This window comes from Variovorax sp. OK605, from assembly GCF_900115445.1.
Lineage (GTDB): Bacteria > Pseudomonadota > Gammaproteobacteria > Burkholderiales > Burkholderiaceae_C > Variovorax.
In genome coordinates this window covers 328,425-384,548 of the sequence record NZ_FOWL01000006.1, presented here as the reverse complement: position 1 = coordinate 384,548, position 56,124 = coordinate 328,425, and the positions used below count along the sequence as shown (strand labels likewise).

The following is a 56,124-nucleotide window of genomic DNA, read 5'->3' as shown; positions in this document are numbered from 1 at the left end:
ATCCGCACGCAACTGGGCATCGACACGCATTCCTCGCGCAGCACCGACCGCTGGTGCATCAGCGACGTGCGTTTCAAGAAGCCGCTGCCCACCGAGCGCTGGACCTGGGTCGACGCGCCCTTCAACGAAGGCCGCGGCGTGTGGCAGCACCTGATGGCCGACGGCGTGTGGCGCATCGACTACCAGATGCCCGAGGACTGCGACACGGCCACCATCAGCAAGCCCGAAGTGGCGGGCGCGCGGCTGCGCGAACAGCTCGGGCCCGACGTGGAGTTCGAGTTCGTGTGGATCGGCCCCTACGGCTACCGCGACCACCTGCTCGACAGCTTCCGCCACGGGCGCGTGTTCTTCATCGGCGACGCGGCGCACGTGGTGAGCCCGTTCGGCGCGCGCGGCGGCAACAGCGGCATCCAGGACGCGGCCAACCTCGGCTGGAAGCTCGCACTGGTGGCGCAGGGCCAGGCCGGCGACGCGCTGCTCGACAGCTACGACGCGGAACGCCAGCCCGCCGCACGGCAGAACCTGCAGGTGACGAGCCGCTCGGCACGCTTCCTCGCGCCGCGCTCGCCGGCCGAGCACACGCTGCGCCGCGCCGTGGTGGCGCTGGCGGCGCGCCATCCGTTTGCGCGCACGCTGGTGAACACGGGGCGCATGTCGGTCGCGAACGACTACCCCGTTGCACCCCAGTTGCCCGACGGCGGGCACACGGTGCAGAACCTGCCGCTGCGCTGGGCCGATGGCCGCGAGACCACGCTGATGCAGCTGCTGGCCGACGGCACGCAATGCATCGGGCTGTGGTGCATGCCGACACGCGCGCAGGCCGATGCGGCGCGCGAAGCCACGGCCTCGCTGCCGTTGCGCCTGCTGGCCATCGGCGACTACAGCGGAGACAACGGCGACAGCGGCGACAGCGGCCTGCCCACGCTGCAGGCCGACGACAGGCTGGCCGCCCACCTCTGCATCGGCGGCACGGGCGGCTTCGCGCTGGTGCGCCCCGACGCCTACCGCGCCGCGGTGCTGGCGAACGCCACGCCGCAATCCATCGCCTCTGCGCTGCGCACCGCGCTCGCCCTGGACATCGACCCCACGCCATGAATACCGAGCCCCGCATCCCCGACCCCGACGGCTTCTACGAAGCCCTGCTCGCCGCGCACGAGGGCCGCACCGAAGCCCGGAGCGCCGACCTCAACGCCCGCCTCGTGCTGCTGCTGGCCAACCAGTGCGCCGACCAGGACGTGCTGCTTGCCTGCATCCGGGCGGCGGCGGAAGAAGACCTCACGACAACCACCACCCCATGACCACGAACGTCTCCTTTGCTTCTGCCTCCGACACCCGCGAGCAGAAGCCCCGGCTGCGCGAGCTTGCGCCCGGTGTCCACGGCTACATCAGCGACTTCGATCCCAACTGCGGCTTCGTCGTCGGCGAAGAGCAGGTGGTGCTGATCGACACGCGCCCCACGCCGCGCATGGCGCGCGACTTTCTCGCAGCCATTCGCACGGTGACCGACAAGCCGATCAAGACCATCGTGCTCACGCACTACCACGCGGTGCGCGTGATGGGTGCGAGCGCCTTCGACGAGGTGGAGCAGGTCATTGCGAGCAACGGCACGCTCGACTGGATCCGCACGCGCGGCCAGGCCGACTTCGATTCGGAGGTGGGCCGCTTCCCGCGCCTGTTCGAGGGCGTGGAAGAGATTCCGGGCCTCACCTTTCCGACGATGAGCTTCCAGGGCGAGATGAGCCTGTGGCTGGGCCCGCGCCCCGGTACGGGCCGCGAACTGCGCCTGATGGCGCTGGGCCGCGGTCACTCGAGCGGCGACACCGTGGCCTGGCTGCCGGACTGCGGCGTGCTGTTCTCGGGCGACGTGGTCGAGAACCACTGCGGCGTGTACGCGGGCGACGCCTACATCGGCGACTGGGCCGGCACGCTCGACGCGGTGCGCGCGCTGAACCCGCGCGTGCTGGTGCCCGGGCGCGGCGCGGTGCTGCAGAACGAGGCCGCGTGCGCCGAGGCCATCGGGCTCACCAAGGCATTTCTCTCGACGTTGCTGGACAGCGTGAAGGCCGGCATTGCCGCGGGCGACACGCTCAAGGGCTGCTTCGCGCGCGCCGAAGCCGCGATGACGCCGCGCTTCGGCAACTGGCCCGTGTTCCAGCACGTGCTGCCCTTCGACGTGTCGCGCGCCTATGACGAGCTGCGCGGCATTGAACACCCCGTGGTGTGGACCGCCGAGCGCGACCGCGAGCTCTGGCAGGTCTTGCGCGGCGAATGAACTGAACCGATTTCAAGACAAGCAACGGAGACAAAAGACGATGAAACGATTCCTTCCCCTGGTGGCCGCGGCCCTGGCGCTGGCCACCTCTTTCGCCTCGGCGCAGCCCGCGGCCTACCCCACCCAGCCGATCAAGTGGATCGTGCCCTACTCCGCCGGCGGCGGCACCGACAACTTGGCGCGCGCGCTGGCCGAGGCGATGCAGCCGTCGCTCGGGCAGCCGCTCATCATCGACAACCGGCCGGGCGCCTCCACCAACATCGGCGTGTCCGTGATGATGCAGGCCAAGCCCGACGGCTACACGGTCATGCAGGCCGAGAACGCGGCGCTGCTGTTCAACGAGCACATGTTCGTCAAGCTGCCGTACAAGCCCGCGAGCGACTTCACCTACATCGGCACCATCGGGCGCTTTCCGGTGGCGCTGGTGGTGCACCCCGACTTTCCCGCCAAGACCGTGGCCGAGTTCGTGCGCTACGTGAAGGCCAACCCCGACAAGGTGAGCTACGCCTCGCCCGGCAACGGCTCGCCGCACCACATGGCGATGGAGCTCTTCAAGCAGAAGGCCGGCCTCACGATCACGCACGTGCCGTACAAGGGCGCCGCGCCGGCCATGACCGACGTGATGGGCGGGCAGGTGCCGGTGATGATGCTGGACCTGGCCTCCGGCCTGCCGATCATCAAGTCGGGCAAGGTGCGGGTGCTGGCCATTGCGCTGCCGCAGCGCGCGGGCGCCTTGCCCGACGTGCCGACCTTCGTGGAGTCCGGCTTCAGCGACGTCAATGCCTATGCTTTCCACGGCCTGATCGGCCCGGCCGGCATGCCGGCCGAGGCGGTGGCGCGGCTCAACAGCGAGCTGCACAAGGCGATGAAGGCACCGAAGGTGGTGAAGCTGTTCGCGGACTTCGGCTTCGAGGCGCTGCCCGGAACGCCGCAGGACTTCTACAAGCTCTCGCGCGCGGAGAGCGAGCGCTGGGGGCAGATCATCAAGACGGCCGGCGTGAAGCTGGACTGATCCCGCGCCGCCTCACATCGCCGAATTCACCGCCCGGCCTCACCGGGCGGCAGGCTACCAGCCCAGGCCGAGGTGCAGGGGCAGGTAGACGGCCATGCCGGCGATCATCGTGCCGAGCACGCCGCGGCGCCAATAGAAGTACGCCGCGCCGACCACCGCCGCGTACAGGCGGGCGTCGTGCAGCGTGGTGATCAGGTGGCCCTGCGTCATGACGATCTCGGGCGCGATCACGCCCGCGAGCGCGGCGGCCGGCGCGTAGTGCAGCGCGCGGTGCGCCCACTCGGGCAGGCCCCAGGGCCGGTCGAGGATGAAGAAGAAGCAGCGCGTGAGCACGGTGACGAGCGCCAGCCCGACGATCACGCCCAGGGTCCACCAGTCGGTGGTTGCGGGGGCGCCGCTCACTTGTCGTCCTCGGCGTCGGGGTCGAGGCCGAACTGCTTCTCGAGCCAGAAGCACAGCAGCACCGCCACGCCGATGGCCACCACGATGTTGAGCTTCAGCGGCAGCGCGTAGGCCGCCACGGCCGTGGCGCCGGCAATGAGCGCGGCCAGCACGCGCAGTCGCGTGGTGGCCATCGAGCAGACGATGGCCACCAGGCTCAGCACACCCGCGAAGCCCAGGCCCCAGTCCTGCGGAATGAAGTTGGCCAGCGCCACGCCCAGCAGGCTCATGCCCATCCAGGCGCACCAGGTCACGAAGTAGTTGCCGGTGAGGTAGGCCTCCTGCGATTCCTGCTCGGCGATGGTCAGTGGCGGCTGCGGATACTTCTTGGTGAACAGCGCGTAGCTCATGTCGGCCGTGAGGTAGCCGTGCGTCATGCGGCGCCAGCGCGGCATGTGCATGAGGTAGGGGCGCAGGTGCAGGCTGAACACCACGAAGCGCAGGTTCACGCAGAAGCCCGTCGCCAGGATGACCCAGGCCGGCGCGCCCGCGAACAGCAGCGGAATGGCCGCGAGCTGCGAGCTGCCCGCGTACACGAGCAGCGTCATGGCCAGCGCCTCGATCACGCTCATGTTCGACTTGACCATGGCCACGCCGGTCATGAGGCCCCAGGCGCCGATGCCCATCGCCACCGGCGACATGTCGCGCACGCCGATGCGGAATTCAGGGCGGCTGCGGATGCTTTGCGAGAGGAACATCAGCCGAAGGCCTGCCCAGGCTTCAGGTCGAAGCCGCGCAGGAAATCGGCCACGGCCAGGCGCTTGCCGCCCGGGCGCTGCAGTTCGGTGACGGTCACGGCCGCATCGGCGGCGGCCACGGTGACGCCGGTGTCGCTGACGGCCAGGATGGTGCCCGGCACATCCAACGCGGCCAACGCGGTGGCGGCACGGTCCACATGGGCGCTCCACAGCTTGATGGTCTCGCCGTCGAGCGGGCTGTTGGCGCCCGGGAACGGATCGAAGGCGCGCACGCGCCGCACGATGGCGTCGCCCGGCTGCGCCCAGTCGATCAGCGCTTCCTGCTTCTCGACCTTGCTGGCGTAGGTGACGCCCTCGGCGGGCTGCGGCGTGCGGGTGAGCGTGCCGATGCGCGCGAGCGCCTCGACGATCATCCGCCCGCCCATGTCGGCCAGGCGGTCGTGCAGGCGGGCGGTGCTGTCGTCGCCGATGTCGAGCGACTCGCGCAGCAGCATGTCGCCGGTGTCCAGGCCGGCGTCCATCTGCATGATGGTGATGCCGGTCTGCGCGTCGCCGGCCTCGATGGCGCGGTGGATCGGCGCGGCGCCGCGCCAGCGCGGCAGCAGGCTCGCGTGGATGTTCAGGCAGCCGTGCACCGGCAGGTCGAGCACCCATTGCGGCAGGATCAGCCCGTAGGCGGCGACCACCATCACGTCGGGCCGGGCGGCCAGCAGCGTGTCGCGCGCGGCGCAAGCCTCGTCGGGGTACTTGCCGTCCAGGCGCAGGCTGCGCGGCTGGGCCACGGGCCAGTCGTTGGCCACGGCGCATTGCTTGACGGGCGAGGCCTGCAGCTTCATGCCGCGGCCGGCGGGGCGGTCGGGCTGGCTCATCACCAGCACGATGTCATGGCCGGCGGCGGCGATGGCCTCCAGGGCGACGCGCGCGAACTCGGGCGTGCCCGCGAAAACGACTCGGAGGCGGCTCAATCCCGGATCCGATCAAGCTCGAGATCGTCCCCCGTGTGATAGCGCCGGACCACGCCGGTCGGGTCGATGTAGATATAGAGCATGCGGCGCTCGTTCACGGCCTTGTAGCGCCAGGTCCAGACGGCACCGTCGAAGGAACTGACGCGGGAGATTTCATAGGGGCGGCCGTAGAACGCCATCACGTCGTTCTGGCGCCACTGGTTGACCTTGATGTCGGCGCCGAAGCGCGCCTCGCTGAGCACCTGCGTCACCGAGACGACCTTGCCGGCGGCGTCGACGTCGATGTCGGTCACCTCGAAGCCGGCCGGCATGCGCGAGTACTGCAGCCGCTCGCCGCCGCCCGTGAGCGGGTAGCGGCCCGTGGGCGCGCCCAGGCGCTGCAGGGTGTCGGCGGCCGTGGCACCCGGCTGGGTGCGGGTGGGCTCGTTGGCACAGCCCGCGAGGCCGAGGCCGGCAGCGGCGACAAGCGCCAACGCAGCGAAGGAGCCGAAACGGCGTGAAGTCATGGCGTTCAGGCGCGTTCGCGCAGGTCTTCGCGCTGCTGCTTGAGCAGCTTGCTCTTGATGCGGTTGCGCTTCAGCGGCGAGAGGTATTCGACGAACACCTTGCCCAGCAGGTGGTCGAGCTCGTGCTGGATGCACACGGCCAGCAGGCCGTCGGCCTCGAGGGTGCGCGACTCGCCGTTCTCGTCGAGCGCCTGCACCTTCACCGAGGTGGAGCGCATCACGCCGTCGTAGATGCCGGGGACCGAGAGGCAGCCTTCCTCGTTCAGCACCTTCTCGTCGCTGGCCCAGGTGATCTCGGGGTTGATCAGCACGATCGGTTCGTTGCGTTCCTCGGAGATGTCGATGACGACGAGGCGCTCGTGCACGTCGATCTGCGTCGCGGCCAGGCCGATGCCGTTGGCGTCGTACATCGTCTCCAGCATGTCGGCGACCAGGGTCTTGATGCGTGCGTCGACGCCCTGCACCGGCTTGGCCACCGTGTGCAGTCGTTTGTCCGGGTAACTCAGAATGATTCGTTTGGCCATGAAAGCGGGGGAAAGTTGTGGCTATTTTCGCCAATTCCGCGACGCGACGCGCCCCGTGGACCCGAAAACGTTGCCCTCCCAAGGGGTTCAGCGCAGAATTCGTAGCAAATTGTGAGATTCGTATGCGCCACGCTACTGCGGGCGCTCACCATCCAGACATGAAAAAGCTCAGACTCACCGAACGCCAGCGCCCGTCCCTTCTTGCAACGCTGACCGCCCTGGCGGTCATCGGCAGTTGCGGCGCGACGACGGCCTGGGCCCAGAACTACCCCGTCACGCAGCAGCAACGCGCCACCGCCCAGCAAACCGCCCAGGCCGGCGTGCCGCTGAGCGAATTGGCCCCCAACGCGCCCGACGAATACACCATCAAGCCCGGCGACACGCTCTGGGCCATCTCCCGCCTGTACCTGCTGCGCCCCTGGCGCTGGCCGGAGCTGTGGGGCATGAACATCAACGAAATCGCCAACCCGCACCGGATCTATCCGGGCCAGGTGCTCTACCTGGACAAGAGCGGCGGCCGCGCACGCCTGACCACCCGCCGCGGCGGCTTCAGCGGCGACGGCGGAACCATCAAGCTGTCACCACGCACCCGCTTCGACTCGCTGGCCGGCATGGCACTGCCCACGCTGAACCCGAGCATCATCGAGCCCTTCCTGAGCGAACCCATCGTGGTGGACGCCGGCACGCTGGACGCCGCACCGCGCATCGTCGCGGGCAACGACAGCCGCGTGCTGCTGTCGCGCGGCGACCGGGCCTATGCCCGCGGCAGCGCCGAGGCGCCGCTGGTCGAAGCCGCCGGCCCGGTGCAGAACTTCCGCATCTTCCGCAACGCCACGCCGCTGAAGGACCCGGGCACGGGCGAAATCCTCGGCTACGAGGCGCAGTACCTGGGCAAGGCCCGCCTGCAGCGCGGCGAGTCGACCACCATCGAGACGGTGGAAGACAAGGACGTGATCACCGTGGTGCCCGCGAGCATCGACATCATCGCGTCGCGCGAGGAAATGCGCGCCGGCGACCGCCTGCTGCCCGAGCCGCCGCGCCAGCTGCTGAGCTACGTGCCGCGCGCCCCGTCGACGCAGGTCGACGGCCGCATCGTCTCGGTGTACGGCAACGCGGTGCAGTTCGCGGCGCAGAACCAGGTCGTGGCCATCAACAAGGGCACGCGCGACGGCATCGACAACGGCCACGTGCTGGCCATCCTGAAGAACGGCGAGACCATCCTCGACCGCACCGGCGCCCGCAAGGAAACCATCAAGCTGCCCAACGAACGCATCGGCCTGCTGATGGTGTTCCGCACTTTCGAGAAGGTGTCCTACGCGCTCGTGCTCGAAATCAACGACACTCCGCGCGCCGGCGACTTCCTCGTCAATCCCTGACCCGCGACTCCGGCGTCCCTTCCCGCTCAATCGTTTGGAACGCGCAGAACTCGCAGGCTGGCTGCGGCTTTCACTGACGCCCGGCATCGGTGACGGTGCCGCGCGCCGCTTGCTCGCGGCCTTCGGGCTGCCCGAGCGCATCTTCGCGCAGCCCGATGCGGCGCTGCGCGAGGTCGTCTCGCTCGCGCAGGCATCGGCACTCCAGCAACCACCGGCCAACCTGCAGGCCCAGATCGACCTGACCTGGCAGTGGCTGCACGCCGGCGACAACGGCGCCTCGCGCCGCGTGGTGACGCTCGGCGATGCCGGCTACCCCGCGTCGCTGCTCGAAATGGTCGACCCGCCGTTGATGCTCTACGTGCTGGGCAACGCCGACTTCGACCTGGCGCAGCTCGGCCACAGCATCGCCGTGGTGGGCAGCCGCAACCCGACGCCCCAAGGCGCCACCAATGCGCGCAGCTTTGCCCGCGCGCTGGGCGACGCGGGCCTGCCCGTGGTGTCGGGCCTGGCGCTGGGCGTTGACGGCGCGGCGCACCAGGGCGCGCTCGACGCGGCCGGCGACGTGCCGCGGCTGGCCACGGTGGCGGTGGTCGGCACCGGGCTCGACCGCGTCTACCCCGCACGGCATCGCGACCTGGCGCACCGCATCACGCAGCAGGGGCTGATCGTGAGCGAGCTGCCGCTGGGCACACCGCCGCTCACGCAGAACTTTCCCAAGCGCAACCGGCTGATTGCCGGGCTCGCGCGCGGCACGCTGGTGGTGGAGGCGGCCCTGCAGTCGGGCTCGCTGATCACGGCGCGCCTCACGTCCGAGCAGGGCAAGGAAGTGTTCGCCATTCCGGGCTCGATCCACTCGCCGCAGTCGCGCGGCTGCCACGCGCTGATCCGCCAGGGCGCGAAGCTCGTGGAGTCGGTGAACGACATCCTCGAGGAACTGCCGCCCATGCAGGCCCGGCAGGCTGCCGCGGCGCCAGCGTCACATTCCAGCGACGGGAATGGCAATGGCAGCGGCAATGGGCATGACAGCACGACCGACACCTCGGAAGACCCGCTGCTCGTGTCCCTCGGCCACGACCCCGTGAGCCTCGACGCGCTGAGCGCGCGCACCGGCTGGAGCGCGGCCGCGCTGCAGGCGAAGATGCTCGAGCTCGAGCTCGACGGCCATGTCGCGCGGCTGCCCGGCGGCCTTTTCCAGCGAATGGCATCCACCTAGCCCGTGTTGCACGAACGTCGGCTATATTGGGCCCATGTTCGAAGTGCTTGTTTTTGTCTACGAAAACTATTGGCGCGGCGATGCCTGCCCCGAACCCGAACAGCTGGGCCGCAAGCTCAGCGCACATGGCTTCGAGGCAGACGAGATCCGCGAAGCCCTTCACTGGCTCGACGGCCTGAGCCTTGCAACGCAAGGCATGCAGATCGAACGCAGCGCCAACGACGAGGCCAGTGCCACGGTCAGGCTGCGCGGCGCACCCGACGAAGCCCTGCCGCAGTCGAGCAACGCGATGCGCGTCTACTCGCAGGCCGAGCAGGAGCATCTGGGCGCCGAATGCCTGGGCTTCATCCGCTTCCTTGAATCCTCGAGCGTGCTGCCCTGCGGCCTGCGCGAGATCGTCATCGAGCGTGCAATGGCGGCGCCGGGCGACCCGGTCGCGCTCGACGAGCTGAAGATCATCGTGTTGATGGTGCACTGGAGCACCGGCATCGAGCCCGATGCCTTGGTGCTCGACGAACTCTGCGAATCGCGCGAAGGCCGCGTCGCACACTGATCAGCACTGGCCTTCATCGGCCAACGCCGACCACCCGGCTGGCTAGTTCAGCAGCCGCTCCGGGTTCGCGTCCAGCTTCGCCAGCGCCTCGCGCGTGGCACGCACCGTGAGCGTTTCTTCCTCGGCCGGCACCAGCAAGCCCGCCTGCAGGTAAGCCGCCAACCGCCCCGCCTGGATCAGGAAACTGCGCCCGTCCGCCGTGGCGAACAGGTGCAACTGCTTGCGGTCGCTGCGCCAGACGAACTGCACCTGGCTCACGCGGTCGTTGTGGTCCAGCATGAACCAGTTGCCCACCTGCAGCTCGTGCGCCCAGGCCAGCATGTCCTCGGGCACCTTGGCGCCGGCGGCGTCGGGAATGACCTCGATCGACGCGGCGTCCACGCCGAGCAGCAGCTCGATGCTGTGCGCGTCCAGCGGCAGGTCGGCGGAGCCGCTCACGTCGGTCACGAAATCTTCCAGGTGCGTCAGCCGCTCGGCCATGGCCTCGATCTTGGCCTGCGGGATCGCCTCGGTCTTCGACAGGAAGGCGTCGGACAGCGTGGCGCCGATGGTCTTGATGTGCGCTTCCTGAGGCTCGTCGACGATGCCCAGCAGCGCCATGCCCTGGCGCAGGCGCTGCAGCAGTTGCGGCAGGTCCTGGATCACGCGGGCGCGGTCGGTGCGGTTGGGCTTGGCGCTCGCGGCCCACACCAGCTCGGAGGCCACGCGCTTGAGCATGACGGTCTGCTCGCCCTGCGCGCCGTAGCGCAGCGCGGCAATGGCCAACACCTCGGCCCAGACCTTGAACAGGAACTCGCGGATCTCGTCGCGCACCGGCATGTCGTTGAGCATCTTGCGCAACTCGATGGTGTACTGGATCGCCATCGTCTCCTTCTGCTCGACCTGCTGCGCCACGCTCATCACGCGCTGCGTGGAGTCGCTCTGCGTCAGGTAGCGGTTGAGGAAGGCGACGAATTCGTCGAACACCAGCTTGAACACGCGCTGGCCGGTTTCCGGATACTGCTCGATGACCTGCACCACGCGGCGGATCTCGCCTTCGAGCGCGCTACCGGTGATGGCCGCGGCGTCGAAGCCCATCACGCACGAACCCATGCGGTCGATCAGCATGCGCGCGGGGTGCTGCAGCGTGCCGAAGAACTCGGGCTCGGCGATGGCCACGCGCAGCACGGGCATCTGCAGCCGCGCGAACCACACGCGCGCCGAGAAAGGAATGCGCTCCTCGGCCAGGATGGCCTGGAACATCAGCGCCACGATCTCGACCGTGGCCTTGTCGGCCGTGGTGGGCGCGCGCTTCTTGAGCTCGGCGGTGCGACGGCGCAGATCGACCGCGGTCTGCTGGATCAGTGTGGCCTGTTCGCCGTTGCCGTCCATGTACTGCGTGGCCGCCATGCGGTAGGCGACCTCGGCGTCGGCGATGGCGCCGGCAAAGGTGCGCGAAAAGACGCGCGGCGCCGTGGCACCCGTGCCCTGACCCTGGCCCGCATGGCCGCCGCCGGTGCCCGCACCGCCGCCCGTGGCGCGCCCGTCGGCGCTGGTGGCCGGGGCCTGTGCGCCGGCGTCGCCGCCGATGCGCGCGGTGACGAAGCGCTTGAGGTTCAGCAGCGCGGTCTGCGCGCGCTGCCGCGCGATCATGAGCGGCGACCCGCCGGTGGTGGTTGCCGCGCTCGCGCCGCCCGGCACGGAAGCCGCCTGCTGCGCGTCGAAGCCGAAACCGGGACGCTGGACGCTGCGCGGGCCGGAGGACATGCCGCTGTCCATCGGCACGCTGGAAGAAGCGGTCGATCCGCCGCCGCCCCCGCCGTTACCGCTGGCATTGCCCGTGCGCCGCACGAAGCTCTTGAGGTCGATTTCCTCCATCACGCCGTTGGCGATCAGGAAGGCGTTGGCGCTCTGGTAGGCCTTGACCACCACCTCGACCAGGCCCTGCTGCACGGTGTCCTGGATGCGGGTCCAGAGCCCGCGGCTCAGGCCGGCGGCCAGCCACTGTTCGACCAGCAGCTTGGCGAGCGTCTCGGGCTTGAGCACGTCCTTGGCGTCGAGCTCGGTCGTGCCTTCGAGGTGCTGGATGCGCAGGCGCAGGTCGCTGAGTTCGAAGCTGCCCTTGTCGTGGATCATCTGCGCCAGGCGCGACGACAGGATGTTGCTTTCCACCACCTCGTCGCCGATGAGTTCGAGCCGCAGCGCGGACGACGAACCCACGGCACCGCTGACGGTGGTGCCCAGCGCCTTGCGCCAGCCGGTCTGCGAGAGCGTGACCCACTGGGTGGCCTGGCCGTGGAAGGCGACGAAGTCGTCGCGGTGCTCCTGCATGGCGCGGGCGTTGCCGGCCTCGGAGGACAGGGCCGTCAGCCGGTCCCGGATCGAGCGGGCCAGGGGCGCGATCGCACCCTCGGTGGCCGCAACGAAACGCTCACGCGTCTCGCGTGCGAGCTGCAGGGAAGAGGCGGACCGCGCAATGCTCATTGAAAAGTCGGGAGGACCTGGATATTCGATTCGTCAGCAACAACTGCGAGCTTGCATCGTGATGCGCAACCGCACAAGTGTGGAGTGTGCCCGACGTTGCATGCGAACCGCGGCGCGGCACCCACCGCTGCCGCTCTGTTTAACCCTGAAGTATCCAAGTTTCCGTCAGACCACGGCGCCGGCGTTGGGATCGTCCTCGGATTCGCCGTCGCGCTTCGTCGGGCCGCCCTTGACCAGGTCTTCGCGCTTGATGCCCAGCCACATGGCGATGGCCGCGGCCACGAAGCACGAGGAGTAGATGCCGAAGCAGATGCCGATGGTCAGCGCCAGCGCGAAGTAGTGCAGCGTGGGACCGCCGAAGAAGAACATCGACAGCACCACGAGCTGCGTGGAGCCGTGGGTGATGATGGTCCGGCTGATGGTCGAGGTGATCGCGTTGTCGATGATCTCGGTGGTCGTCATCTTCCGGTAGCGGCGGAAGTTTTCGCGGATCCGGTCGAAGATCACGACCGACTCGTTCACCGAATATCCCAGCACCGCGAGCACCGCCGCCAGCACCGCCAGCGAGAACTCCCACTGGAAGAAGGCGAAGAAGCCCAGGATGATCACCACGTCGTGCAGGTTGGCCAGCACGGTGGCCAGCGCGAACTTCCATTCGAAGCGGAACGCCAGGTAGATCATGATGCCCGCGACCACCATGGCCAGGGCCTTCATGCCATTGGTGGTGAGCTCCTCGCCGACCTGCGGGCCGACGACCTCGATGCCGCGCTGCGTGGCCGACTCGTCGACCGACTTCAGCGCCTGCATGACCTGCGCGCTCTGCTGGTCGGAGCTCATGCCCTTCTGGGCCGGCAGGCGGATCTGGATGTTCTCGGACGAGCCGTAGCTCTGCACCTGGACGTCCGGGTAGCCGAGCTTGCCGATGGCATCGCGCACCTTGCCGATGTCGGCCGACTGCTTGTACGCAACCTCCATCACGGTGCCGCCCGTGAACTCGACCGACAGGTGCAGCCCGCGGTGGAACAGGAAGAACACCGCCAGCGCGAAGGTGGCGAAGGAGACGATGTTCAGCACCAGCGCGTGGCGCATGAACGGGATCGTCTTGTGGATGCGGAAGAATTCCATGACGCTTGTCCTCGACCTTTACTTGGTGACCGCGGTCGAGCCGTCGGTCGTCGGCCGCCAGACCGTGCCGATCGACACCGTCTTGAGCTTCTTCTTCTGGCCGTACCAGAAGTTCACGAGGCCGCGCGAGAAGAACACGGCCGAGAACATCGAGGTGACGATGCCGATGCAGTGCACCACCGCGAAGCCGCGCACCGGGCCCGAGCCGAAGGCCAGCAGCGCGATGCCCGCAATGAGCGTGGTCACGTTGGAGTCCAGGATGGTGCCCCAGGCGCGTTCGTAGCCCGCGTGGATGGCCGCCTGCGGCGACGCCCCGTTGCGCAGCTCTTCGCGCACGCGCTCGTTGATCAGCACGTTGGAGTCGATGGCCACGCCGATGGCCAGCGCCATGGCCGCGATGCCGGGCAGCGTGAGAGTGGCCTGCAGCATCGAGAGAATCGAGATCAGCAGCATCAGGTTCACGGCCAGCGCGATCGACGAGAACAGGCCGAACAGCGCGTAGTAGAAGCACATGAAGACCATGATGGCCAGGAAGCCGTACATCACGCTCTTGAAGCCCTTCTCGATGTTGTCGGCACCCAGGCTCGGACCGATGGTGCGTTCCTGGATGATTTCCATCGGCGCGGCCAGCGAGCCGGCGCGCAGCAGCAGCGCGAGGTCGTTGGCCTCGACCACGGTCATCGAGCCCGACACCTGGAAGCGGTTGCCCAGCTCGCCGTTGATCGAGGGAGCCGTGAGCACTTCGCCCTTGCCCTTCTCGAAGATCAGCATGGCCATGCGCTTCTTGTAGTTCTCGCGGCTGACGTCGCGCATGATGCGACCGCCCTTGGCGTCCATGGTCAGGTCGACCTTGGGCTGGTTGCTCTGCTGGTCGAAGCCGGGCTGCGCGTCGGTGAGGTTCTCGCCGGTGACGAGCACCTGCTTCTTCACGATCACCGGACGGCCCTGGCGGTCGAGGAATTTCTCGGAGCCGAAAGGCACCGGTCCGCCGCTGAGTTCGGCCGAGCGGCCTTCGGCGCTCTCGTCGACCATGCGCATTTCGAGCGTGGCGGTGCGGCCCAGGATTTCCTTGGCCTTGGCCGTGTCCTGCACGCCGGGCAATTGCACGACGATGCGGTCCAGGCCCTGCTGCTGGATCACGGGTTCGGCCACGCCGAGTTCGTTGATCCGGTTGTGCAGCGTGGTGATGTTCTGCTTGAGCGCGGCGTCCTGCAGGCGGCGCGCGGCTTCGGGCTTGATGCTGGCCACCAGGCGCCACGTGCTGCCGTCCTGGCTGTCGGTGGTGCTCAGGTCGGTGAACTGGTCCTGGATGAGGCGCTTGGCCGCCTCGAGGGCGGCCGCGTCGCGGAAGCTCACCTCGACCGTCTGGCCGTTGCGGCTCACCTGGGTGCCGCGGATGTTCTTGTCGCGGAAGGTGGTGCGCAGGTCGCTCGCGAAGGACTCGGCCTTCTTGTCGATTGCGCCCTTCATGTCCACCTGCAGCAGGAAGTCGACGCCGCCGCGCAGGTCGAGGCCCAGGTACATGGGGAAGGCGTGCAGCGCGGTCAGCCACTTGGGCGAGCGCGACAGCAGGTTCAGCGCCACCGTGTACGACGGGTCGTTGCTGTCGGGCACCAGCGCGCGCTGGATCACGTCGCGGCCCGCGAGCTGGTCCTGCGCGTTGAGGAAGCGCGCGCGCAGCGAGCCACCGTCGAGCGTGATCAGGTCGGGCGCCAGGTTGGCGGCCTTGAGCGCCTCCTCGACCCGGGTCTGGGTGGCGGCGTCGACCTTGGCGGTCGTCTTGGACGCCGACACCTGCACCGCAGGCGCCTCACCGAAGAAATTGGGCAGGGCGTAGATGAGCCCCACGAGCAACACGATCACGATGATCGTGTACTTCCAGACCGGGTAACGGTTCATGAGAAAGCGCTTTTCTGAAACGGAACACGGCGTGAATTGGGGCCCTGCGCCGCAAAGCGCAAGGGTCAGCTCACGCTTTTATTGCTTGACGGCGCCCTTGGGCAGGACCTGCACCACGGCACTGCGCTGGACCTTGATCTCGACGCCATTGGCGATCTCGAGGCCCAGGTACTGGTCGCTGATGGACGTGATCTTGCCGAGCACGCCGCCGGCGGTGGCGACTTCGTCACCCTTGGCCAAGGCTTCGATCATGGCGCGGGATTCCTTCTGGCGCTTCATCTGGGGCCGGATCATGACGAAATACAGCACCACGAACATCAGCACCAGGGGCAGCATGCTGCCGAGCGAGGACAACATGTCACCGCCGCCGGCTGCAGCAGGTGCGGTCTGGGCGAAAGCAGAGGAAATGAACAAGAGAGTCTCCAGCAGAGGGAAGAGAAAACGAGGGGAGCGCCGGCGGCGCCCGCAATTCCTTGGGCTTCGAGCCCGCGTGGGATGCGGACTGCGAGTCAAAGCGCGGCGGGGCCTGGCCGCGCACAGCACCGGGCATTGTATTCGGCACGCATGACCGCTCCACGCGCTTATCCGGCGCGGTGGGGAGGGCTTTCCGGGTATTCAATCCGTTGGAAGTTTGCTACGTTTTCAATAGCAACGGGCGTCCAGTGGACGCCCGTGTTGCCTGCGCAAGCCCGGAAGATCAGGCCGCCGCGCGCTGTGCCTGCGGGTTGCGCCACTTGGCCAGCAGCTCGCTCCAGCGGGTGCGGGCGGCGGCCAGGTTGCGCTCCTTCACATGGCCGTAGCCGCGAATCTGCTCGGGCAGGGCCGCGATCTCCAGCGCCAGCGCGTGGTTGTCGGCACGCAGCGCGCCGATCACTTCCTCGATGCTGGCGCGGTACTCGCCGATCAGCGCACGTTCGGTCTTGCGCTCCTCGGTGCGGCCGAAGACGTCGAGCGCCGTGCCGCGCAGGCCCTTCAGCCTGGCCAGGAAGCTGAAGCCCGTGAGCATCCAGGGGCCGAACTTCTGCTTCTGCAGCTGGCCCTTGGCGTTCTTCTTGGCAATGATCGGCGGGGCCAGGTGGTAGTTGAGTTTGTAGTCGCCCTCGAACATGCCTTCGACGCGGTCGAGGAAGCTGCGGTCGGTGTGCAGGCGAGCGACTTCGTACTCGTCCTTGTACGCCATCAGCTTGAACAGGTAGCGGGCCACGGTCTCGGTCAGCGCGGTGCCCTTGCCGGCCGCCGATTCGGCCTGGCGCACCTTGCCGACGAACTGCTTGTATTCCTCGGCGTAGGCGGCGTTCTGGTAGCCGGTGAGGAACTCCGCGCGGCGCGCCACGAGGTTTTCCACCGTCTCGCGCTTCTTGAACTCCACGACCTGGCCCGGGCGCACGCGCTTTTGCAGCTCGTCCGGCCGCACGGCGGCCTGGCGGCCCCATTCGAAGGCGGTCTTGTTGTTCTCGACGGCCACGGCGTTCAGCTCGATGGCGCGCATCAGCGACTCGTGCGCCAGCGGGAGCCAGCCCTTCTGCCAGGCGTAGCCCAGGATCATCGGGTTCACGTAGATGGTGTCGCCCATCAGCGTGGTGGCGGCGGCATCGGCGTCGAAGGTGCCCAGGCCGTCGATGCCCACGGCGCGCGCGATCTCGGCGGCGCAGGCGTCCTCGGGGTTCTGCCAGTTGGCGTTGCGCACGAAGGCGGCGGTCGGCGCGCTGTGGCTGTTCAGCGCCACGTGCGTGCGCCCTTCGCGCATGCGCGCCATGGTCTCGGCGTTCACCGTCACCAGCGGGTCGCAGGCCAGGATCAGGTCGGCCGCCGCGGTGCCCACGCGGGTGGTGCGGATGTCGTCCTGCGTGTCGCCGATGAGCACGTGGCTCCAGGTGGCGCCGCCCTTTTGCGCCAGGCCCGCCGCGTCCTGCGTGACGATGCCCTTGGCCTCGATGTGCGCGGCCATGCCCAGCAGCTGGCCGATGGTGATCACGCCGGTGCCGCCCACGCCCGCCACCACCACGCCCCAGACCTTGCCGCCCGCCAGCGAGGGAATCGCCGGCTCGTTCAGCAGGCCGAACTCGGCTGGCGTGGCGCCCTTGTTCTTGCTCTTCTTCTTGAGCTGGCCGCCCTCGACGGTCACGAAGCTCGGGCAGAAGCCCTTCAGGCAGCTCATGTCCTTGTTGCAGCTGCTCTGGTTGATGGTGCGCTTGCGGCCGAATTCGGTCTCCAGCGGCTCCACGCTCAGGCAGTTGCTCTGCACGCTGCAGTCGCCGCAGCCTTCGCAGACCAGCTCGTTGATGACCACGCGCTTGGCCGGGTCGACGGCCGTGCCCCGCTTGCGGCGGCGGCGCTTCTCGGTCGCGCAGGTCTGGTCGTAGATGATGGCCGTGGTGCCGGGGATCTTGCGGAACTCGCGCTGGATGTCGTCGAGCAGGTCGCGGTGCTTCACCGCCACGTGGTCGCCCGGAATGTTCACGCCCTCGTACTTCTCGGGCTCGTCGGTCACGATCACGACCTTCACGGCGCCTTCGGCATGCAGGCTCTCGGCAATCTGCAGCACCGAGTGGCCTTCGGGGCGCTCGCCCACCTGCTGGCCGCCGGTCATGGCGACCGCGTCGTTGTAGAGGATCTTGTAGGTGATGTTCACGCCCGCCGCGATGCTCTGACGAATGGCGAGCAGGCCGCTGTGGAAATACGTGCCGTCGCCCAGGTTCGCGAAGATGTGCTGGTCGGTGGTGAAGGGCTGCTGGCCCACCCACGGCACGCCCTCGCCGCCCATCTGCGTGAAGCCGATGGTGGAGCGGTCCATCCAGGTCGCCATGAAGTGGCAGCCGATGCCGCCCATCGCGCGCGAGCCTTCGGGCACCACGGTGCTGGTGTTGTGCGGGCAGCCCGAGCAGAACCACGGCTGGCGCGTGGCGTCGGCCACGCTGGTGGAGGCCTGCTGCACCACCATCGAACGCTCCTTGGCTTCGAGGATGGCCAGTTGCGCGTCGATGCGCGCTGACATGTCGGCGCCGGCGGCGGCCAGCAGCCCGGTCTTCTTCAGGCGCGCGGCAATGGCCTTGGCGATGAGCGCGGGATTCAGGTCGGCGTTGGCGCGCAGCAGCGTGTGGGCGGTCGGGTTGGGCATCGACCATTCGCCGCCGGAGTAGCCGTCGTCGCTCGCGCCCAAGCCTTCGTCGAACTTGCCGACCACGTTGGGCCGCACGTCGGAGCGCCAGTTGTAGAGCTCTTCCTTCAGCTGGTACTCGATGACCTGGCGCTTCTCCTCGACCACCAGGATCTCCTGCAGGCCGGTGGCGAACTCGCGCGTGAGCTGCGCCTCCAGCGGCCACACCACGCCCACCTTGTGCAGGCGGATGCCCAGCTGGCGGCAGGCCGCGTCGTCCAGGCCCAGGTCGATCAGCGCCTGGCGCGTGTCGTTGAAGGCCTTGCCGCTGGCCATGATGCCGAAGCGGTCGTTCGGGCCTTCGATCACGTTGTGGTTCAGGCGGTTGGCGCGGATGTAGGCCAGCGCGGCGTACCACTTGTAGTGCATGAGCCGGGCTTCCTGCTCCAGCGCATGGTCGGGCCAGCGGATGTGCAGGCCACCGGGCGGCATCTCGAAGTCGGTGGGAATGACGATCTCGACGCGGTCGGGGTCGATCATGGCCGTGGCGCTCGACTCGACGATTTCCTGGATCGTCTTCATGCCCGACCACACGCCCGAGAAGCGGCTCATGGCGAAGGCGTGAATGCCCAGGTCGAGAATTTCCTGCACGTTGGCCGGGAAGAACACCGGCGTGCCGCAGGCCTTGAAGATGTGGTCGCTCTGGTGGGCGGCCGTGCTGCTCTTGGAGATGTGGTCGTCGCCGGCCACCGCGATCACGCCGCCCCAGGCGGTGGTGCCGGCCATGTTGGCGTGCTTGAAGACGTCGGAGCAGCGGTCCACGCCCGGGCCCTTGCCGTACCAGATGCCGAAGACGCCGTCGAACTTGTTGGTGCCCTGCGGGGAGAAGCCCAGCTGCTGGGTGCCCCACAGCGCGGTGGCCGCGAGCTCTTCGTTCACGCCGGGCTGGAAGACGATGTTCTGTTCCTTGAGGAACTTGCTGGCCTTCCACAGCGCCTGGTCGTAGCCGCCGAGCGGGGAGCCGCGGTAGCCGCTGATGAAGCCGGCCGTGTTCTTGCCGGCCTGCTGGTCGCGCAGGCGCTGCAGCATCGGCAGCTTCACGAGGGCCTGGACGCCGCTCATGAAGGCCCGACCGTAGTCGAGGGAGTATTTGTCGTCGAGCGTGACCGTTTCTAGGGCCTTGCGAATGTGCGCTGGCAGCGGTGCATTCATATGTCTCTGTCTCCGTGTGGCAGGGCCTTGTGGGCCTGGCTGATGGCTGTGGGTCTGTGCCCGGGTAGGGCGCGAGCCCATGATCCCGCAAAGTGTATGCCGGGGTCCGCGACAGGTGTTTGCGTTCTTTGCCCTGGAAAACGCGCTTCCAGAAAGAATCTTGCTTAATATCGGCATCCATGGAAAGCATTGACAAGTTCGACCTTGCAATCCTGCAAGAACTGCAGGCCGACGGACGCCTCACCAACGCCGAGCTTGCGCAGCGCGTGGGCCTGTCGGCCGCGCCCTGCTGGCGCCGGGTGCGCGCACTGGAAGAAGCCGGCTTCATCAAGGGCTACCACGCCGAGATCGACCGCCACAAGATCGGCCTGGGCGTGCTCGCCTTCGTGCGCGTGGACACCGAGCGCGTCACCCACGAGGCCACGCGCAAGCTGGAGGACGCGATCCGCAAGCTGCCCGACGTGGTGGCCTGCCACTACATCAGCGGCACCGGCACCTTCGAGCTGCAGGTGGTGGCGCAGGACCTGGACAGCTTCTCGGCCTTCGCGCGCCAGCACCTCATGAACCTGCCGAACGTGAAGGACCTGCACACCAGCTTCTCGCTGGGCGAGGTGAAGGCCAGCAGCGCGCTGCCGCTGGGGCACCTCGCGAAATAGCCGGTCAAGCCAATCGGCCAAGCAGCCGCGCAGGCGCCATCAACGAAAAAAGCCGGCTCCTCTCGAAGCCGGCTTTCATTGCTCTGCCTTCCTTTGATCAGAAGGTGATGTCCTTCTCGACTTCCTGCAGCTTGCGGCGTGCCAGCGCCAGGTTCGACTTGGCCTTGTCGAGCACGTAATAGATGAACACGCCTTCCTTCTGCGCCAGCGGGCGCAGCAGGTGGTATTGCTTGCCCAGGGTGATCAGGATGTCCTCGATCACGTCGTTCAGGCCGAGCGAGCGCATCGTCTTGAGCTTGGCACGCACCACCTCGGTGTTGCCGGCGGCGGCCACTTCCAGGTCCACGCCGGTGCCGCCCGCGCCCAGCATCATGCCGCTGGCGGAGTCGACCACCGCGGCGCACATGGCGCCGTCTGCGGTCAGGAGGTTGTCAATGCTTTGCTGAATGGTCGCCATATCTGGTGTTCCTGGTTGGGTTGCTAACGGTCATGCGTATGAAAAGAGCGAGAGCGCCGCATGAAGACGCGCCCTCACTCGCTGATCCGGGGGGGCAGCCAGCCCGACTTGTGCGCCTCGAGCACCTTCACGCAGGTGGCGGTGCGGTACATGGCCTGCGCGAGCACGGCGTTGGCGTTGGCCAGCACGTTCACCACCAGCTCCGCCTCCTCGTTGCGCGCGGTGCTGAACAGCGCGAAGCCGTCGTCGGTGCCCACGGTGATGCACTTGCAGCGGCCCAGCCGCGCCTCCTGCGACACCACCGCGCCCATGGCGGAAATGGAGCTGGCCATGGCGGCGATGCGCGACGGGTCGAAGCTGCGCAGGCTGGCGCTGGCGATCTCGAAGCCGTCGGGCGTGGCGATGACCACGGCGGTGACGCCGGCGATCTCGTCCAGGATGTGCTGCGCCTCGGAGGCGGCCTTGAGCTTCAGGGCAAGGCTGATGTTCACAGCGGTGCTCCCGCGTCGATGGCTTCTATCTGCATCAGGAGGGTCTCTATCAGTGAGGTCACGTCGTCCTTGCTGCGCAGGTCGACCGCCACGATCGGCAGCACCAGGCCGCGGGCCTGGAGCGCGCGCGCGTAGTCGTCCAGCGACGGCGAGGGATGGGTGTCATGGCGGCTCACGCCGATGGCGCAAGGCATTTCCTTGAGCGCAGCGGCAAAGCCGTCGAGGTAGGTGTCCAGGTCTTCGAGCGGCTTGGGACGCGAGTTGTCGAGCAGGATGGCCAGGCCCAGCGCGTCGCGGATCAGGATCTGCCACATGAAGTCGAAGCGGCTCTGCCCCGGCGTGCCGTAGATGCGCAGCCGGTCGCCGTTGTCCAGCGTGAGCTGGCCGAAGTCCAGCCCCACGGTGGTGGTGGCCTTGGCCACCGAGGTGTCGGCGTTCACCACGTCGGTGGAGATGGGCGGCGCCTCGCTGATGGCGGCAATGGCGGTGGTCTTGCCCACGCCCATCGGGCCCGTGAAGACGAGTTTGTATTCCCTCAAGTCGATATCCCCTGGATGGTCGTTCGTTCAGGCCAGCCCGAGGCGGCGGCGGATGCGCGAGAGCAGCCCGGCGCGGTGCCGGGCGGGTTCGCCGGCCAGGGCCAGCGCCCTCGCGGCGGCGGTGGCCGTGGCGAGGCCGGCGTCGTTCGTGTGGCCCGCGCGGGCCTCGGCCGACCAGGCCAGCACGCCTTCCTGCTCCAGCAGGCCGAGGAAGGTCGAGCATTCGTCGACGTCGACGCGGCCCAGCGCGCTCAGGCTCTCGGCGGACTGCGCGCTCTTGGAGAGCGCCGCGGCCAGCCGCAGGTAGACGGGGTTCTTCTGCAGCGTGACCTGCGCGGGCCAGCGGATCAGCGAGGCGCGGGAGGCGTGGTTGCGCGCCGAACGCACGGCGGCCGCGGCCACCGTCTTGCCGGTGCGCACGCTGGCGGTGATCTCGTTGAGCAGGTCGACCAGCTCTTCCGCGAAGATCGGCCGCGCCAGGCTGCGGCCGGCGGCCGGGGCGGTGGCGCCGGCCTCGCCGCGCTGCACCATGGGCACCACGACCAGCGGCGCCGCGGGCGCGTGCCAGGACTCGGTGGCGGTGGCGCTGTCCGTCAGCAGCACGTCGCAGGTGCCCGATTCGCTCACGGTCCAGGGGGTGCGCAGGTTGGAACTCAGCCGGACGATGATCCGCAAGAGCTCGACCTCCACTTTCGGGATCCCCATGACCCCCAGAACCAATGACATGCGCGCCTAGCCGGTTTGTTGCAAACAGTTAGTTATTGTTATCTTTGTTAACTAAATACTTCCAAACAAAAATGGGAAGGGGTGGATTCCCTAGGGGCTTCGAGAACAAATGCACAAAAAAAGGCCGGTATGACGCCGTGCGGCAACGCCGACGGCCGGCATTGCACCGTGCCGGGCACCGCGCCTGCAGGCATAGAATTCCCGGCCCCCAAGACACAAACCACTCCCCGGGAGACCCCATGAACCGCATCCGGCGCGCCCTTTCGCTTGGTCTTCTCGCCAGCACCGCCTTCTTCACGCTCGGCGCCGCCCAGGCCCAGAACCGGGAACTCACCGTGGCCTCGAGCGCCACCTATGCGCCGTTCGCCTTCGAGAACAAGGACAAGCAGATCGTCGGCTTCGACATCGACATCATCAACGCCATCGCCAAGCAGCAGGGCCTGAAGATCAAGATCGTCAACACGCCCTTCACCGGCATCTTCGGCGCGCTGAACAACGGCGACGTCGACCTCGTGATCTCGGGCGTCACCATCAACGACAAGCGCAAGCAGAGCTACGACTTCACGCCGCCCTACTTCGCGGCGCGCCAGCTGATCGCGCTGCCGAAGAACAGCAAGATCGCCTCGCTGAAGGACCTGGCCGGCAAGAAGATCGCCGTGGTCAGCGCCTCCACCGCCGACGACATCGCCTCGCGCGAGTTCGGCAAGACCAGCCCCGACATCCGCCGCTTCGAGAGCACGCCGCTCATCATTTCCGAGCTGGCCGGCGGCGGCGTCGACGCCGCCATGGGCGACAACGGCGTCATTGCCTACCGCGTGGCGCAGAACCCCGAGCTGAAGACGCTGGACGACAAGTCGTTCCCCGAAGAGGGCTTCGGCATCGTCGTGAAGAAGGGCGACAAGGCCCTGCTGGACAAGCTCACGGCCGGCCTGGCCGCCATCCGCGCGGACGGCAGCTACGTGACCATCTACAAGAAGTGGTTCAACAAGGACCCGAACGTGCGCTGAGCCGCACGGCATTTCCCTGAACACGGCCGCGCTTCAGCGGCCGTTTCGTTTCCCGTTGATAGAGAAAGTTTGAGGAGGTAAGCATGGAACAACCGGTGCTGCTGTTTGGGTGGTTCCGCTGGGACATCCTCGTCGAATACAAGGACCTGTTCTGGCAAGGCGCCTGGATGACCTTGCGCATGACGGTGGTCTGCGTGCTGCTGGGTTCGAGCTGGGGCCTGTGCCTGGCGCTCGCGCGCCTCGCGCAGCCGCGCCACGCGCCCTGGACCTGGGTGGCGCGCTTCTTCCTGCGCTGGCCGGCCACGGTGTACGTGAGCTTCTTTCGCGGCACGCCGCTGTTCGTGCAGATCCTCCTGATCCACTTCGCGGTGATGCCGGTGTTCATCCACCCGACCTCGGGCATCCTGATCGACGGCGAACTGGCGCGCACGCTCAAGCAGGAGCACGGCGCGCTGATCTCGGGCGTGGTCGCGCTCACGCTCAACTCGGCGGCCTACATCTCGGAGGTGTTCCGCGCCGGCATCCAGTCGATCTCGCGCGGGCAGTTCGACGCGGGCCGCTCGATCGGCTTCACGCCCGCGCAGGTGATGCGCTACGTGGTGCTGCCGCAGGCGTTTCGGTGCATGCTGCCGCCGCTGGGCAACAACGCCATCGCGCTGCTCAAGGACACCTCGCTTGTGTCCGCCATCGGCCTGGCCGAGCTGGCCTACGCCGCGCGCACCGTGGCCGGCGCCTATGCGCGCTACTGGGAGCCGTACCTGGCGATCTCGGTCGTCTACTGGGTCATGACGCTGGTGCTGACCACGCTGCTGCGCCGCCTGGAGATCCACCTGGCGCGCAGCGACAGGGGCTGAGCGGGCCGAGGCAAAAAAAGCCCGCGCCACAATAGCGCCACATGCCACCCATATCCCCCGAAGAGACACCGATACCGCCCGCGCGGCCGCAGCCATCGAAGCTCGCGGCCCTCGAGCCCCTGAAGCTCCCCGTGTTCCGCATGCTGTGGAGCACCTGGCTGGTCGCCAACATCTGCATGTGGATGAACGACGTGGCCGCCGCGTGGATGATGACCTCGCTGACCACCTCGCCCATCTGGGTGGCGCTGGTGCAGTCGGCCTCCACGCTGCCGGTGTTCCTGCTGGGCCTGCCCAGCGGCGCGCTGGCCGACATCCTGGACCGCCGGCGCTGGCTGGTGGCCACGCAGTTCTGGCTGGCCGGCACCGCCATCGTGCTGTGCGCCGCGCTGGCGCTCGACCTCATGACCGCGCCGCTGCTGCTGGCGCTCACCTTCGCCAACGGCATCGGGCTGGCGCTGCGCTGGCCGGTGTTCGCGGCCATCGTGCCCGAGCTGGTGCCCCGCCCGCAGCTGCCGGCCGCGCTGGGCCTGAACGGCATCGCGATGAACGCCTCGCGCATCGTCGGCCCGCTCACCGCGGGCGTGCTGATCGCGAGCGCGGGCAGCGTGTGGGTGTTCGCGCTGAACGCGGTGCTGTCGGTGGCCTCGGGCTTCGTGGTGCTGCGCTGGCGGCGCGAGCACACGCCCAACCCGCTGGGCCGCGAGAAGCTCATCGGCGCGATGCGCGTGGGCGTGCAGTTCGTGCGGCAGTCGCAGCGCATGCGCGCGGTGCTGGCGCGCGTGTCGATCTTCTTCTTCCACTCCACGGCGCTGCTGGCGCTGCTGCCGCTGCTCGCGCGCAACCTGCAAGGCGGCGGCGCGGGCACCTTCACGCTGCTGCTGGCGGCCATGGGCGCGGGCGCGATCATCGCGGTGCTGTTCCTGCCGCGGCTGCGCCAGGCGATGGGGCGCGACCAGCTGGTGCTGCGCGGCACGCTGCTGCAGTCGGGCGCCACCGCCGTCATGGCCTTCGCGCCCAACGCATGGGTCGCGGTGCCGGCCATGTTCTTCGGCGGCATGGCGTGGATCACGGTGGCCAATTCGCTTTCGGTGTCGGCCCAGCTCGCGCTGCCCGACTGGGTGCGCGCGCGCGGCATGTCGACCTACCAGATGGCCATCATGGGCGCCAGCGCGATCGGCGCGGCGCTCTGGGGCCAGGTGGCCACGGTCACCTCGCTGCTCGCGAGCCTGTGCGTGGCCGCGGTGAGCGGCACGCTGCTGATGCTCGTGGCGCTGCGCTGGGTGACCGACGTGATCGGCGAGGACGACACCAGCCCCGCGCAGGCCGGCTGGGCCGCGGGCCCGCCCGCCGAGGCGCCGCAGGAAGACGGCCGCGTGGTCATCACGGTGGAGTTCCTCATCGACCCGGCGCGCGCCGCCGCCTTCCACCTCGTGATGCAGCAGACCCGCCGCGCGCGCCTGAGCCAGGGCGCCATCGGCTGGGAGCTGCTGCACGACATCGCGCAGCCGGAGCGCTACGTGGAGCAGATCGTCGACGAGTCGTGGACCGACCACCTGCGCCGCTTCAACCGCGCCACCGCCAGCGACATGGCGCTGCGCGAACGCCGGCTGGCGTTCCACCTGGGCGAGATGGCGCCGGTGGTCACGCGCTACGTGGTGCGGCGGTAGGCCCGCGCCGGTCGGCCGCCTGCGGCCGGCTCCATCGCGCGGTCGGTCGCTCGATCGCGCGTCTCGCCACCGCAACACGAAGGCGGGTCGTCCGATTGTTTGTTGCCTGTCAACCGTGCTAAATGCCTTGGCGAACGGCCAGGACAGCGCCCAGCCCCGGGGCCGCCGCCTGACAACAAAGGAGCAAGCATGAGCATCGAGCGATCGCATCGATCGGCACGCCGTCTTCCGTTCCCTCGTTCTTCAACTTCCTCCAGACCTTCCCGGCGCGCTCGCCTTCGCTTTCCCCCGGTTCCCCTTTCTTCTATCGTCCACGGCCTGGCGGCCGCCCTCGCTGCACTGGCCGGCAACGGCGCGCATGCCGCCTGCGGCCCCACCGCCACGCCGGGCTCGAACACCGCCGTGGTCTGCGACGGCACCACCACCGGCTCGGCCAGCGTGATCGCCGCGCCGGGCAGCACCGGCGTCGCCATCACCGTGAACGCCGGCGCCACGCTCGCCACCAACGCCACGCAGGCCCTGCTGGTGCGCGACGCCAGCACCATCACCAACAACGGCCAGATCACGGTGTCGGGCGGGTCCGGCTCGGCGCGCGCGGCGATGGTCGCCACGGGCAACGACAACACCTTGACCAACAACGGCGCCATCCGCACCACGAGCGGCGGCACCGCCGGCATGCTGGTGACGTCGAACAGCAGCACGCGCACACTCCTCACCAACAACGGCAGCATCGTCACGTCCGGCGGCAGCTCCCACGGCATCTCCACGCTGGGGCCGGGCAACACGGTCTTCAACAACGGCACCATCGCGGTCAACGGCACCTCGGCCAAGGGCGTCTACCTGCAGGGCGGCAACCTCGCCGCCAACCTGCTCGTGAACACGGGCACCATCGCCACGACGGGGGCCAACTCGCCCTCGGGCGGCGCCGACGCGGTGCATGCGAACACGCTGGGCGCCACCTTCTCCTCGCGCGTGGAGAACCGGGCCACCGGCACGCTCTCCAGCGCCAACGGCTACGGCTACCGCGGCCAGAACGGCAACGACGTGCTGGTCAACGCCGGCACCATCGAGGGCCACGGCGGCGCCGGCAACACCGACGCGATCTACATGGGCGCGCTCGGCGTCGGCACGCTGATACTGCAGACCGGCTCGGTCATCCGGGGCGGCGCCGACGGCGGGGCCGCGCGCGCCGATGCCTTCCTCGAAGGCAGCGGCACGGTGGACGACGCCTTTCGCAACTTCCAGAACCTGACCATGCGCGGCACCGCATGGTCGTGGCTCACCGATGCGAGCTTCTCGGACGGGGTGCGCATCGAGTCCGGGCGCTTCGACCTTCCGGCAACGCTCACCAGCCCCGTCATCTCGGTGCTGCCCGGCACCACGGTGGCCGGCACCGGCACCTTCGCGGGCAACGTGACCCACCAGGGAACGTTGCTGCCCGGGCCCAACGACGGCGTGAACTTCGGCGCCTTCACGGTGCGCGGCAACTACCTGGGCACCGGCGCGGCGGCGATGCAGGTCAACACCGTGCTCGGCGGCGACAACTCGCCGTCCGACCGGCTCGTGATCGACGGCGGCACCGCCTCGGGCAGCACCGCCGTGCGCGTGCTCAACCGCGGCGGGCTGGGCGCGCCGACGCTGGCCGACGGCATCCTGGTGGTGCAGGCCGTGAACGGCGCCACCACCGCGCCCGGCGCGTTCTCGCTGACCCAGGCCGTGGAGGCCGGCGCCTACGGCTACCGGCTGTACCGCGGCGGTGTGGCCGGCGGCAATGCCGACAGCTGGTACCTGCGCAACAGCGGCTATGCGGTCGGCGCCACGGTGGTCGGCTCGCTGGCCGAGGCGGTGGCGCTCATGGAGACCCTGTCGCCCGGCAGCGGCGAGGCCGCCATGCCGGTGCAGCCCGTGAAGCTGTACCGGCCCGAAGTGGCGCTCTACGGCAGCATGCCGCTGGTGGTGCGCCGCCTGGGGCTGGCGCAGCTCGGCAGCTTCAACGACCGGCAGGGCGATACACAACTGCTCGCCGGCGATCCGGGCGGCCAGGGCACGCCGGCCTCCTGGGGCCGCGTGTTCGGCGAAAGCACCCGGCAACGCCTGCGCGGCGACACCGATCCGCAGTTCGACGGGCAGATCAGCGGCCTGCAGCTGGGCCACGACTTCCTCGCGGCCACCGACGGCGCGGGCGGACGCCACCGGATCGGCGTGCTCGGCGGCTACACCCGCGCCAGCGGCGACACCAGCGGCGTGGCCAGCGGAGGCACCAACACGGCCACCGGCCGGCTCACCGTGGAGGGCTACAGCCTGGGCGCCTACTGGACCCGCATCGCCTCGAGCGGCTGGTACAGCGACGCGGTGCTCATGGCCACCCGCTACCGGGCCGACGCCCGCTCCACGCTGGGCCGCGGCGGCAACCCGCGCGGCACGGCGGTCACGGCCTCGCTGGAGGCGGGCTATCCGCTGGCGCTGTCCGAGAACGTCACGCTGCAGCCGCAGGTGCAGCTGGTGTGGCAGCGCAGTTCGCTCGACGATTTCGACGACGGCATTTCCGCGGTGCGATTCCAGCGCGACAACGCCGTCACCGGCCGGCTGGGCGCGCGGCTGGAGGGCCGCTTCAGCGCCGGCGGCGGCGTCTGGCGCCCGTACCTCAAGGCCAACCTGTGGCACACCTTCAGCGGCAGCAACGCGATCTTCTTCGGCCCGGCCGACCGGATCGCCAACCGGCGCAACGCGAGCGCGCTGGAGGTGGGGGCCGGCGTCGTGGGCCAGGTCAACCGGACCGTGTCGGTGTACGGCGGGCTGGCCTACACCAGCGCCGTCGGCAACACCGAGCAGACCGGGGTGCAGGGGCAACTGGGGGTGCGGTTGCGCTGGTGACGGCCTCTCGCAGCCTCGTTTTCGACATACGAAATTGACCATTTGCTCTGATTTGAGCATTGGCTAACTCACCCGTCGAATGCGTTCGGGTAATTGCCGAGTCACTTTTTTTGACCACGTGGATAATTTAAACTGTCCAACCCGACGTCAAAGAGGTGTGTCACGATGAACCCGCTCCGCCCGCGCAGCCGTTTCTGGTCCGACCTGACCAGCGAAGAGTTCTCCCGCCTGGACCGCGAACGGCTCATCGCCGTGCTGCCGGTGGGCGCGACCGAACAGCACGGCCCCCACCTGCCGATGTCGACCGACACGGCCACCATCGACGGCATGGTGCGCGCCACGCTGCCGTACCTGCCCGACGACCTGCCGGTGCTGTTCCTGCCCACCGTGCCCTACGGCAAGAGCAACGAACACTCGCGCTATCCAGGCACGCTCACGGTGTCGGCCGCCACGCTGATCTCGCTGTGGAAGGACATCGGCGCCTGCGTCGCCAAGGCCGGCGTGCGCAAGCTGGTGCTCTACAACAGCCACGGCGGGCAGATGAGCGTGATGGACATCGTGGCGCGCGACCTGCGCGAGGAGCACGACATGATGGTCGTGGCCGCCAACTGGTACACGCTGGGCCTGCCCGAGGGCCTGTTCACCGCCCACGAAGGCAGGCACGGCATCCACGCTGGCGACCTCGAAAGCTCGGTCATGCTGCACCTCACGCCCGACCACGTGCGCCGCGACCGGTTCCAGAACTTCAGCTCCATGACGGAGCAGCTGGCCGCCGAGAACAAGTTCCTGTCGATCACGCCCAGCGGCAAGCTCGGCTGGCAGATGCACGACATCAACCCTGCGGGCGCCGCCGGCGACGCCACGCGCGCCACCGCCGAGAAGGGTGCCGCGGTGCTCGACCACGTGGGCCGTCGCTTCGTCGAGCTGCTGCAGGAGGTCGACCGCTTTCCGCTGTCGCGGCTGGCCAACGTGCCCGCCTGGCGCTAGGGTTCAGGCCCCGCACCTGCACCACGATCCGCACCAGGACCACGCCATGGAAAGCACCACGCCACCCGCCTCGCCAGCCACGCCGCCGCTGGTCACCCTGCGCAACGTCAGCAAGCGCTTCGCCAACGGCACGCTCGCGCTGCAGGGCATGTCGCTCGACATCGGCGAGCACGACTTCATCAGCTTCCTCGGCCCCTCGGGCTGCGGCAAGAGCACCGCGCTGCGCCTCATCGCGGGGCTCACGCGCCTGAGCTCGGGCGAGATGCACTGGTCGGGCGCCAACACCGGCCAGACGCGCAGCGACCGCGAGCTGGGTTTCGTGTTCCAGGAACCCACGCTCATGCCCTGGGCCAAGGTGTTCGACAACGTGTGGCTGCCGCTCAAGCTCGCGGGCAACTCGCGCGACGCGGCCGCGCCCGTGGTGCAGCAGGCGCTCGAGATGGTGGGCCTCTCGCGCTTCGCCGACGTGTACCCGCGCGAACTCTCGGGCGGCATGAAGATGCGCGTGTCGATCGCGCGCGCGCTGGTCACGCATCCGCGCCTGCTGCTGATGGACGAGCCCTTCGCCGCGCTCGACGAGATGACGCGCATCAAGCTCAACAACGACCTGCTCGCGATCTGGCGCGAGCACCGCTTCTCGGTCGTGTTCGTCACGCACAGCGTGTACGAGTCGGTGTACCTGTCGAACCGCATCGTGGTGATGGCCGCGCGCCCGGGCCGCGTGATCGACGAGATCCGCATCGACGAGCCCTATCCGCGCGGCGAAGAGTTCCGCACCTCGAGCCGCTACAACGCGCATTGCACGGCAGTGTCCCAATCCCTGCACGGAGCGCTCCATGGCATCGACATCGACCATTGAAACCACCATGCCCGCAGCGCCCCCGAACACCACCACGGACACCGAGGCCACCCCGAGCGCCGACATGCTGCGCGCGCACGAAGACCGGCTGCGCCGCCGCGAGTCGATGCTGCGCATCGTCGTGCCCGCGGGCATCGTGCTCGCGCTGCTGCTGCTGTGGGAGTGGATGGTGCGGGCCAACAACATCCCGCACTACATCCTGCCCGCGCCCTCGCTGATCCTGCGCACGCTGTTCGACAACTGGGACTCGCTGTCGAGCGCCCTGTGGTTCACGGTGAAGCTCACGCTGCTCGCGCTCACCGCCGCCATCGTCGGCGGCGTGGCGCTGGCCATTGCGTTCGCGCTGTTCAAGTGGGTGGAGATCGGCCTGTTCCCGATCGCGGTGATCCTGCAGGTCACGCCGATCATCGCGATCGCGCCGCTCATCCTGATCTACGTGTCGAGCACCACGGCGGCGCTGCTGCTGTGCGCGTGGATCGTGGCGTTCTTTCCGATCCTGTCGAACACCGTCATCGGCCTGAAGAGCGCGGACAGCAACCTGCGCGACCTGTTCCAGCTCTACAAGGCCTCGCCCTGGCAGACCTTCCGCTACCTGCTGGCGCCCAGCGCGCTGCCGTACTTCATGGCGGGCCTGAAGATCGCGGGCGGCCTGAGCCTCATCGGCGCGGTGGTGGCCGAGTTCACGGCCGGCACGGCCGGCAAGGAAACGGGGCTGGCCTCGCGCATCCTCGAGTCGAGCTTTCGCACCGAGATCCCGATGATGTTCGCGGCGCTGCTGCTGGTGTCCCTGCTGGGCATCGTGATCTTCATCGTGTTCGCCGCCCTGTCGCGCCTGGTGCTCGGCCACTGGCACGAAAGCGAGATGCGCCGTGAACGCTAGAACCATGGCGCCCCCTGTGGACTGGGACGCCGTGCGCGCCGACCTGCGCGGCCTCAACGTGATCACCGCGCCCGCGCAGCGCAAGCAGCTGTCCAAGGACTTCTACTGGTACAGCCCCATCCTCACCGCGCAGCTCGCGGGCTGCGTGGCCGACCTCGTCGTGAAGGTCAGCACCGAGGACGACGTGCGCCAGGCCGCGGCCGTCGCCGCCCGATGGAAGCTGCCGCTCACCGTGCGCGCCGGCGGCACAGGCAACTACGGGCAGTGCGTGCCGCTGGAAGGCGGCATCGTGCTCGACGTGACGCAGATGTGCCGCGTGCTGGACATCCAGCCCGGCCGCATGCGCGTGGAGGCGGGCGCGCGCATGCACGACATCGACCTCGCGGCCCGCGAGACCGGCCAGGCGCTGCGCATGTGGCCCTCGACCTGGCATGTGGCCAGCATCGGCGGCTTCATCGCGGGCGGCTTCGGCGGCATCGGCTCGTTCCGCCACGGCATCCTGCGCGACCCCGGCAACCTGCTGCGCGCGCGCGTGATGACGGTGGAGCGCGAACCGCGCGTCATCGAGCTCGTCGGCGACGAGATCCAGCAGGTGCACCACGCCTACGGCACCAACGGCGTGATCCTCGACGTCGAGGTCGCCCTGAGCCCGGCGGTCGAATGGGTGCACTGCACGGTGCTGTTCGACAGCTACCGCGGCGCGCTCGACTTCGGCATTGCCGCGCAGGCGCCCACGCTCGACATCTTCTTGCTGTCCACGGTGGAGGCGCGCTTCTCGCCCTACTACACGGCCATGCGCGACCGTTTTCCGGCCGACAGGCATGCGGTGTTCGCCATGGTCTCGCCCGAGTCGATGGCCGGCTTCCGCGCGCTGGCCGCGGCGCAGGGCGGCACCATCTCCGTGGCGGGCACCGAGGCCGAGCTGCTCGCCGAGGGCCTGCCGCCGGCCTACGAGTGCGCGTTCAACCACACGACGCTGCAGGCGCTGAAGGCCGACCGCGGCTGGACCTACCTGCAGGTGGCCTACGCCCAGCCCTTCGACCCGGCGGTGGTCGAGCGGCACCTGCGGATCTTCGGCGACGACGTGCTGCAGCACCAGGACTTCGCGCGCGCCGGCGGCGAGTGCGGCACCTTCGGCATCCTGCTCGTGCGCTGGAAGGGCGAGGCGCACCAGTACGAGCTGATCCGCGAGATCGAGTCGCAGGGCGGCTGCACGATCTTCAATCCGCACGTGGTCACCATCGAGGACGGCGGCATGAAGACCATCGACACCCAGCAGATCGACTTCAAGAAGCGCAGCGACCCGATGGGCCTCATGAACCCCGGCAAGACGCGCGGCTGGTCTGCAGAGATGGCCGTCGAGCGCTGAAAAGATTAGTCTTCGCGTCCCGTACTTTCCAAAAACCTCCACAGGAGTCCGTCCCCATGCGCATCCCCGCTTTGCACATCCGCCCGCTCGGCGCCGTTGCCCTTGGCCTGGCCCTCGCCGGCGCCGCCTTTGCCGCGCAGGCGCAGGAAAAAGTGGTGTTCGCCACCAACTGGAAAGCGCAGGCCGGGCACGGCGGCTTCTACCAGGCGCTGGTGGACGGCACCTACAAGAAGTACGGCCTCGACGTCGAGATCCAGCAGGGCGGCCCGATGGTCAACAACCGGCCCATGCTGCCGGCCGGCAAGGTCGACTTCCTGATGACCGGCAACCTGCTGCAGTCCTTCGACAACGTGAAGAACGGCGTGCCCACGGTGGTGGTGGCGGCCTTCTTCCAGAAGGACCCGCAGGCCATGTTCGCGCACCCCGGCCAGGGCTTCGACACCTTCAAGGACATGACCAAGGCGCCCGTGGCCTTCATCGGCAAGGACGGCCAGTTCAGCTTCTGGCAGTGGATGAAGTCCGAGCACGGCTTCAAGGACTCGCAGCTCAAGCCCTACACCTTCAACGTGGGCCCGTTCCTGGCCGACAAGAAGTCCATCCAGCAGGGCTACGCCATCTCGGAGCCGCTGTCGATCAAGGCGCAGGCCGGCTTCGACCCGGTGGTGCAGCTGCTGGCCGACAACGGCTTCTCGACCTACTCGACCACCATCGAGACGCGCGCCGACCTGATCAAGACCAAGCCCGAGACGGTGCGCAAGTTCGTCGAGGCCTCGATCATCGGCTGGAACAACTACCTCTACGGCGACAACAAGGCCGCCAACGAGCTCATCGCCAAGACCAACCCCGACTCGCCCGTCGCGTCGCTGCAGGGCTCCATCGAGCTGATGAAGAAGATGGGCATCGTGGACAGCGGCGAGTCGCTCACCAAGGGCATCGGCGCCATGGACGAGGCCCGCGTGAAGGACTTCTACGACAAGATGGTCAAGGCCGGCCTGTACAAGGCGGGCGAGGTCGACCTGTCGAAGGTGGTGACCACGCAGTTCGTCAACAAGGGCGTGGGCGTGGACGTGCGCAAGAAGCTCACGGGCAAGTAAGCCGCCTTCGCTCTCTTTGTTTTTCCCGTGGGTCGCGCGGGGCTTGCGCCGGGGTCAGATGCCGGCGCCTGGGTTGCCATAAGGCACGCGCGGCCTTTTATCCCCTGGGCTCTGACCCCGTCTCGCCGACAGGCGAACCGGCCCTCATGAAAACGCTCGTCGTCCATTGCCATCCGAACCCTGACAGCTTCAACCACGCGCTGTACCGCACCGCGCTCGAGGCACTCGAACCGCGCCACGCCGTCAAGGCCATCGACCTGTATGCCGAGGGCTTCGACCCGACGCTGACACGCGAAGAGCGCCTGGCCTACCTCGACAACCCCGACCTGATCCGCGAACGCGTGAAACCCCACGTCGACGCGCTGCTGTGGGCCGAGCACCTGGTGTTCGTGTTTCCCACCTGGTTCCACGGGCCGCCGTCGATGCTCAAGGGCTGGCTCGAACGGGTGTGGCTGCCGGGCGTGGCCTTCCTGCCCGCCGAGCGCAAGGGCCAGCTCGCCAGGTCGGGGCTGCGGCACATCCAGCGGCTCACGGTGGTGACCACCGGCGGCTCGCCGCGCTGGTTCGTGATGGTCATCGGCGATCCGGGCCGGCGGCTCTTCACGCGGGCGCTGCGCGCGCTGTTCGCGTGGCGCTGCAAGGTGACGTGGCTGCAGCTGCACGACATGAACGCCGTGACGGCGAGCGACCGCACGCACTTCATCGAACGCGTGTCGCGCAAGCTGGGCAGCATCTAGACCGCACGATCGACATCACCGGTCACAGACACCGATCACAGAACGAGTCACAACGAGTACAGGGAGCCACCATGAGCCTCGAACGCACGCTCACCGTCCGCGTCGAACGCATCTCGCGCCAGACGCCGGAAATCCTCGCCTTCGAGCTGGCCCACCCGTGGGGCCGGCCGCTGCCCGCGTACGAGGCCGGCGCGCACATCGACGTGCACATGCCCGGCGGCTTCTCGCGCCAGTACTCGCTGGCGCGCGCGCCCGCCGCATCGAACGCGGGCACCTATGTGATCGGCGTGAAGCGCGAGGCCGGCAGCCGCGGCGGCTCGGCCTCGATGCACGAGCGCGTGCGCGAGGGCGACCTGCTGCCCATCAGCGCGCCGCGCAACACCTTCCCGCTGCGCGAGGAGGCCACGCACCACCTGCTGCTGGCCGGCGGCATCGGCATGACGCCGCTGCTGGCCATGGCGCAGGCGCTGGCCGCGCGCGGCGCCGCGTTCACGCTGTACGTGTTCGCGCGCAGCGAGGAGCACCTGGCCTTTGCCGATGCGCTGCGCGACCCCGCGCTGGCGCCGCACCTGCGCTTGCACCTCGACCAGGGAGGCCAAGGCGATGCGTCGCAGCGCATCGACCTGCGCGCGCTGCTGGCCGAGCGCGCGCCCGGCACGCACCTCTACGTGTGCGGCCCCGGCGGCTTCATGCAGGCAGTGCGCGATGCCAGCACGCACTGGCCCGAGGACGCATTGCACGCCGAATACTTCGCCGCGCCGACCGACGCCAACACCACCACCGGCCTGCCCTTCACGCTGAAGCTCGCGCAGCGCGGCATCACGGTGCCGGTGGCCGCGGACCAGACGGCGGTCGATGCGCTGCATGAGGTCGGCATCGACATTCCCGTGTCGTGCCAGCAGGGCCTGTGCGGCACCTGCGTGGTCGAGGGCGACGGCGAAGGCGCCGAGCACCGCGACTTCTGCCTCACCGGCAGCGAGCGCCGCCACAAGGTGGCGCTGTGCTGCTCGCGCGCCAAGGGCCTGGAACTGGTGCTGCAGCTGTGAGCGCAGCCCCCCCGATGGCCGAAGAGGGCGACGCCGAGGCGCCCGCCACGCGCGGGCGCTCGCGCAAGTACACGCAGGTGCTCGGCCTCATCAACCAGGCCGCCATCGAGGTGTTCGCCACCGAAGGGCTGGCCGGCGCGTCGACGCAGGCCATCGCCGACAAGGCGGGGCTGTCGAAGGCGCAGCTGCACTACTACATCGAGAGCAAGGAAGCGCTGTACCGCCAGGTGCTGCAGGACATCCTGACCGACTGGATCGTGGTGTTCGGCTTCAGCGACGAGGCCTTCGGCCCGCGCAAGGTGCTGGGCGACCTGATCCATCGCAAGATGATGTTCTCGTTCGAGCACCCGCTGCGCTCGCGCATCTTCACGGCCGAGATGATGCGCGGCGCGCCCGTCATCAACAACATGATGGACACGAGCAAGCAGCGCACCGACCAGGCCGCCGCCGTGATCCAGAACTGGATGAACCAGGGCCTGATGGACAGCGCCGACCCGATGCTGGTGCTGTTCCACATCTGGGCCGTGACGCAGTTCTACGCCGACCACGCCACGCAGGCCGCCTACTACCGCGGCGCGGCCACGCTGGGCGACGACCGGGACCGGCGCTACCTGATCGAGCAGGTGACCGAATTCCTGCTGAAGGGCGCGGGCGTCAAATAGAAGAAGACGCGCGCCTGGGCAGGTACATGGTGGCTTCCACTTCCACCAGCACCTCGTCGCCGGGCAGGAAGCGCGACACCTCGACCACCGTGCTCACCGGCGGCTCGCCCGGATAGAACAGGCCGCGCACGCGGTTGTAGAACGCGTAGTGCGGCAGGTGGCGGAAGTACTGCACCAGCTTCACCACGTCTTCCATGGTGCCGCCGTGCTCGGCCGCGATCTGGCGGATGCGCTCCAGCACGAACCAGCTCTGCGCCACGATGGGCGCCTCGAACACATCGACCGACATCTGGCCCGTGGAATAGCCCACGCCCTGCAGCGCGGTGCGTGCCTCTTCGGGAATGGCGTCATAGCCGGCCACCGCGCGGCGCGTGGCCGGGTCGACGGCGACCACGCCGCTCATGAAGACGAAATCGCCGACGCGCTTGGCGGCGGCATAGTTGGCCATTGGCTTGCCCATGCTCATGGGTGTTCTCCAGATTCAGTTCAAGGTGTCGAGCACGCGGCCTGCGCGGATGACGGTGCGTTGCCGTCCGCGCGGGCCGATGAGCTCGTGTTCGTCGGTGGCCGACAGCACCAGCAGGTCCGCCGGGCAGCCCGGCGCAATGCGCCCGTCCCACGCGAGCCCCAGCGCCTTCGCGGGGTTCACGGTGACGGTGTCGAGCCAGTCGGAGGCCGGCGCCAGGTGCGCCATCTGCACGCCGAGGCCGAAGGTCTCCAGCAGGTCGTAGCTGCCGTAGGGATAGAAGGCGTCCTGCACGTTGTCGGTTGCCAGGCTCGCACGCAAGCCCCGTGCCGCCGCCTCGCGGATGCGCGTGATGCCGCGCTGCACCGGCGTGCGGTCCCAGGCGCCCTGCAGGTAGAGGTTGGTGGTGGGCAGCGCGACGAGGTGCAGCCCCGCGCCCGCGCACAGCGCGAGCGTTTCATTGGCCACCGCGTCGTCCTGCACCGAGAGCGAGCAGCAGTGGCCGCAGACCACGCCCTGCGCGAAGTCGCGCGCCCGCACCAGCTGCGCGATGCTGCGCAGGCCGCTGGCCTCCACGTCGAGCCCTTCGTCGACGTGGAAGTCGAGGCCCAGCCCGTGCTGCTGCGCGAGGTCGAACACGCGCCCGAGCTTGTGGACGATGCCTTCGTTGCGGTACACGAACGCACCCAGCGTGCCGCCCGCGCGCTTCACCTCTCGCGCGATGCGCTCGCCCGCAGCCATGTCGGCGAACAGGTCGAGCGGCGTGAGCGAGACGAACTGCAACTCGACACGGCCGCGCCATTCCTCGCGCAATGCCTCGAACACGGCCAGCGCGGCCGGCGGCTCGGCCTGCACCCAGTCGAGGTGCGTGCGCAGCGCGCGCGTGCCCGACCGCCATGCGTCGTGCAGCGCACGCTCCATGCGAAGGCGCAGCGACTCGCCGGTCCAGCTCTCGCGGTGCCTGTTCATGCGCTCGATGGCGGCGAACAGGTTGCCCTGCGCGGCGCCGACGTCCTGCACGGTGTAGTTCTTGTCGATGTGCGCGTGCGCGTCGACCAGCGCGCTCAGCAAGGTGCCGCGCGCCTGCGCCTGCTGGGCGCTCGGCACGACCGACTCGACCCTGTCGCCCGCCAGCGCGATGTCGAACAGCTGCGCTTCGCCTGCCGCGAAGCCGCGCAACGGCGCCGGAATGCGCAGCGCTTCAAGCTTCATGCGGCGCTGCCGCTGCGTTGCCGCTGTTCGCGCAGCCAGCCGAGCCCCTCCGACGTGCCGCCCGGCACGGCGCCACGGCGCGGCCGGTATTCGCAGCCGACCCAGCCCTGCCAGCCGCATTGCGCCGACACCTCGTCGAGCACGTCGAACAGGTAGGGATAGTTCTGCTCGCCGGTGTCGGGCTCGTGCCGGTCGGGCACGCCCGCGATCTGGATGTGGCCGACACGGCCCGTGGGCAGGTACTTGCGGATCTTCATCGCCACGTCGCCCTCGACGATCTGGCAGTGGTACAGGTCCATCTGCACCTTGAGGTTGGGCGCGCCGACGGCCTCGACGATCTCGTGCGCGTGGTCCTGCCGGTTGAGGAAGAAACCGGGAATGTCGCGCGTGTTGATGGGCTCGATGAGCACATCGCGGCCGGCCTTGGCGGCTTCGGCCGCGGCCCAGCGCAGGTTGTCGAGGTACACGGGTTGCAGCGCGTCGCGTTCCAGCCCTTCGGGCACGAGGCCGGCCATGACGTGGATGCGCGGGCAGGCCAGTGCCACGGCGTAGTCGATGGCCTTGGCAATGCCTTCGCGGAACTCGGCGTCGCGCCCGGGCAGGCAGGCCAGGCCGCGATCGCCGCCGGCCCAGTCGCCGGGCGGGCCGTTGAACAGCACCTGCTGCAGGCCGTTGTGCTGGAGCCGCGCAAGGAGTTCTTCCTTCGCGAAGTCGTACGGAAAGAGGTACTCCACGGCCTTGAAGCCGTCTTTCGCGGCGGCGTCGAAGCGGTCGAGAAAGGCGAGCTCCGGGTAGAGCATCGAGAGGTTGGCGGCGAATTGGGGCATGGCGTGTTTGTACTACCAGCGCGCACCGAAGGTGCGGCGCAGTTCATCGATCTGGTCGGCGTTCAGCGGTGCAGGCTTTGCAGGGCCCGCAAGCATCTGGAGCCGGGCGGTTTCCTCGAGTTCCTCGAGCACGGCCATGGCGGCGGCCGGTGTGTCGTGCCAGACGTTGGGGCCCAGGCGCGTGAGCATCACGGCGCGCACCGGCGTGCCGGCGGTGCCGAAGCGTTCGATGGCCTGGGCCACCTGTTCGGCGGCTTCGGGTGCGCCGGGGCGGTGGTACGGAATGACCGGCACGTGGCCGACCTTCATCACGAAGTACGGGGTGAGCGCAGCGAGCAACTCGTCACCCGGGTTGTTCAGCGTGAGCGCCACGCAGTGGGTGCTGTGCGTGTGGATCACGCAGGCTGTGTCGGCATCGAACTTGCGCGCGGCGGTGTAGATGCGGGTGTGCAGCGCGATCGTTTTGCTGGCGCGGTCGCCGCTGGTCTGCTGGCCTTTCGCATCCACCCTGGCCAGGCGCGCGGGGTCCAGGAAGCCCAGGCAGGCGTCGGTCGGCGTGATGAGAAAACCGTCGTCCAATCGCACGCTGATGTTGCCGGCCGTGGCGTGAACGTAGCCGCGTTCGAACAGGCTACGGCCCGTGCGGCAGATTTCTTCTCGGGCTTGGGTTTCGTTCATATCAAGAGTCTGCGGGGTTTTGTTTCGGCAGTTGTTGTTCAGGGCGCGTGCACAGGCCGCCGGGTACTCCCCTCCGCGAATGTCCCCCGGCCTGCGGCCTCCTGCTTTGTTTCGCTGCAGGGAGCACCCGACCCTCTGAGCACAAGAGGCGCCGCGGTTGTTTCGCTCGATCAACAACCGCTGCTGACAACGCTCACGTCGATGGGGTGCCTTGCGCAGCGAAATTAAGGAGGAGGCCGCAGGCCGGGGGACATTCGCGGAGCAAGGTACCCCGTCGGCGTGAGTGCGCCCCGAACAACGCACCTCACGCACAACGGCCGAGCACCGCAAAGGCCTTCGTAAAAAAGTCATCGCTGCCGAAGTTGCCGGACTTCAGGGCAATGTGCAAGCCCGACTCGGGCGCCGCTTCAGAACGCGCATGGCACCACGGCACGCCCGGATCGATCTGCGGCCCGATCTGCATCTGCGCGATGCCCAGCGCCTGCACGCACGCACCCGAGGTCTCGCCCCCGGCCACCACCAGTTGATGCACGCCGCGCTCGACCAGGCCGCGTGCGATCGCGGCGATGGTGCGCTCGACCATCGCGCCAGCCTCCTCCACACCCAGGCGGCCCTGCACCGTTTTCACGGCGCCGGCTTCCGCAGTCGAGTAGACGAGCACCGGACCCTTGTCGATCAGCGGTGCGGCCCAGGCCAGCACCTCGGCCGCGACGTCCACACCCGCCGCGATGCGCAACGGGTCGAGGGCCACGGCCTCGCCGCCGCGCTGGATGAAGTCGAGCACCTGGCGGTTGGTGGCGAGCGAGCAGCTGCCCGAGACCACCGCCGTCCTGCCGCCGGCTTTCGGCAACGCGCTGGCCTGCGACGATGGCGCCAGCCCGAAGTTGGCCGGCAGGCCGATGGCCACGCCCGAGCCCGCCGTGAGCAACGGCATCTTCGCGAGCGCTGGGCCCATGCGCAGCAGGTCGTCGTTCGAGACCGCATCGACGACGGCGATGGCCACGCCCTCGCCCTTCAGCTGCGCGATGCGCTCACCGATGGCGGCCGCGCCGCGCGCCACCACCGTGTAGTCGATGAGCCCCACCTTGCGCCGGCACTGCGCCTGCAGCACGCGCACCAGGTTCGGGTCGGCCATGGGCGTGAGCGGGTGGTTCTGCATGCCGCTCTCGTTGAGCAGCACGTCGCCCGCGAACAGGTAGCCCTTGAACACGGTGCGCTTGTTGTCGGGGAAGGCGGGCGTGGCGACGGTGAAGTCGCATTGCAGCGCGTCCATCAGCGCCTCGGTGACCGGGCCGATGTTGCCTTGCGGTGTGCTGTCGAAGGTCGAGCAGTACTTGAAGTAGATCTGCTGCGCACCCTGCGCCCGCAGCCAGCGCAGCGCGGCCAGCGACTGTGCGATGGCCTCGGCCGGCGCGATGGTGCGCGACTTGAGCGCGACCACCACGGCATCGACGTCGGCGTCCAGCGGCCCGTCGGGCACGCCGATGGCCTGCACCACGCGCATGCCGGCGCGCACCAGGTTGTTGGCGAGGTCGGTGGCGCCGGTGAAATCGTCGGCGATGCAGCCAAGCACGAGCTGGGCCATGGCTCAGTCCTTCACCGGCAGCTTGACCGCCTGTGCGTTCTCGCGCACGTAGTCACGCAGGATCGCGTCGAAGCTCGCGTCGGCCTTCAGGCCCAGCGCCTCGGCGCGCGCCGCGTGGATGCGGCTGGGCCAGCTGGTGACGATCTTCGCGACGGCGGCATCGGGCGCCCAGTCGATCAGGCCCGTTGCGTCCTTGCCGGCGATGCGCTCGAGCGACTGCGCCATCTCGCGCACGGTGGTGGTCAGCGCGGGCAGGTTGATGGCCGTGCGCGCACCCCACTCGGCGGCACTGGCCGTGGCCGCGCGCACGATGCCCTGCACGGTGTTGCCGGGCGATGCCAGCGCGACGGGCGTGTCGGGCGACACCGGGCAGCGCGCGCGCTCGCCGGCCAGCGGCTCGCGCAGCATGCCGCTCAGGAAACTGGAGGCCGCGCCGTTGGGCTTGCCCGGGCGCACCGACACCGTCATGAGCCGCACGTTGCGGCCCTGCACGAAACCCTTGCGCGTGAAGTCGGCCACCAGCTGCTCGCCGATGAACTTCTGGATGCCGTAGCTGTTCTGCGGGGTGGGCAACGTCGTGTCTTCGATCACCGCGGGCAGGCGCTGCTCGGGCGAGTCACCGAACACCGCGACCGAGCTGGAGAACACGAACACCGGCGCGTGGCCCGCGCGGCGGCAGGCTTCGAGCAGGGCCCGCGTGGTGTCGAGGTTGCTGCGCATGCCCAGGTCGAAGTCGACCTCGCACTCGCCGCTCACGGCCGCGGCCAGGTGGAACACCGCGTGGGTGTCCGCCAGCGGCAGCGCGCCGTTGCCGGCCTGCTCGCAGAGGTCGCCCTGCACGAACTGCACGCGCGCGTCGCCGGCCAGGTCGGCGGGCGGCGGCACGCGGTCGGCCAGGGTGATGCGCGAGATTTCTTTGGCTGCGCCGCCGGCCAGTGCCAGCGGACCGCCTGCCAGCAGCGTGCGAGCGAGGCGGGCGCCGAGGAAGCCGCAGCCGCCGGTGATGAGGATGTTCATGAGCGTGTGTCCTTCGGGTTCGGGCTTGTTTTCAGGCCTTTTTTTGGGGGCCGGGCACCTCGATGCCCGGGAAGATCTTGATGACCGCGCTGTCGTCCTCGCGCGCGTAGCCCGCGGTCGAGGCCTGCATGAACATCTGGTGCGCGGTGGACGACAGCGGCAGCGGAAACTTGGTGGCGCGCGCCACGTCGAGCACCAGCCCCAGGTCCTTCACGAAGATGTCGACCGCCGACAGCGGCGTGTAGTCGCCCGCGAGCACGTGCGCCATGCGGTTCTCGAACATCCAGCTGTTGCCCGCGCTGTGCGTGATCACCTCGTACAGCGCGGCCGGGTCCACGCCTTCGCGCAGGCCCAGTGCCATGGCCTCGGCTGCCGCGGCAATGTGCACGCCCGCCAGCAGCTGGTTGATGACCTTCACCTTGCTGCCCGCGCCCGCGCTGTCGCCCAGGCGGTAGACCTTGGCGGCCATGGCGTCGAGCAGCGCGCCGGCCTTCTCGTAGGCGGCGGGGGTGCCCGCGGTCATCATCGTCATCTGGCCGCTGGCGGCCTTGGCGGCGCCGCCGGAGATGGGCGCGTCGAGGTACAGCAGGCCGAGCTTGGCCAGCCGCGCCTCGAGCGCCACCGACCAGTTGGGATCGACGGTGGAGCACATCACGAACAGGCTGCCGGGCTTCATCGACGCGGCGCAGCCCGGCACGGCACCGTCGCCGAACAACACCGACTCGGTCTGCGCGGCATTGACGACCACGCTCACGACCACGTCGCACTGCGCGCCGAGCCCGGCCAGCGTGTCGCAGGCGGTGCCGCCGTCGCGCGCGAAGGCCTCGGCCACGTCGCGGCGCACGTCGAACACATGCGGCGCGTGGCCCGCGCGGCGCAGCGATTGCGCCATGCCGGCGCCCATGGCGCCGAGGCCGACAAGGCCGACAACAGGGGGATGGGTGGTGGTCATGCAGAGGCTTTCCGGTGTGAGAGGTGCAGCGCAGGCCTTGGGGCCTCGCGCTTCAATTTGTCAGGTCATCATACAAATTCAGGTCCGTTGCGCCGATCCCATCTAACCCGCACACCAGGCCATGCGCCCGCTCAGCGGCTCGCCGGCCAGTCTTCGACCAACGGCCTTGCGAGCCGCGCGCCCTCTTGCTGCCAGAAGGCCGGATCGGCCTGCTCGATGCGGCGGATCGCGTTGTCCATGTGCGCCTTGGCGGCCTCGCGCGCGCGCACCGCGTCGCCCGCATCGATGGCCTCGACGATCAGCGCGTGTTCCTGCGCCACCTGCGCCGCGAAGTCGGCGCGGCGCGCCTCGTTGGCGCGCGTCACGCGCGTGGCGCCGTGCAGGAACTGCCGCAGGTACTGAAGGGTGCCGAGAAGGAAGGGGTTGCGTGCGGCCTCCGCGATGGCGGTGTGAAAGCGCACGTCTTCGTCGGCCCCGTTGCCGCCGGCCGCCACGGCCACCTTGAGCGCCTTGATGGCTTCGCGGATGCGGCGCAGGTCGGTCTTGCTGCGGCGCTCGGCGGCCAGCGCGGCCACTTCGGCCTCGAGCGCGCGGCGCAGCTCGACCATCTGGATCACTGCCTCGCGCGAGGCCACGTGCGGCATCTCGAAGCGCAGCGGCTCGACGCCGGCGGCGCGCACGTACACACCGCTGCCCTGGCGCGAATCGAGCAGGCCCAGCGACTTCAGCCGCGACACCGCCTCGCGCACCACGGTGCGGCTCACGCCGAACTGCTCGGCCAGTGCGGTCTCGGTCGGCAGCCGGTCGCCTTCGGACAAGCGCCCACTGCGCAGCTCGGTGGCCAGTGCATCGGCCACCTGGTCGGCCAGGCGGGCACCGGGGGCGATGGATTGGAAGCGGGCGGTCATGAAGGCGGGATTGTCATGCAACATCGCGCGGGAGCCTCAGGAGCACGCTTTGAAGAAATTCGTCTACAACGAGAACATCGACATGCTGGAAATACCGGCCGACCAGTTCGCAGCCGGCATCGACCATGCGCGCAAGAGCGGACATTGGAAGGTCCGGGTCATGGGCGGCCCCTCGCCCGCCAAGGCACGCCCGCTGGACCTTGGCGCGCTTGACGACGACAGCCCGCTGCTGTCCCTGAACCTGTCGGGCGACAACATCGACCTGAAGGGCACGGACCTGGGCCCGCTGTACCGCCTGAAGCAGTTGGCATCGCTGTCGGTCCCGTACCTGCGGGGCCGCATCGACTTCTCCCGGCTCGCGACGCTCGACACGCTGCACATCACCGGTGCCGATCACGCCGTGCAACCCCTGGCCTTGCCCGCGCTGAAAGACCTGCTGCTGGTGTCGAGCAGGAACAAGGACGCCGCGTTCCTGTCGGGGCTCACCGGATTGCAGAAGCTGAGGATCAGCGGTGGCCGCATGGAGCAGCTGTCGGGCATCGAAACGCTGGGCCAGCTCGCGTCCCTGCGGATCGATCATTGCCCGGCATTGCTGGACATCCGCGCCGTCAACGCATTGCCCCGCCTGGCCACGCTGTACGTCGAAAAATGCGCGCGCCTCAGGGACTGCGCGTTCCTGGCGGACAACCAGACGATCGAGGCGTTGTTCGTCTCCGAACTCGACTCGGCGGCCTTCGCGCCGCGCATGCGCAAGCTGGCGTCGCTGAAATTCTGGGACCTGAAGGACGGCGACCTGCGACCGCTCGCTGCATCGACGACCTTGAAGGACGTCCATTTCCATCCGCGCAAGAGGCACTACACGCACAGCGTGGACGAACTCAACGCGCTGCTGCGGCGCTGAGTCGCACGTCGCTGCGGCCGCCGCAGCAGCGCCTCCTACAACGCGTGCCGCGCCGCCCGCGCAATGCTCTGCGCATCCACCCCGAAGAACCCGCGCAGCGCCGCGCGCGTGTCGCTGCGACCGAAGCCGTCGGTGCCCAGCGTGAGGTAGCGGCGGCCTTCGGGCAGGAAGGCGCGCACGCTGTCCGGCACGGCGCGCACGTAGTCGGTGGCGGCAACGATCGGGGCCTTGCCCTTGCCGAGCTGCTGCGCGATGAACGCGGTGCCAGCCGCTTCCGAATTGGCGCCTGCCAACGCCCGCTGCTCGCATGCCGCGCCGTCGCGCGCCAGTTCGCTCCAGCTCGTGACGCTGAACACCTCGGCCTCGATGCCCTCGTCGGCCAGCAGCTGCGCGGCCTTGACCACCTCGGTGAGGATCGCGCCCGAGCCCATCAGGGTGACCTTCTTCGTGGCTTTTCCCGCTGCGGGCGCATACACGCCGAAGCGGTAGCACCCGCGCAGGATGTCGCCTTCCGCGCCCTCGGGCACGTCGGGCTGCGCGTAGTTCTCGTTCATGAGCGTGACGTAATAGAACACGTCCTTCTGCTCGACCATCATCTCGCGGATGCCCGCGTCGACGATCACTGCCATCTCGCCCGCATAGGCCGGGTCGTAGGCCTTGCAGTTGGGGATGGTCGCGGCCACCAGGTGGCTGCTGCCGTCCTGGTGCTGGAGGCCTTCGCCGCCGAGCGTGGTGCGCCCCGACGTGGCGCCCAGCAGGAAGCCGCGCGCGCGCTGGTCGGCCGCGGCCCAGATGGCGTCGCCCACGCGCTGGAAGCCGAACATCGAGTAGTAGATGTAGAACGGCAGCATCGCCAGGCCGTGCACGCTGTAGCTGGTGGCGGCGGCCGTCCAGCTCGCGATGGCGCCGGCTTCGCTGATGCCCTCTTCGAGGATCTGCCCGTCGGTGGCTTCGCGGTAGCTCAGCACCGAGCCGATGTCTTCCGGCGCATAGCGCTGGCCCACGCTCGAATAGATGCCCACCTGCTTGAACAGGTTGGCCATGCCGAAGGTGCGCGCCTCGTCGGCCACGATGGGCACGATGCGCGGGCCCAGGGCCTTGTCTTTCAGCAGGTTGCCCAGCATGCGCACGAAGGCCATGGTGGTGCTCATCTCCTTGCCGGCCGCGGCGGTCGCGAACTGCGCGTAGCTCGCGAGCTCGGGCTTGGCCACCACGTCGCAGGCGGTCTCGCGCCGCGGCATGGCGCCGCCGAGCGCTTCGCGGTGCTGGCGCAGGTAGCGCATCTCGGCGCTGTCTTCGGCGGGGCGGTAGAAGTCCATCGCGGTGGCCTGCGCGTCGGTCAGCGGCAGGTTGAAGCGGTCGCGGAATTCGATGAGGTCCACGTCGCCCATCTTCTTGTGCGAGTGCGTGGTCATCTTGCCCTGCGCGGCGCTGCCCATGCCGTAGCCCTTCTTGGTGTGGGCGAGGATCACGGTGGGCTGGCCCTTGTGGCGGGCGGCCGCGGCGTAGGCGGCATGGATCTTCACGAGGTCGTGGCCGCCGCGCTTCAGGCGGTCGATCTGCTCGTCGGTCATGCCTTCGGCCAGGCGCGCGAGCTCGGGGTTCTGGCCGAAGAAGTTGTCGCGGTTGAAGCGGCCGTCCTTCGCGGCGAAGGTCTGCATCTGGCCGTCGACGGTCTCGGCGAAAACGCGTGCGAGCGCACCGCTCACGTCCTGCGCGAACAGGCCGTCCCAGTCGCTGCCCCACACCAGCTTGACGACGTTCCAGCCCGCGCCGGCGAAGAGCTTCTCGAGCTCGTCGATGATGCGGCCGTTGCCGCGCACCGGGCCGTCCAGGCGCTGCAGGTTGCAGTTGACCACCCACACGAGGTTGTCGAGCTTCTCGCGCGCGGCGAGCGTCAATGCGCTCATGGACTCGGGCTCGTCCATCTCGCCGTCGCCGAACACGCCCCACACCTTGCGCCCTTCGCAGTTCAGCAGGTTGCGGTGCGTGAGGTAGCGCATGAAGCGCGCGTGGTAGATCGAGCTGATCGGGCCGATGCCCATCGAGCCGGTGGGGAACTGCCAGAAGTCCGGCATCAGGTACGGGTGCGGGTAGCTGCTGAGGCCGCGCGCGCCGCTGCCGTCGCCATTGACGAAGGCCGGCGCGGTGAGCTCCTGGCGGTAGTGCTTCAGGTCTTCTTCGCTCAGGCGGCCTTCGAGGTACGCGCGGGCATAGACGCCGGGCGCGCTGTGCGGCTGGAAGAACACGAGGTCGCCGCGGTGCTGCTCGCTGCGCGCGTGAAAGAAATGGTTGAAGCCGGTCTCGAACAGGTCGGCCGCGCTGGCATAGCTGGCGATGTGGCCGCCGAGCTCGCCGTAGGCCTGGTTGGCCTTGGCCACCATGGCGAGCGCGTTCCAGCGCATCAGCGAGGCGAGCTTTTCCTCGACGGCCAGGTCGCCCGGGAACGGCGGCTGGTCGGCCGCGGCGATGGTGTTGACGTACGGCGTGGCCAGCTCGGGCTGCCAGCCGATGCGCTGCTGGCGCGCGAGGCGGGCCAGCTCGACCAGCATCTGCCGGGCGCGCTGCGGCCCCTGCGTTTGCGCCAGCGCCAGGAAGGCGTCGCGCCATTCGGCGGTTTCCGCGGGATCGGGGTCGTGAGACGACGAAGCAAGCGGCGTGTCGAGCAGCAGGGCGCGCATCTGGTCGGGCGAGATCGGGGCGTTCATATCGGCACTTTAGGCCGCACCCCGAAGAATTAGCTACCGGCGCATGCAAGTCCATGCGCGCGTCGCAGCATAAAATTTTTCAAACTAAATTGGAGACAGCATTTCATGCAACTCGACGCCATCGACCTGCGCATTCTGGATGAGCTGCAACGCGACGGGGCCCTGTCGAACGTGGAGCTCGCGCGCCGCGTGCACCTGTCGCCCTCGCCTTGCCTGGCGCGCGTGAAGCTGCTGGAAACCCGGGGCGTGATCGACCGCTACGTGGCGCTCGCCAACCCCAAGGCGCTGGGGCTGGGGCTGAACGTGTTCATCTCGATCAGCCTGCGCACGCAAAGCAAGCAGTCGCTGGCCGACTTCGAGCAGCGCATCGCCGAGCACGACGAGGTGATGGAGTGCTACCTGATGACGGGCGACCGCGACTACCTCATCCGCATCGCGGTGGCCGACATGGCGGCACTTGAAAAATTCATCATGGAACAGCTCACGCCGATTCCTGGGATCGAGAAGATCCGCTCGAGCTTTGCGCTCAAGCAGGTCAGATACAAGACGGCGCTGCCGTTGCCGACAGCGCCGTCCTGAATCTTCAGCTGCGCCGAAGCGCGAGGCTTACAGGCCGATCAGGCCGCCGTCGTCCTTCGTGATCACCACGGTGGCCGAGCGCGGACGTGCGTTGCCGCCCTGCGGCCAGTGGCTCAGGTACTTGGTCGGATCGCCGATGTCGCTCTTGACGGTGTTCTCGCCCGGGTGCTGGATGTTCACGAACAGCGCGCGGCCGTCGCCCGATTCGGCAATGCCGGTGATCTCGCAGTCCACCGGGCCGACCAGGAAGCGGCGCAGGCCGTCGGTGCCCGGGGCCTTGCCGACGAAGGTCGCCTGCGTGCCGGTGGTGCCGCCGTCGACGTTGGTGATGGTCTTGGCCGCGCCGTCGCCGACCGTGCCCGGCAGTGCCGCGAGCAGCATGCAGTTGGTCACGTCGGTGTACTTGCCGTCGTCCGTCTCGATCCACAGCAGGCCGGGCGCAGCCTGGCTGAACCACATGCCGTCAGGGCTGGAGAAGTCGTTGTCGGCACCGAGCACCGACAGGTTCACGTCGGCCGAAGCGGTCGAGCGCGCGCCGAACAGGTACACGTCCCACTTGAAGGTGACGGCCGCCGGGTCGCCGCCGGTGTCGGCGAAGCGCACGATGTGGCCGTTCGGGTTGCCCTTCTGCGCGGTCTGGGCCACGCCCTTGGGGTCGTTGTACGAGCGCGGGTTGGCCGCGTCGGTGCCGCCCACCGGACGCGCCGTGTTGTTGGTGAGGGTGACGTACACCTCGCCGTTCTTCGGATTCACGGCGGTCCATTCCGGACGGTCCATCCTGGTGGCGCCGGCCGCGTCGGCCGCCAGGCGCACGTTCACCAGCACGTCGGCCGCGTCGGCGAAGGCATAGGTCGGGTAGGCGGCCGTGATGCCGTTGATGCCGAGCTTCAGCTCGAGCCAGTCGCCCGTGCCGTCGGCCTTGAACTTGGCGACGTAGAGCTTGCCGTCGTCCATGTACTTGTCGCCGGCCGCGATGCCGCCGCCCACGTCGGCCGCGTCCCAGGCCTTGGTCGAGACGAACTTGTAGATGTACTCGTTCTGCGAGTCGTCGCCCATGTACCAGACCAGCGGCTTGCCGGCCACGACCGGGCCGAGGCAGGCGCCTTCATGGCCGAAGCGGCCCAGGGCGGTGCGCTTCTTGGGCGTGCTGCCGGGCGTGAACGGATCGATCTCGACCACCCAGCCGTAGGTGTTGGCGCCGTTGCGGAAGTCGTCTGCCGAGGTGGCGCCCAGCACTTCGGTGTTCCAGCGGCCGTAGAGGTTGTCGGGCGTGTCGGGCGTGACGGTGGCCCACAGCTCGCGGCCGGTGCCGGCAACGCCGTAGCGGCCGAAGGCGGTGATTTCCTTGGGCGTGCGGTTGACGTTGTCGTTCGCGGCGATGCGGCGGAAGTAGCCGGCCCAGTTCTCCTCGCAGGTCAGGTACGTGCCCCACGGCGTGGTGCCGTTGGCGCAGTTGTTGACGGTGCCGCGGGTCTTGCTGCCGTCGGTCGAGAACTTGGTCTTGAGGACGTCGGTCCTGGCGACGGGGCCCGAGAAGGTCATCTCGGTGAGCGTGTGGACGCGGCGGTTGAAGGTCGAGTCCTGCTTGTAGCTCCAGGCGGAGCCGGCCTTGTTGACCTCGATCACGCTCACGCCGTGCAGGTAGAACTCGCGCAGCACTTCGTCGGCGACGGTGCGCACGGCGGCGTTGCCGGAGCCGGTGCTGGTCTGGCCGGTGGGGTGCAGGAACACGGGCGTGATGGCTTCGTGGTTCATCACGAGCAGGCCGCGCGCGGCCGCGGCGGTTTCCCACTTGTTCGACGCGTTCATGCCGAAGTAGGTCATGCCGTCGTGGTGGTCGCCGGCGCGGCGGTCGAAGGTGTTGCCGGCGTCGGTGCCGTTGTTCGCATACGCCGACACGCCCGTGGCGATCGGGTCGCCCAGGCGGTACAGCACGCTCGCGGTGTAGCCGGCGGGCACGGCGACGGCATCGGCCAGGGTCTTGCCGACGGCGTTGAAGTTGAGCTTGATCGGGGCCGGCGACGGCGGGGGCGGCGGCGGTGCGGGAGGTGCGGGTGCCGGTGCGGGCGGCAGCACGGGGAAGGCGACGCCGCCTCCGCCACCGCCGCCGCAGGCCTGCAGCAGCGCCGTGCCGGCAGTGCCGACGCCGAGGCCGAACAGGTGACGGCGGCTCAGGCGCGAGGCGATCAGGTCGGTGAACGAGGGGTTCGACGTGGGGTTGGTGCCGATGTCGTCGAGATCGACCGAGGGATCGTCGGAGCGGGTGTTTGCGGTCATGCGCAATGTCTTTCTTCGTGGGATGGAAAGGAAACCAGCCCGCGAAGTTAGGCACTTCGTATGACGCTTCTGTGAATCACTCAGGTTCTCGTCAGGTTGAATCGATCTACCTGACGAGCCTGCGCGCTCAATACGTGATCAGCGCACGGTCAGCCCACGGTCAAGGCGCCGGCAATTGCCGCGGCCACAGCGCCCACAGGCGCAGCGGCTGGTTCATGCTCGCCGCCAGCCGTCCGGCATCGGCGCCGGTGCCCGCGAAATAGTCGGCGCGCACGGCGCCGAGGATGGCGCTGCCGGTGTCCTGCGCCACCACCAGTTTCTGCAATTGCGCGGCCGGTCCGTTGGACGCAAGCCACACCGGCGTGCCATAGGGAATGCTCTCGCGGTCGACCGCAATGGAACGCCCCGCCGTCAGCGGCACGCCCTGCGCGCCGCGCGGGCCGAAGGCCGCATCGACCTCGCTCATGGTCTCTTCACGAAAGAACACGTAGCGCGGGTTGCTCCACAGCAGTTGCGGCACGCGCTGGGGGTTCTGCGCGGCCCAGGCCTTGGTGTCGTCGGGCCACTTGCCGACCTTGCTCACGCCCTGGCTCATGAGCCACTGCTGCACGCTGCGGTACGGCTGCTCATTGGTGGCCGCGAACGCCATGCGCACGGTGTGCTGGTAGCCGTTGGCCTCGGTGATGCGCAGGCGCCCCGAGCCCTGGATGTGCAGCATCAGCGCGTCGATGGGGTCGGCCATCCACGCGATCTCGCGCCCGCGCAGCGCGGCCTGCGCCTCGGGCAGGGTCTCGATTTCCTGGCGCGTGTACCAGGGGCGGCGCGGCGCGAGGCCGTCGGGCGCCTGGTAGATCGGCACGTTGAAGGTGGCGGTGGGCACGCGCGAGGCCTCGTACACGGGCTCGTAGTAGCTGGTGAGCTTGCCTTCGGTCTGGCCGTTGAGCGCCTCGATGCGGTAGGGCTGCAGCCGGTCGGTCATCCACTGGCGCTGCTCTTCGGGGGTGGCAATGGTGAGCTGGCGCACGTCGCGGCACAGCGGCGCAAAAGCGGCGTTGGGGCGCGAGCAGTTCGCCAGCAGCGCGATCCACGCCTCGTGCAGCGGGTCTTCGCCGAAGCCGGGCAACTCCGACCAGCCGACCGGCACCCAGCGGCTCTTGGGGTGCGCGAGCGAACTGGTGAGCGGACCGAGGTCGCGCGGCGGGGTGACGGCGGGGGGGCGGGTGGGCGCATCGGGTGCGCGCGGGCCGGTGGAACAGGCCGCGAGCGTTGCTACGATCACAAGCCCGACCAGCCACTGGAGTCCATTTCTCATGGGTTTGATTCTGCTTGAAGCCCTCGCCGCGGGACTCGTGTTCATCTTGATCATCTGGTGGACCATGTTTTCCGGCCGAAACAAGGGTGAATTGCACGACGAGGACGACGCCGACGGCGGCCGCGATGCCACCGACAGGAACCCACCGCCGAAACCGTGAATTGCTTGTGTAGCCCGACGCCGCGCCGCTCTGTCGGAGAAGCACCTCAATGCTATTACTTTAGTAGCAATCATCGTAGCATTCATGGGCGATTGCGAAGCTTTTCTTATTTTCCATAGGGCTTTCAGGCCGTACCATCGCATGCCCCCCCGGCGCTAAGCTGTGTCCCGCTTGAATCAACCTTGAAAGGGATCGCCATGAAAAAGTTCGTACTTGCCACCTGTGCCACCGCCATCGTCCTGTCCGGCTGCGCCGGCGGCATGACCGACACCCAGCGCAACACCGGCATCGGTGCCGGCATCGGTGCGCTCGGCGGCGCGGCCATCGGCTCGGCCACGGGCGGCAACCGCGGTGCCATCGGCACGGGCGCGGTGGTCGGCGCGGCAGCCGGCGCGCTCGGCGGCTACCTGTGGTCGCAGCGCATGGAAAACCAGAAGCGCCAGATGGAAGCCGCCACGCAAGGCACCGGCATCGCCGTCACGCAAACCCAGAACAACGAACTGAAGCTGCAGATTCCGAGCGACGTGTCCTTCGACGTGGGCCGCGCCAACATCAAGTCGAACTTCGCGCCCGTGCTCGACCAGTTCGCCAACGGCCTGCGCAACAACCCGAACGCCGAGGTGCGCATCATCGGCCACACCGACAACACCGGCTCGGACGCCATCAACAACCCGCTGTCGGTCGAACGCGCCACCAGCACGCGCGACTACCTCGTGGCGCGCGGCGTGAACGCGGCGGCCTTCCGCATCGAAGGCCGCGGTTCGCGCGAGCCGATTGCCGACAACAACAGCGACGCGGGCCGGGCGCAGAACCGCCGTGTCGAGATCTACGTGGGTGAACGCGGGCCGCGAGGCTGATCGGCCACGCCGCAGCACCGCAGCACCACGTCACCCACAGGGAAACCGGCCGCGCCGAAAGGCCGGTTCCCACCGCCATTCCATTGGTCCATAGAGAGGGAAATTCATGAGGAAGTTTGTAGTTGCCAGCGCCGCCGCGGCCGCACTGATGTTCATCGCGGGCTGCGCTTCGCAGTCGACGCCGCCGGCAGCCGCCGCGCCGGCCGCCGCACCGGCAGCGCCAGCCAACAGCTGGACGGCCCGCCTGGCCGCGCTGAAGACCGATCTCGAAGCCTCGACCAAGGGCACGGGCGTGGTCATCGAGCAGACCGCCGACAACCAGCTGCACGTGGTGATTCCGAACGAACTGTCGTTCGACACCGGCCGCTCCAACGTCAAGCGCAACCTGGCGCAGGTGCTCGACAAGGTCGCCGAAGGCCTGAAGAGCGCCACCGCCGCCAGCGTGCGCGTGGTGGGCCACACCGACGCGACGGGCAGCGAAGAAGGCAACGAGCGCCTCTCGGTGAGCCGCGCGGACAGCGTGCGCAACCACCTGGTGGCGCGCGGCGTGTCGACCACGGCCATCACCACCGACGGCCGCGGCTCGCGCGAACCGCTGGCGGACAACGCAACGGCAGCCGGCCGCGCGCAGAACCGCCGCGTGGAAATCTTCGTCGCCGAAAAGGCCTGAAGCGCTTGAAGGGCCTGGGCCTTTAAAGGTCCCTGAGCCGGTTCGCCAATTCGACGGCCGACTTCACTTCCATCTTGTCGAACACGCGCGCGCGGTGGACCTCCACCGTGCGCACGCTGATCGCGAGCTGGTCGGCAATCAGCTTGTTCGGCAGCCCCTCGACCACGAGCCGCATCACGTCGCGCTCGCGGTCGGTCAGCTCGGCGATGCGCTCGGCCAGCCCGCGGCGCAGGCGCTGCACTTCCAGCGCCTGCAGCGACGCATTCAGCGCATGCTCGATGCGGTCGACCAGCGCGTTGTCCGAGAACGGCTTCTCGCAGAAATCGAAGGCGCCGCGCTTCACCGCGTCGACGGCCGTCGGCACGTCGGCATGGCCGGTCAGGAAGATCACCGGCATCGCCGGCAGCAGGCCGCGCTCCACCAGCCGGTCGAACAGCACCAGCCCGCTGGTGCCGGGCATGCGCACGTCCAGCAGCAGGCACAGCGGCTGCTCGGGCAACGGGCCTTGGTCGAGGAACTGCTCGAACGCCTCGGCGCTGCCGAAGTGCTCGCTGGCCAGGCGCCGCGAGCGCAGCAGCCAGGCCAGCGCCTCGCGCACGCTGGCGTCGTCGTCCACGATAAAGATCAAGCCATCGATCAGCGGTTGCATGCCATGAGGTCCAGCGGAAGTTGGGTTGTCTGAAAGCGCCGTCAGCCCGCGGCCGGCAGCGTGAATCGGAAGATGGTGCCGCGCGGCTTGTTCGGCTCGAACACCAGCGCGCCGCCGTGCTGTTCCACCACCGTGCGGCACAGGCTCAGGCCGAGCCCCATGCCGTCGGCGCGCGTGGTGAAGAAGGGCGTGAACAGTCGCTGCGCCACAGCCTCGCTGATGCCGCTGCCCAGGTCGGCGACCGAGAACGCGATCCAGCGCCGGCCGTCTTCCTGCCCCGTGCCGCCCACCGCCACGGCACGCGCCACGCGCAGGCGCAGCACGCGGCTGCCCACGTTGTCGGGGCTGTCCATGGCCTGCATGGCATTGCGCGCCAGGTTCAGCAGCACCTGCTCGACCAGCGTGCGGTCGCACATGGCCGCGGGCAGGCGGTCTTCGAGCACCACCTCGATGATCACGCCGAGCTTGCGCGCCTGAAGCCGCACCAGCGGCAGCACCGCGTCGATCAGCGCCTGCGGCGCCACGGCCTCGCGCGTGCGGTCGCGCCGACGCACGAAGTCGTGCACGCTGCGAATCACCTGGCCCGCGCGGTCGGCCTGCTCGGCGATGCGCTTGACCGCCATCGCCACCTCGCCCTGGTCGCCCTTGGCGTTCGGCCCGAGCAGGTTGAGCGAGCCGCTGGCGTAGCTGGCAATGGCGGCCAGCGGCTGCGTGAGCTCGTGGCTCAGCAGCGAGGCCATCTCGCCCACCGTGGCCAGGCGCGCGCTGGCCTGCAGGCGCTCCTGGCTGGCGCGCGAGAGCTCCTCGATGCGGCGCTGCTCGCTCACGTCGATGAACGCGCTCATCCAGCCGGTCTGCACCCGGTGCGCGTTGATCAGCGGCGCCTCGAAGATCAGCACCGGAAAGCGCGTGCCGTCCTTGCGCATGAAGACCGACTCGAAGCCTTCGCGCGGCGGCATGCCGCCGGCCAGCCGCCTGGCCTGGCGCTGCTGGTACTCGTGCGCCAGCTCGGTGGGCCAATAGGGTGCCTCGGGCGCGTCGGCGCTGTCGGCCATCAGCTCCTCGGGGCTGAAGCCCACCATCTCGCAGAAGGCCGGGTTCACGTAGGTGATGCGGCCCTGCAGGTCGCGCGCGCGCAGGCCGGTGATGACGGAGTCTTCCATCGCCTTGCGGAATGCCAGCGCGTCGGCCAGGTCGCGCTCGGCGCGCAGGCGGCGGCGCGTGTCGCGCGCCAGCAGCACCAGCACCGACACCAGCGCGATCGAGATCGCCGTGACCAGCGCGGTGAGCATGTTCGGGAACAGGTCGGGCGCGGCGCGCCAGCCGTCGACGCGCAGCATCAGCGCGGTGCCGGGCAGGTCGATGAGCTGCTGCGCGGTGAACACCCGCGTGCCGGTGCGCCGCGAGGTGCCCAGCGCCACCAGCCGCGTGCCGTCGGCCTCGGTGAAAGCCACTTCCTGGCCGCGCGTGAGCGTGGGGCCGACCAGCTCGATGAGCGCGTCGCGCAGCGAGTAGCTGCCCACGAGGTAGCCGCCCGCGTCGATCGGCACGCACAGCTCCATCACCTCGACGCCACCGCCGCCGGCAATCGGCACGTAGTGGCTCGGCGAATAGGCCGGCGCACCGAGCTTGCGCGCGGCGGCGCAGGCCAGCGCGACGTCGGACTGCTCGGCGCCGCGGGTCGTCTCGTCGAGGATGCGCATGCGGTAGGGCGTGTTCACGGCCTGCCGCGGGCGCAGCGCGGCGTCGCGCCATTCGAGCCGCAGCCATTCGCGGTGCTCGCGCAGCAGCGCGGCGGCCAGGTCGGGCCACTGCGCGGGATCGGCGCCGGGCGCCTGCGTGGCGCGCAGGCTCTGCGCATTGCGCTGGAAGCCGCTGCGCAGGTCGGAGACGGCATCGGCCGTGTCGCGGTCGAGCGCGGCCTGCACCTGCTCGACCTCGTGGCGGCCCGCGAGCCACACCACCGTGACCAGCAGCGCCGACACCAGCACCGCCAGCAGCAGCCACAGGAACCAGCGCTGCCACAGCGAGCGCAGCCGCGCGAGCGCCAGCAGCGCCCACCGCTGCGGTGCGACGGTCAGCAGCGCATCGGAGGACATTGCTAG

General features: G+C 68.8%; 53 protein-coding genes (2 of these 53 running past the window's edge). 25 read left to right on the top strand and 28 right to left on the bottom strand.

Going from position 1 to position 56,124, the window contains the following annotated elements:
• The 4 genes in view from BM013_RS18405 to BM013_RS18390 are tightly spaced (at most 40 nt apart) and all read left to right on the top strand, a layout consistent with a single transcriptional unit that may run on beyond the window.
• On the top strand, positions 1–1,095 hold the 3' portion of the coding sequence (locus tag BM013_RS18405) for an FAD-dependent monooxygenase (RefSeq protein WP_093129074.1). The gene continues 588 nt to the left of window position 1, outside the view; the window shows 1,095 of its 1,683 coding nt (coding positions 589–1,683); its start codon lies beyond the left edge, outside the window; its stop codon occupies positions 1,093–1,095.
• Positions 1,092–1,298: a DUF2783 domain-containing protein gene (locus BM013_RS18400; protein WP_093129073.1), complete on the top strand. Its 207-nt coding sequence runs from the start codon at positions 1,092–1,094 to the stop codon at positions 1,296–1,298. Before BM013_RS18405 ends, BM013_RS18400 begins: the two co-directional genes overlap by 4 nt.
• Positions 1,295–2,272, top strand: coding sequence for an MBL fold metallo-hydrolase (locus BM013_RS18395; protein ID WP_093129072.1), 978 nt, complete (start codon positions 1,295–1,297; stop codon positions 2,270–2,272). Before BM013_RS18400 ends, BM013_RS18395 begins: the two co-directional genes overlap by 4 nt.
• 40 nt (positions 2,273–2,312) lie before the next feature.
• On the top strand, positions 2,313–3,284 hold the full coding sequence (locus BM013_RS18390) for a Bug family tripartite tricarboxylate transporter substrate binding protein (RefSeq protein WP_093129071.1): 972 nt from the start codon (positions 2,313–2,315) through the stop codon (positions 3,282–3,284).
• A gap of 54 nt (positions 3,285–3,338) precedes the next feature.
• Here BM013_RS18390 and BM013_RS18385 read toward each other — a convergent pair whose 3' ends face one another.
• From BM013_RS18385 to def, 5 genes are read right to left on the bottom strand one after another with little or no spacing between them, the layout of a single operon-like run.
• Complete coding sequence (locus tag BM013_RS18385) at positions 3,339–3,686, bottom strand: AzlD domain-containing protein (protein ID WP_093129070.1); 348 nt, start codon at positions 3,684–3,686, stop codon at positions 3,339–3,341.
• The gene (locus tag BM013_RS18380; protein ID WP_093129069.1) at positions 3,683–4,423 is read right to left on the bottom strand and encodes an AzlC family ABC transporter permease; all 741 of its coding nucleotides are present in this window, start codon (positions 4,421–4,423) and stop codon (positions 3,683–3,685) included. The genes BM013_RS18385 and BM013_RS18380 overlap by 4 nt, the downstream gene beginning before the upstream one ends.
• Complete coding sequence (gene fmt / locus BM013_RS18375; RefSeq protein ID WP_093129068.1) at positions 4,423–5,388, bottom strand: methionyl-tRNA formyltransferase; 966 nt, start codon at positions 5,386–5,388, stop codon at positions 4,423–4,425. Before fmt ends, BM013_RS18380 begins: the two co-directional genes overlap by 1 nt.
• Complete coding sequence (locus BM013_RS18370) at positions 5,385–5,894, bottom strand: hypothetical protein (protein ID WP_093129067.1); 510 nt, start codon at positions 5,892–5,894, stop codon at positions 5,385–5,387. Before BM013_RS18370 ends, fmt begins: the two co-directional genes overlap by 4 nt.
• 5 nt (positions 5,895–5,899) lie before the next feature.
• The gene (gene def / locus BM013_RS18365) at positions 5,900–6,418 is read right to left on the bottom strand and encodes a peptide deformylase (protein WP_093129066.1); all 519 of its coding nucleotides are present in this window, start codon (positions 6,416–6,418) and stop codon (positions 5,900–5,902) included.
• 158 nt (positions 6,419–6,576) lie between these two features.
• On the opposite strand from def, the gene BM013_RS18360 reads away from it, so the two are divergent.
• The 3 genes from BM013_RS18360 to BM013_RS18350 are packed head-to-tail and all read left to right on the top strand — an operon-like array spanning position 6,577 to position 9,560.
• The gene (locus tag BM013_RS18360) at positions 6,577–7,794 is read left to right on the top strand and encodes a LysM peptidoglycan-binding domain-containing protein (RefSeq protein ID WP_093129065.1); all 1,218 of its coding nucleotides are present in this window, start codon (positions 6,577–6,579) and stop codon (positions 7,792–7,794) included.
• A gap of 34 nt (positions 7,795–7,828) precedes the next feature.
• On the top strand, positions 7,829–9,007 hold the full coding sequence (dprA, locus tag BM013_RS18355; protein ID WP_093129064.1) for a DNA-processing protein DprA: 1,179 nt from the start codon (positions 7,829–7,831) through the stop codon (positions 9,005–9,007).
• Positions 9,008–9,041: 34 nt separating this feature from the next.
• Entirely contained in the window at positions 9,042–9,560 is a 519-nt protein-coding gene (locus tag BM013_RS18350; RefSeq protein WP_093129063.1) for a Smg family protein, read from the top strand.
• Between the two features lie 42 nt (positions 9,561–9,602).
• Here BM013_RS18350 and BM013_RS18345 read toward each other — a convergent pair whose 3' ends face one another.
• From BM013_RS18345 to BM013_RS18325, 5 genes are all read right to left on the bottom strand, one after another.
• Positions 9,603–12,023, bottom strand: a complete 2,421-nt coding sequence (locus tag BM013_RS18345) for a DUF1631 family protein (RefSeq protein ID WP_093129062.1) — start codon at positions 12,021–12,023, stop codon at positions 9,603–9,605.
• A 165-nt stretch (positions 12,024–12,188) separates the two neighbouring features.
• Entirely contained in the window at positions 12,189–13,148 is a 960-nt protein-coding gene (secF, locus tag BM013_RS18340; protein WP_093129061.1) for a protein translocase subunit SecF, read from the bottom strand.
• A gap of 18 nt (positions 13,149–13,166) precedes the next feature.
• Complete coding sequence (gene secD / locus BM013_RS18335) at positions 13,167–15,047, bottom strand: protein translocase subunit SecD (protein ID WP_093129060.1); 1,881 nt, start codon at positions 15,045–15,047, stop codon at positions 13,167–13,169.
• A gap of 78 nt (positions 15,048–15,125) precedes the next feature.
• The gene (gene yajC, locus BM013_RS18330; RefSeq protein ID WP_093129059.1) at positions 15,126–15,461 is read right to left on the bottom strand and encodes a preprotein translocase subunit YajC; all 336 of its coding nucleotides are present in this window, start codon (positions 15,459–15,461) and stop codon (positions 15,126–15,128) included.
• A 283-nt stretch (positions 15,462–15,744) separates the two neighbouring features.
• Positions 15,745–19,356, bottom strand: coding sequence for an indolepyruvate ferredoxin oxidoreductase family protein (locus BM013_RS18325; RefSeq protein WP_093129058.1), 3,612 nt, complete (start codon positions 19,354–19,356; stop codon positions 15,745–15,747).
• Between the two features lie 179 nt (positions 19,357–19,535).
• Here BM013_RS18325 and BM013_RS18320 point away from each other — a divergent pair, with 179 nt between their 5' ends.
• Positions 19,536–20,012, top strand: coding sequence for an Lrp/AsnC family transcriptional regulator (locus BM013_RS18320; RefSeq protein ID WP_093129057.1), 477 nt, complete (start codon positions 19,536–19,538; stop codon positions 20,010–20,012).
• 97 nt (positions 20,013–20,109) lie between these two features.
• Here BM013_RS18320 and BM013_RS18315 read toward each other — a convergent pair whose 3' ends face one another.
• The 4 genes from BM013_RS18315 to BM013_RS18300 form a co-directional block, all read right to left on the bottom strand.
• Complete coding sequence (locus BM013_RS18315) at positions 20,110–20,469, bottom strand: hypothetical protein (protein ID WP_093129056.1); 360 nt, start codon at positions 20,467–20,469, stop codon at positions 20,110–20,112.
• 74 nt (positions 20,470–20,543) lie between these two features.
• Entirely contained in the window at positions 20,544–20,960 is a 417-nt protein-coding gene (locus BM013_RS18310; protein ID WP_143072448.1) for a roadblock/LC7 domain-containing protein, read from the bottom strand.
• Entirely contained in the window at positions 20,957–21,499 is a 543-nt protein-coding gene (locus BM013_RS18305; protein WP_093129055.1) for a GTP-binding protein, read from the bottom strand. Before BM013_RS18305 ends, BM013_RS18310 begins: the two co-directional genes overlap by 4 nt.
• Positions 21,500–21,526: 27 nt before the next feature.
• Positions 21,527–22,174, bottom strand: a complete 648-nt coding sequence (locus tag BM013_RS18300) for a hypothetical protein (RefSeq protein WP_143072447.1) — start codon at positions 22,172–22,174, stop codon at positions 21,527–21,529.
• A gap of 290 nt (positions 22,175–22,464) precedes the next feature.
• Here BM013_RS18300 and BM013_RS18295 point away from each other — a divergent pair, with 290 nt between their 5' ends.
• The 12 genes from BM013_RS18295 (at position 22,465) to BM013_RS18240 (ending at position 36,261) form a co-directional block, all read left to right on the top strand.
• Positions 22,465–23,232 (top strand): basic amino acid ABC transporter substrate-binding protein, encoded by a 768-nt coding sequence (locus tag BM013_RS18295; protein ID WP_093129053.1) that lies wholly within the window; start codon positions 22,465–22,467, stop codon positions 23,230–23,232.
• Positions 23,233–23,315: 83 nt separating this feature from the next.
• Complete coding sequence (locus tag BM013_RS18290) at positions 23,316–24,086, top strand: amino acid ABC transporter permease (RefSeq protein WP_093129052.1); 771 nt, start codon at positions 23,316–23,318, stop codon at positions 24,084–24,086.
• A gap of 41 nt (positions 24,087–24,127) precedes the next feature.
• Entirely contained in the window at positions 24,128–25,753 is a 1,626-nt protein-coding gene (locus tag BM013_RS18285) for an MFS transporter (RefSeq protein ID WP_093129051.1), read from the top strand.
• Positions 25,754–25,942: 189 nt separating this feature from the next.
• Positions 25,943–28,627, top strand: a complete 2,685-nt coding sequence (locus BM013_RS18280) for an autotransporter family protein (protein WP_093129050.1) — start codon at positions 25,943–25,945, stop codon at positions 28,625–28,627.
• Positions 28,628–28,792: 165 nt separating this feature from the next.
• The gene (locus BM013_RS18275) at positions 28,793–29,614 is read left to right on the top strand and encodes a creatininase family protein (RefSeq protein ID WP_093129049.1); all 822 of its coding nucleotides are present in this window, start codon (positions 28,793–28,795) and stop codon (positions 29,612–29,614) included.
• A gap of 46 nt (positions 29,615–29,660) precedes the next feature.
• Positions 29,661–30,473, top strand: coding sequence for an ABC transporter ATP-binding protein (locus BM013_RS18270; RefSeq protein ID WP_093129048.1), 813 nt, complete (start codon positions 29,661–29,663; stop codon positions 30,471–30,473).
• Positions 30,451–31,353 (top strand): ABC transporter permease, encoded by a 903-nt coding sequence (locus BM013_RS18265; protein WP_371280336.1) that lies wholly within the window; start codon positions 30,451–30,453, stop codon positions 31,351–31,353. The genes BM013_RS18270 and BM013_RS18265 overlap by 23 nt, the downstream gene beginning before the upstream one ends.
• Before the next feature lie 4 nt (positions 31,354–31,357).
• Complete coding sequence (locus BM013_RS18260) at positions 31,358–32,722, top strand: FAD-binding oxidoreductase (protein ID WP_093129047.1); 1,365 nt, start codon at positions 31,358–31,360, stop codon at positions 32,720–32,722.
• Positions 32,723–32,778: 56 nt separating this feature from the next.
• A complete protein-coding gene (locus tag BM013_RS18255) occupies positions 32,779–33,816 on the top strand; it encodes an ABC transporter substrate-binding protein (protein ID WP_093129046.1) in 1,038 nt (345 codons plus the stop codon).
• 146 nt (positions 33,817–33,962) lie between these two features.
• A complete protein-coding gene (locus BM013_RS18250; protein WP_093129045.1) occupies positions 33,963–34,553 on the top strand; it encodes an NAD(P)H-dependent oxidoreductase in 591 nt (196 codons plus the stop codon).
• Positions 34,554–34,624: 71 nt separating this feature from the next.
• Positions 34,625–35,599 (top strand): PDR/VanB family oxidoreductase, encoded by a 975-nt coding sequence (locus tag BM013_RS18245; protein ID WP_093129044.1) that lies wholly within the window; start codon positions 34,625–34,627, stop codon positions 35,597–35,599.
• Positions 35,596–36,261, top strand: a complete 666-nt coding sequence (locus BM013_RS18240) for a TetR family transcriptional regulator C-terminal domain-containing protein (RefSeq protein ID WP_256221546.1) — start codon at positions 35,596–35,598, stop codon at positions 36,259–36,261. Before BM013_RS18245 ends, BM013_RS18240 begins: the two co-directional genes overlap by 4 nt.
• On the opposite strand, the gene BM013_RS18235 is transcribed toward BM013_RS18240, so the two are convergent.
• The 8 genes from BM013_RS18235 to BM013_RS18200 form a co-directional block, all read right to left on the bottom strand.
• Positions 36,254–36,727, bottom strand: coding sequence for a RidA family protein (locus BM013_RS18235; protein ID WP_093129042.1), 474 nt, complete (start codon positions 36,725–36,727; stop codon positions 36,254–36,256). The genes BM013_RS18240 and BM013_RS18235 overlap by 8 nt on opposite strands.
• A 15-nt stretch (positions 36,728–36,742) precedes the next feature.
• Complete coding sequence (locus BM013_RS18230; protein ID WP_093129041.1) at positions 36,743–37,939, bottom strand: amidohydrolase family protein; 1,197 nt, start codon at positions 37,937–37,939, stop codon at positions 36,743–36,745.
• Complete coding sequence (gene otnI, locus BM013_RS18225) at positions 37,936–38,766, bottom strand: 2-oxo-tetronate isomerase (protein ID WP_093129040.1); 831 nt, start codon at positions 38,764–38,766, stop codon at positions 37,936–37,938. Before otnI ends, BM013_RS18230 begins: the two co-directional genes overlap by 4 nt.
• Before the next feature lie 12 nt (positions 38,767–38,778).
• Complete coding sequence (locus tag BM013_RS18220) at positions 38,779–39,444, bottom strand: class II aldolase/adducin family protein (protein WP_093129039.1); 666 nt, start codon at positions 39,442–39,444, stop codon at positions 38,779–38,781.
• A 304-nt stretch (positions 39,445–39,748) separates the two neighbouring features.
• A complete protein-coding gene (otnK, locus tag BM013_RS18215; protein ID WP_093129038.1) occupies positions 39,749–41,029 on the bottom strand; it encodes a 3-oxo-tetronate kinase in 1,281 nt (426 codons plus the stop codon).
• A 3-nt stretch (positions 41,030–41,032) separates the two neighbouring features.
• Positions 41,033–42,046: a D-erythronate dehydrogenase gene (gene denD / locus BM013_RS18210; protein ID WP_093129037.1), complete on the bottom strand. Its 1,014-nt coding sequence runs from the start codon at positions 42,044–42,046 to the stop codon at positions 41,033–41,035.
• 31 nt (positions 42,047–42,077) lie between these two features.
• Positions 42,078–42,998: an L-threonate dehydrogenase gene (gene ltnD, locus BM013_RS18205; protein WP_093129036.1), complete on the bottom strand. Its 921-nt coding sequence runs from the start codon at positions 42,996–42,998 to the stop codon at positions 42,078–42,080.
• A 131-nt stretch (positions 42,999–43,129) separates the two neighbouring features.
• Entirely contained in the window at positions 43,130–43,906 is a 777-nt protein-coding gene (locus tag BM013_RS18200) for a FadR/GntR family transcriptional regulator (RefSeq protein WP_093129152.1), read from the bottom strand.
• Between the two features lie 49 nt (positions 43,907–43,955).
• On the opposite strand from BM013_RS18200, the gene BM013_RS18195 reads away from it, so the two are divergent.
• On the top strand, positions 43,956–44,807 hold the full coding sequence (locus tag BM013_RS18195; RefSeq protein WP_093129035.1) for a leucine-rich repeat domain-containing protein: 852 nt from the start codon (positions 43,956–43,958) through the stop codon (positions 44,805–44,807).
• 35 nt (positions 44,808–44,842) lie between these two features.
• Here the strand turns inward: BM013_RS18195 and mdeB are convergent, their stop codons facing one another.
• A complete protein-coding gene (gene mdeB, locus BM013_RS18190; protein ID WP_093129034.1) occupies positions 44,843–47,515 on the bottom strand; it encodes an alpha-ketoglutarate dehydrogenase in 2,673 nt (890 codons plus the stop codon).
• A 105-nt stretch (positions 47,516–47,620) separates the two neighbouring features.
• Here mdeB and BM013_RS18185 point away from each other — a divergent pair, with 105 nt between their 5' ends.
• Positions 47,621–48,094, top strand: coding sequence for an Lrp/AsnC family transcriptional regulator (locus tag BM013_RS18185; RefSeq protein ID WP_093129033.1), 474 nt, complete (start codon positions 47,621–47,623; stop codon positions 48,092–48,094).
• Between the two features lie 27 nt (positions 48,095–48,121).
• On the opposite strand, the gene BM013_RS18180 is transcribed toward BM013_RS18185, so the two are convergent.
• Positions 48,122–50,371, bottom strand: a complete 2,250-nt coding sequence (locus BM013_RS18180) for a PhoX family protein (protein ID WP_093129032.1) — start codon at positions 50,369–50,371, stop codon at positions 48,122–48,124.
• Between the two features lie 160 nt (positions 50,372–50,531).
• The gene (locus tag BM013_RS18175) at positions 50,532–51,683 is read right to left on the bottom strand and encodes a murein transglycosylase A (protein ID WP_093129031.1); all 1,152 of its coding nucleotides are present in this window, start codon (positions 51,681–51,683) and stop codon (positions 50,532–50,534) included.
• Here BM013_RS18175 and BM013_RS41260 point away from each other — a divergent pair.
• The 3 genes from BM013_RS41260 (at position 51,682) to BM013_RS18165 (ending at position 53,370) form a co-directional block, all read left to right on the top strand.
• Entirely contained in the window at positions 51,682–51,843 is a 162-nt protein-coding gene (locus tag BM013_RS41260) for a hypothetical protein (protein WP_177206529.1), read from the top strand. The two genes, BM013_RS18175 and BM013_RS41260, sit on opposite strands and share 2 nt — an antisense overlap.
• A gap of 197 nt (positions 51,844–52,040) precedes the next feature.
• The gene (locus BM013_RS18170) at positions 52,041–52,700 is read left to right on the top strand and encodes a YiaD family glycine zipper/OmpA-like lipoprotein (protein ID WP_093129030.1); all 660 of its coding nucleotides are present in this window, start codon (positions 52,041–52,043) and stop codon (positions 52,698–52,700) included.
• A gap of 106 nt (positions 52,701–52,806) precedes the next feature.
• On the top strand, positions 52,807–53,370 hold the full coding sequence (locus BM013_RS18165) for an OmpA family protein (protein ID WP_093129029.1): 564 nt from the start codon (positions 52,807–52,809) through the stop codon (positions 53,368–53,370).
• A gap of 22 nt (positions 53,371–53,392) precedes the next feature.
• Here the strand turns inward: BM013_RS18165 and BM013_RS18160 are convergent, their stop codons facing one another.
• The 3 genes in view from BM013_RS18160 to BM013_RS18150 are tightly spaced (at most 41 nt apart) and all read right to left on the bottom strand, a layout consistent with a single transcriptional unit that may run on beyond the window.
• On the bottom strand, positions 53,393–54,019 hold the full coding sequence (locus tag BM013_RS18160) for a response regulator transcription factor (RefSeq protein ID WP_093129028.1): 627 nt from the start codon (positions 54,017–54,019) through the stop codon (positions 53,393–53,395).
• Between the two features lie 41 nt (positions 54,020–54,060).
• Positions 54,061–56,118 carry a two-component system sensor histidine kinase NtrB gene (locus tag BM013_RS18155; protein ID WP_093129027.1) on the bottom strand — a complete coding sequence of 686 codons (2,058 nt, stop codon included), beginning with the start codon at positions 56,116–56,118 and terminating at the stop codon, positions 54,061–54,063.
• Positions 56,119–56,120: 2 nt separating this feature from the next.
• Positions 56,121–56,124, bottom strand: the 3' portion of a protein-coding gene (locus BM013_RS18150) for a carbon-nitrogen hydrolase family protein (protein WP_093129026.1). 812 nt of this gene lie beyond the right edge of the window; only the last 4 of its 816 coding nucleotides appear in the window; the start codon falls outside the window, past its right edge — the gene reads right to left on this strand; it ends in the stop codon at positions 56,121–56,123.

Excerpts from the sequence above, each read along its gene's own strand:
- BM013_RS18400 (WP_093129073.1), top strand. The coding sequence starts at position 1,092 with ATGAATACCGAGCCCCGCATCCCCGACCCCGACGGCTTCTACGAAGCC.
- BM013_RS18395 (WP_093129072.1), top strand. The coding sequence starts at position 1,295 with ATGACCACGAACGTCTCCTTTGCTTCTGCCTCCGACACCCGCGAGCAG.
- BM013_RS18390 (WP_093129071.1), top strand. The coding sequence starts at position 2,313 with ATGAAACGATTCCTTCCCCTGGTGGCCGCGGCCCTGGCGCTGGCCACC.
- BM013_RS18380 (WP_093129069.1), bottom strand. The coding sequence starts at position 4,423 with ATGTTCCTCTCGCAAAGCATCCGCAGCCGCCCTGAATTCCGCATCGGC.
- BM013_RS18370 (WP_093129067.1), bottom strand. The coding sequence starts at position 5,894 with ATGACTTCACGCCGTTTCGGCTCCTTCGCTGCGTTGGCGCTTGTCGCC.
- def (WP_093129066.1), bottom strand. The coding sequence starts at position 6,418 with ATGGCCAAACGAATCATTCTGAGTTACCCGGACAAACGACTGCACACG.
- BM013_RS18360 (WP_093129065.1), top strand. The coding sequence starts at position 6,577 with ATGAAAAAGCTCAGACTCACCGAACGCCAGCGCCCGTCCCTTCTTGCA.
- BM013_RS18350 (WP_093129063.1), top strand. The coding sequence starts at position 9,042 with ATGTTCGAAGTGCTTGTTTTTGTCTACGAAAACTATTGGCGCGGCGAT.
- BM013_RS18345 (WP_093129062.1), bottom strand. The coding sequence starts at position 12,023 with ATGAGCATTGCGCGGTCCGCCTCTTCCCTGCAGCTCGCACGCGAGACG.
- secF (WP_093129061.1), bottom strand. The coding sequence starts at position 13,148 with ATGGAATTCTTCCGCATCCACAAGACGATCCCGTTCATGCGCCACGCG.
- secD (WP_093129060.1), bottom strand. The coding sequence starts at position 15,047 with ATGAACCGTTACCCGGTCTGGAAGTACACGATCATCGTGATCGTGTTG.
- BM013_RS18325 (WP_093129058.1), bottom strand. The coding sequence starts at position 19,356 with ATGAATGCACCGCTGCCAGCGCACATTCGCAAGGCCCTAGAAACGGTC.
- BM013_RS18320 (WP_093129057.1), top strand. The coding sequence starts at position 19,536 with ATGGAAAGCATTGACAAGTTCGACCTTGCAATCCTGCAAGAACTGCAG.
- BM013_RS18315 (WP_093129056.1), bottom strand. The coding sequence starts at position 20,469 with ATGGCGACCATTCAGCAAAGCATTGACAACCTCCTGACCGCAGACGGC.
- BM013_RS18295 (WP_093129053.1), top strand. The coding sequence starts at position 22,465 with ATGAACCGCATCCGGCGCGCCCTTTCGCTTGGTCTTCTCGCCAGCACC.
- BM013_RS18290 (WP_093129052.1), top strand. The coding sequence starts at position 23,316 with ATGGAACAACCGGTGCTGCTGTTTGGGTGGTTCCGCTGGGACATCCTC.
- BM013_RS18285 (WP_093129051.1), top strand. The coding sequence starts at position 24,128 with ATGCCACCCATATCCCCCGAAGAGACACCGATACCGCCCGCGCGGCCG.
- BM013_RS18280 (WP_093129050.1), top strand. The coding sequence starts at position 25,943 with ATGAGCATCGAGCGATCGCATCGATCGGCACGCCGTCTTCCGTTCCCT.
- BM013_RS18275 (WP_093129049.1), top strand. The coding sequence starts at position 28,793 with ATGAACCCGCTCCGCCCGCGCAGCCGTTTCTGGTCCGACCTGACCAGC.
- BM013_RS18270 (WP_093129048.1), top strand. The coding sequence starts at position 29,661 with ATGGAAAGCACCACGCCACCCGCCTCGCCAGCCACGCCGCCGCTGGTC.
- BM013_RS18265 (WP_371280336.1), top strand. The coding sequence starts at position 30,451 with ATGGCATCGACATCGACCATTGAAACCACCATGCCCGCAGCGCCCCCG.
- BM013_RS18260 (WP_093129047.1), top strand. The coding sequence starts at position 31,358 with ATGGCGCCCCCTGTGGACTGGGACGCCGTGCGCGCCGACCTGCGCGGC.
- BM013_RS18255 (WP_093129046.1), top strand. The coding sequence starts at position 32,779 with ATGCGCATCCCCGCTTTGCACATCCGCCCGCTCGGCGCCGTTGCCCTT.
- BM013_RS18250 (WP_093129045.1), top strand. The coding sequence starts at position 33,963 with ATGAAAACGCTCGTCGTCCATTGCCATCCGAACCCTGACAGCTTCAAC.
- BM013_RS18245 (WP_093129044.1), top strand. The coding sequence starts at position 34,625 with ATGAGCCTCGAACGCACGCTCACCGTCCGCGTCGAACGCATCTCGCGC.
- BM013_RS18235 (WP_093129042.1), bottom strand. The coding sequence starts at position 36,727 with ATGAGCATGGGCAAGCCAATGGCCAACTATGCCGCCGCCAAGCGCGTC.
- BM013_RS18230 (WP_093129041.1), bottom strand. The coding sequence starts at position 37,939 with ATGAAGCTTGAAGCGCTGCGCATTCCGGCGCCGTTGCGCGGCTTCGCG.
- otnI (WP_093129040.1), bottom strand. The coding sequence starts at position 38,766 with ATGCCCCAATTCGCCGCCAACCTCTCGATGCTCTACCCGGAGCTCGCC.
- BM013_RS18220 (WP_093129039.1), bottom strand. The coding sequence starts at position 39,444 with ATGAACGAAACCCAAGCCCGAGAAGAAATCTGCCGCACGGGCCGTAGC.
- otnK (WP_093129038.1), bottom strand. The coding sequence starts at position 41,029 with ATGGCCCAGCTCGTGCTTGGCTGCATCGCCGACGATTTCACCGGCGCC.
- denD (WP_093129037.1), bottom strand. The coding sequence starts at position 42,046 with ATGAACATCCTCATCACCGGCGGCTGCGGCTTCCTCGGCGCCCGCCTC.
- ltnD (WP_093129036.1), bottom strand. The coding sequence starts at position 42,998 with ATGACCACCACCCATCCCCCTGTTGTCGGCCTTGTCGGCCTCGGCGCC.
- BM013_RS18200 (WP_093129152.1), bottom strand. The coding sequence starts at position 43,906 with ATGACCGCCCGCTTCCAATCCATCGCCCCCGGTGCCCGCCTGGCCGAC.
- mdeB (WP_093129034.1), bottom strand. The coding sequence starts at position 47,515 with ATGAACGCCCCGATCTCGCCCGACCAGATGCGCGCCCTGCTGCTCGAC.
- BM013_RS18185 (WP_093129033.1), top strand. The coding sequence starts at position 47,621 with ATGCAACTCGACGCCATCGACCTGCGCATTCTGGATGAGCTGCAACGC.
- BM013_RS18180 (WP_093129032.1), bottom strand. The coding sequence starts at position 50,371 with ATGACCGCAAACACCCGCTCCGACGATCCCTCGGTCGATCTCGACGAC.
- BM013_RS41260 (WP_177206529.1), top strand. The coding sequence starts at position 51,682 with ATGGGTTTGATTCTGCTTGAAGCCCTCGCCGCGGGACTCGTGTTCATC.
- BM013_RS18175 (WP_093129031.1), bottom strand. The coding sequence starts at position 51,683 with ATGAGAAATGGACTCCAGTGGCTGGTCGGGCTTGTGATCGTAGCAACG.
- BM013_RS18170 (WP_093129030.1), top strand. The coding sequence starts at position 52,041 with ATGAAAAAGTTCGTACTTGCCACCTGTGCCACCGCCATCGTCCTGTCC.
- BM013_RS18165 (WP_093129029.1), top strand. The coding sequence starts at position 52,807 with ATGAGGAAGTTTGTAGTTGCCAGCGCCGCCGCGGCCGCACTGATGTTC.
- BM013_RS18160 (WP_093129028.1), bottom strand. The coding sequence starts at position 54,019 with ATGCAACCGCTGATCGATGGCTTGATCTTTATCGTGGACGACGACGCC.
- BM013_RS18155 (WP_093129027.1), bottom strand. The coding sequence starts at position 56,118 with ATGTCCTCCGATGCGCTGCTGACCGTCGCACCGCAGCGGTGGGCGCTG.